The organism is Microbulbifer sp. S227A (assembly GCF_049800935.1).
The window spans coordinates 1-57,671 of the sequence record NZ_JBNAFZ010000018.1 but is presented as its reverse complement, the minus strand read 5'-3'; the positions used below and the strand labels follow the sequence as shown (position 1 = coordinate 57,671).

Annotated in this window: 52 protein-coding genes and 2 pseudogenes; 24 read left to right on the top strand and 30 right to left on the bottom strand. The window is 59.5% G+C overall.

The genetic code is table 11. The features are described from left to right. Positions 1 to 237 precede the first annotated feature (237 nt). The 22 genes and pseudogenes from ACP15R_RS24520 to ACP15R_RS24415 all read right to left on the bottom strand — a co-directional run. A pseudogene (locus ACP15R_RS24520) lies at positions 238 to 552 on the bottom strand (ParB/Srx family N-terminal domain-containing protein); the annotation flags it as partial. Positions 553 to 731: 179 nt separating this feature from the next. Beyond that, positions 732 to 1,943 (bottom strand): plasmid replication protein RepC, encoded by a 1,212-nt coding sequence (repC, locus tag ACP15R_RS24515; protein WP_037954835.1) that lies wholly within the window; start codon positions 1,941 to 1,943, stop codon positions 732 to 734. Between the two features lie 213 nt (positions 1,944 to 2,156). After that, a complete protein-coding gene (gene repB / locus ACP15R_RS24510; protein WP_037954833.1) occupies positions 2,157 to 3,086 on the bottom strand; it encodes a plasmid partitioning protein RepB in 930 nt (309 codons plus the stop codon). Beyond that, positions 3,070 to 4,263, bottom strand: coding sequence for a plasmid partitioning protein RepA (gene repA, locus ACP15R_RS24505; RefSeq protein ID WP_009827042.1), 1,194 nt, complete (start codon positions 4,261 to 4,263; stop codon positions 3,070 to 3,072). The genes repB and repA overlap by 17 nt, the downstream gene beginning before the upstream one ends. Before the next feature lie 192 nt (positions 4,264 to 4,455). Beyond that, positions 4,456 to 5,367, bottom strand: coding sequence for a DUF2493 domain-containing protein (locus ACP15R_RS24500; protein ID WP_009827041.1), 912 nt, complete (start codon positions 5,365 to 5,367; stop codon positions 4,456 to 4,458). 312 nt (positions 5,368 to 5,679) lie between these two features. Next, positions 5,680 to 6,726, bottom strand: coding sequence for a DUF7146 domain-containing protein (locus ACP15R_RS24495; protein WP_009827040.1), 1,047 nt, complete (start codon positions 6,724 to 6,726; stop codon positions 5,680 to 5,682). Beyond that, complete coding sequence (locus ACP15R_RS24490; protein WP_424988534.1) at positions 6,723 to 11,120, bottom strand: strawberry notch-like NTP hydrolase domain-containing protein; 4,398 nt, start codon at positions 11,118 to 11,120, stop codon at positions 6,723 to 6,725. The genes ACP15R_RS24495 and ACP15R_RS24490 overlap by 4 nt, the downstream gene beginning before the upstream one ends. Positions 11,121 to 11,246: 126 nt before the next feature. Beyond that, the gene (locus ACP15R_RS24485; protein ID WP_103911893.1) at positions 11,247 to 11,546 is read right to left on the bottom strand and encodes a type II toxin-antitoxin system RelE/ParE family toxin; all 300 of its coding nucleotides are present in this window, start codon (positions 11,544 to 11,546) and stop codon (positions 11,247 to 11,249) included. After that, a complete protein-coding gene (locus ACP15R_RS24480) occupies positions 11,539 to 11,790 on the bottom strand; it encodes a type II toxin-antitoxin system ParD family antitoxin (RefSeq protein ID WP_036784147.1) in 252 nt (83 codons plus the stop codon). Before ACP15R_RS24480 ends, ACP15R_RS24485 begins: the two co-directional genes overlap by 8 nt. A 50-nt stretch (positions 11,791 to 11,840) precedes the next feature. Next, on the bottom strand, positions 11,841 to 12,488 hold the full coding sequence (locus ACP15R_RS24475; RefSeq protein WP_093455097.1) for a hypothetical protein: 648 nt from the start codon (positions 12,486 to 12,488) through the stop codon (positions 11,841 to 11,843). A 104-nt stretch (positions 12,489 to 12,592) separates the two neighbouring features. After that, complete coding sequence (locus tag ACP15R_RS24470; protein WP_093455098.1) at positions 12,593 to 13,069, bottom strand: DUF6915 family protein; 477 nt, start codon at positions 13,067 to 13,069, stop codon at positions 12,593 to 12,595. A gap of 1 nt (position 13,070) precedes the next feature. Further along, a complete protein-coding gene (locus ACP15R_RS24465; RefSeq protein ID WP_103911894.1) occupies positions 13,071 to 13,454 on the bottom strand; it encodes a DUF6878 family protein in 384 nt (127 codons plus the stop codon). Between the two features lie 79 nt (positions 13,455 to 13,533). Then, positions 13,534 to 13,830 carry a hypothetical protein gene (locus ACP15R_RS24460; protein ID WP_093455100.1) on the bottom strand — a complete coding sequence of 99 codons (297 nt, stop codon included), beginning with the start codon at positions 13,828 to 13,830 and terminating at the stop codon, positions 13,534 to 13,536. A 116-nt stretch (positions 13,831 to 13,946) separates the two neighbouring features. Continuing rightward, positions 13,947 to 14,327 (bottom strand): DUF3768 domain-containing protein, encoded by a 381-nt coding sequence (locus tag ACP15R_RS24455; protein WP_093455101.1) that lies wholly within the window; start codon positions 14,325 to 14,327, stop codon positions 13,947 to 13,949. A 126-nt stretch (positions 14,328 to 14,453) separates the two neighbouring features. Next, the gene (locus ACP15R_RS24450; protein ID WP_424988533.1) at positions 14,454 to 16,625 is read right to left on the bottom strand and encodes a ParB/RepB/Spo0J family partition protein; all 2,172 of its coding nucleotides are present in this window, start codon (positions 16,623 to 16,625) and stop codon (positions 14,454 to 14,456) included. 165 nt (positions 16,626 to 16,790) lie between these two features. Further along, positions 16,791 to 17,917, bottom strand: a protein-coding gene (locus ACP15R_RS24445; RefSeq protein ID WP_369924169.1) for an IS3 family transposase whose coding sequence is annotated in 2 segments (ribosomal slippage) — positions 16,791 to 17,671 and positions 17,671 to 17,917 — 1,128 coding nt in all. Because the reading frame shifts where the segments join, the coding sequence is not laid out codon by codon here. Positions 17,918 to 18,121: 204 nt separating this feature from the next. Further along, positions 18,122 to 18,580 carry an acyl-CoA thioesterase gene (locus ACP15R_RS24440; RefSeq protein WP_007120589.1) on the bottom strand — a complete coding sequence of 153 codons (459 nt, stop codon included), beginning with the start codon at positions 18,578 to 18,580 and terminating at the stop codon, positions 18,122 to 18,124. Positions 18,581 to 18,653: 73 nt separating this feature from the next. Next, positions 18,654 to 19,535, bottom strand: a complete 882-nt coding sequence (locus ACP15R_RS24435; protein WP_232272173.1) for a helix-turn-helix domain-containing protein — start codon at positions 19,533 to 19,535, stop codon at positions 18,654 to 18,656. Between the two features lie 52 nt (positions 19,536 to 19,587). Next, the gene (locus tag ACP15R_RS24430) at positions 19,588 to 20,790 is read right to left on the bottom strand and encodes a CaiB/BaiF CoA transferase family protein (protein WP_007120591.1); all 1,203 of its coding nucleotides are present in this window, start codon (positions 20,788 to 20,790) and stop codon (positions 19,588 to 19,590) included. Further along, positions 20,790 to 21,944: an iron-containing alcohol dehydrogenase gene (locus ACP15R_RS24425; protein ID WP_007120592.1), complete on the bottom strand. Its 1,155-nt coding sequence runs from the start codon at positions 21,942 to 21,944 to the stop codon at positions 20,790 to 20,792. Before ACP15R_RS24425 ends, ACP15R_RS24430 begins: the two co-directional genes overlap by 1 nt. Positions 21,945 to 21,962: 18 nt before the next feature. Beyond that, entirely contained in the window at positions 21,963 to 23,123 is a 1,161-nt protein-coding gene (locus ACP15R_RS24420) for an acyl-CoA dehydrogenase family protein (protein ID WP_007120593.1), read from the bottom strand. Positions 23,124 to 23,138: 15 nt separating this feature from the next. Beyond that, positions 23,139 to 23,933, bottom strand: a complete 795-nt coding sequence (locus ACP15R_RS24415; protein ID WP_007120594.1) for an IclR family transcriptional regulator — start codon at positions 23,931 to 23,933, stop codon at positions 23,139 to 23,141. Positions 23,934 to 24,104: 171 nt separating this feature from the next. On the opposite strand from ACP15R_RS24415, the gene ACP15R_RS24410 reads away from it, so the two are divergent. Together ACP15R_RS24410 and ACP15R_RS24405 are read left to right on the top strand one after the other, a co-directional pair. Next, the gene (locus ACP15R_RS24410) at positions 24,105 to 25,559 is read left to right on the top strand and encodes an NAD-dependent succinate-semialdehyde dehydrogenase (protein ID WP_232272174.1); all 1,455 of its coding nucleotides are present in this window, start codon (positions 24,105 to 24,107) and stop codon (positions 25,557 to 25,559) included. Positions 25,560 to 25,567: 8 nt separating this feature from the next. Further along, positions 25,568 to 27,649, top strand: coding sequence for an FAD-dependent oxidoreductase (locus tag ACP15R_RS24405; RefSeq protein WP_197918802.1), 2,082 nt, complete (start codon positions 25,568 to 25,570; stop codon positions 27,647 to 27,649). Between the two features lie 75 nt (positions 27,650 to 27,724). Here ACP15R_RS24405 and ACP15R_RS24400 read toward each other — a convergent pair. Beyond that, positions 27,725 to 28,658 (bottom strand): annotated as a pseudogene (locus ACP15R_RS24400) (IS5 family transposase). A gap of 252 nt (positions 28,659 to 28,910) precedes the next feature. On the opposite strand from ACP15R_RS24400, the gene ACP15R_RS24395 reads away from it, so the two are divergent. The 8 genes from ACP15R_RS24395 to ACP15R_RS24360 all read left to right on the top strand — a co-directional run bounded on the left by ACP15R_RS24395 (position 28,911) and on the right by ACP15R_RS24360 (position 36,166). Further along, positions 28,911 to 29,813, top strand: a complete 903-nt coding sequence (locus ACP15R_RS24395) for an alpha/beta hydrolase (protein WP_009827026.1) — start codon at positions 28,911 to 28,913, stop codon at positions 29,811 to 29,813. A gap of 120 nt (positions 29,814 to 29,933) precedes the next feature. After that, entirely contained in the window at positions 29,934 to 31,571 is a 1,638-nt protein-coding gene (locus tag ACP15R_RS24390) for a flavin-containing monooxygenase (protein WP_009827025.1), read from the top strand. A 72-nt stretch (positions 31,572 to 31,643) separates the two neighbouring features. Continuing rightward, positions 31,644 to 32,399 carry an SDR family NAD(P)-dependent oxidoreductase gene (locus ACP15R_RS24385; protein ID WP_037954867.1) on the top strand — a complete coding sequence of 252 codons (756 nt, stop codon included), beginning with the start codon at positions 31,644 to 31,646 and terminating at the stop codon, positions 32,397 to 32,399. 76 nt (positions 32,400 to 32,475) lie between these two features. Then, entirely contained in the window at positions 32,476 to 33,234 is a 759-nt protein-coding gene (locus ACP15R_RS24380) for an electron transfer flavoprotein subunit beta/FixA family protein (protein ID WP_009827023.1), read from the top strand. Beyond that, entirely contained in the window at positions 33,234 to 34,160 is a 927-nt protein-coding gene (locus tag ACP15R_RS24375) for an FAD-binding protein (RefSeq protein WP_009827022.1), read from the top strand. Before ACP15R_RS24380 ends, ACP15R_RS24375 begins: the two co-directional genes overlap by 1 nt. Beyond that, a complete protein-coding gene (gene pcaF / locus ACP15R_RS24370; protein ID WP_007120599.1) occupies positions 34,157 to 35,356 on the top strand; it encodes a 3-oxoadipyl-CoA thiolase in 1,200 nt (399 codons plus the stop codon). Before ACP15R_RS24375 ends, pcaF begins: the two co-directional genes overlap by 4 nt. Positions 35,357 to 35,679: 323 nt before the next feature. Then, positions 35,680 to 35,889, top strand: coding sequence for a helix-turn-helix domain-containing protein (locus ACP15R_RS24365; protein ID WP_007120600.1), 210 nt, complete (start codon positions 35,680 to 35,682; stop codon positions 35,887 to 35,889). A 76-nt stretch (positions 35,890 to 35,965) separates the two neighbouring features. Beyond that, the gene (locus ACP15R_RS24360; protein WP_007120601.1) at positions 35,966 to 36,166 is read left to right on the top strand and encodes a hypothetical protein; all 201 of its coding nucleotides are present in this window, start codon (positions 35,966 to 35,968) and stop codon (positions 36,164 to 36,166) included. On the opposite strand, the gene ACP15R_RS24355 is transcribed toward ACP15R_RS24360, so the two are convergent. Beyond that, complete coding sequence (locus tag ACP15R_RS24355) at positions 36,160 to 36,738, bottom strand: hypothetical protein (protein WP_007120602.1); 579 nt, start codon at positions 36,736 to 36,738, stop codon at positions 36,160 to 36,162. The genes ACP15R_RS24360 and ACP15R_RS24355 overlap by 7 nt on opposite strands. 132 nt (positions 36,739 to 36,870) lie before the next feature. Between ACP15R_RS24355 and ACP15R_RS24350 the strand changes: the two genes are divergently transcribed. The 14 genes from ACP15R_RS24350 to virB11 all read left to right on the top strand — a co-directional run bounded on the left by ACP15R_RS24350 (position 36,871) and on the right by virB11 (position 48,160). Beyond that, positions 36,871 to 37,185: a hypothetical protein gene (locus ACP15R_RS24350; RefSeq protein WP_007120603.1), complete on the top strand. Its 315-nt coding sequence runs from the start codon at positions 36,871 to 36,873 to the stop codon at positions 37,183 to 37,185. 79 nt (positions 37,186 to 37,264) lie between these two features. Next, positions 37,265 to 37,822: a lytic transglycosylase domain-containing protein gene (locus ACP15R_RS24345; protein ID WP_007120604.1), complete on the top strand. Its 558-nt coding sequence runs from the start codon at positions 37,265 to 37,267 to the stop codon at positions 37,820 to 37,822. A gap of 16 nt (positions 37,823 to 37,838) precedes the next feature. Next, positions 37,839 to 38,120: a TrbC/VirB2 family protein gene (locus ACP15R_RS24340; RefSeq protein ID WP_007120605.1), complete on the top strand. Its 282-nt coding sequence runs from the start codon at positions 37,839 to 37,841 to the stop codon at positions 38,118 to 38,120. Positions 38,121 to 38,135: 15 nt separating this feature from the next. Further along, complete coding sequence (locus tag ACP15R_RS24335; protein WP_038070148.1) at positions 38,136 to 38,414, top strand: type IV secretion system protein VirB3; 279 nt, start codon at positions 38,136 to 38,138, stop codon at positions 38,412 to 38,414. After that, positions 38,404 to 40,782 carry a type IV secretion system protein B4 gene (locus ACP15R_RS24330; RefSeq protein WP_040701707.1) on the top strand — a complete coding sequence of 793 codons (2,379 nt, stop codon included), beginning with the start codon at positions 38,404 to 38,406 and terminating at the stop codon, positions 40,780 to 40,782. The genes ACP15R_RS24335 and ACP15R_RS24330 overlap by 11 nt, the downstream gene beginning before the upstream one ends. Beyond that, positions 40,779 to 40,988 (top strand): hypothetical protein, encoded by a 210-nt coding sequence (locus ACP15R_RS24325; protein ID WP_424988532.1) that lies wholly within the window; start codon positions 40,779 to 40,781, stop codon positions 40,986 to 40,988. Before ACP15R_RS24330 ends, ACP15R_RS24325 begins: the two co-directional genes overlap by 4 nt. Continuing rightward, a complete protein-coding gene (locus ACP15R_RS24320) occupies positions 40,985 to 42,097 on the top strand; it encodes a transglycosylase SLT domain-containing protein (RefSeq protein ID WP_424988531.1) in 1,113 nt (370 codons plus the stop codon). The genes ACP15R_RS24325 and ACP15R_RS24320 overlap by 4 nt, the downstream gene beginning before the upstream one ends. Further along, complete coding sequence (locus ACP15R_RS24315; protein ID WP_424988530.1) at positions 42,094 to 42,861, top strand: type IV secretion system protein; 768 nt, start codon at positions 42,094 to 42,096, stop codon at positions 42,859 to 42,861. Before ACP15R_RS24320 ends, ACP15R_RS24315 begins: the two co-directional genes overlap by 4 nt. Before the next feature lie 8 nt (positions 42,862 to 42,869). Continuing rightward, on the top strand, positions 42,870 to 43,295 hold the full coding sequence (locus ACP15R_RS24310) for a hypothetical protein (protein WP_424988529.1): 426 nt from the start codon (positions 42,870 to 42,872) through the stop codon (positions 43,293 to 43,295). Then, positions 43,296 to 44,309 carry a type IV secretion system protein gene (locus tag ACP15R_RS24305; protein ID WP_424988528.1) on the top strand — a complete coding sequence of 338 codons (1,014 nt, stop codon included), beginning with the start codon at positions 43,296 to 43,298 and terminating at the stop codon, positions 44,307 to 44,309. Between the two features lie 17 nt (positions 44,310 to 44,326). After that, positions 44,327 to 45,007, top strand: a complete 681-nt coding sequence (locus ACP15R_RS24300; protein WP_424988527.1) for a virB8 family protein — start codon at positions 44,327 to 44,329, stop codon at positions 45,005 to 45,007. A 5-nt stretch (positions 45,008 to 45,012) separates the two neighbouring features. Then, positions 45,013 to 45,735, top strand: a complete 723-nt coding sequence (locus ACP15R_RS24295) for a TrbG/VirB9 family P-type conjugative transfer protein (protein ID WP_424988526.1) — start codon at positions 45,013 to 45,015, stop codon at positions 45,733 to 45,735. A gap of 2 nt (positions 45,736 to 45,737) precedes the next feature. Beyond that, a complete protein-coding gene (locus tag ACP15R_RS24290) occupies positions 45,738 to 47,162 on the top strand; it encodes a TrbI/VirB10 family protein (RefSeq protein ID WP_424988525.1) in 1,425 nt (474 codons plus the stop codon). Continuing rightward, complete coding sequence (gene virB11, locus ACP15R_RS24285) at positions 47,159 to 48,160, top strand: P-type DNA transfer ATPase VirB11 (RefSeq protein ID WP_424988524.1); 1,002 nt, start codon at positions 47,159 to 47,161, stop codon at positions 48,158 to 48,160. Before ACP15R_RS24290 ends, virB11 begins: the two co-directional genes overlap by 4 nt. A gap of 63 nt (positions 48,161 to 48,223) precedes the next feature. On the opposite strand, the gene ACP15R_RS24280 is transcribed toward virB11, so the two are convergent. From ACP15R_RS24280 to ACP15R_RS24255, 6 genes are all read right to left on the bottom strand, one after another. Further along, on the bottom strand, positions 48,224 to 49,285 hold the full coding sequence (locus tag ACP15R_RS24280; RefSeq protein ID WP_424988523.1) for a carbohydrate kinase family protein: 1,062 nt from the start codon (positions 49,283 to 49,285) through the stop codon (positions 48,224 to 48,226). Then, positions 49,282 to 50,391, bottom strand: a complete 1,110-nt coding sequence (locus tag ACP15R_RS24275) for a hypothetical protein (protein ID WP_424988522.1) — start codon at positions 50,389 to 50,391, stop codon at positions 49,282 to 49,284. The genes ACP15R_RS24280 and ACP15R_RS24275 overlap by 4 nt, the downstream gene beginning before the upstream one ends. A gap of 13 nt (positions 50,392 to 50,404) precedes the next feature. After that, the gene (locus tag ACP15R_RS24270; protein WP_424988521.1) at positions 50,405 to 52,270 is read right to left on the bottom strand and encodes a hypothetical protein; all 1,866 of its coding nucleotides are present in this window, start codon (positions 52,268 to 52,270) and stop codon (positions 50,405 to 50,407) included. A 41-nt stretch (positions 52,271 to 52,311) separates the two neighbouring features. Beyond that, complete coding sequence (locus ACP15R_RS24265; RefSeq protein WP_424988520.1) at positions 52,312 to 53,433, bottom strand: phosphoribosyltransferase-like protein; 1,122 nt, start codon at positions 53,431 to 53,433, stop codon at positions 52,312 to 52,314. Beyond that, a complete protein-coding gene (locus ACP15R_RS24260; RefSeq protein ID WP_424988519.1) occupies positions 53,430 to 55,238 on the bottom strand; it encodes an HAD hydrolase family protein in 1,809 nt (602 codons plus the stop codon). Before ACP15R_RS24260 ends, ACP15R_RS24265 begins: the two co-directional genes overlap by 4 nt. A gap of 376 nt (positions 55,239 to 55,614) precedes the next feature. Further along, the gene (locus ACP15R_RS24255; protein ID WP_424988518.1) at positions 55,615 to 57,528 is read right to left on the bottom strand and encodes a type IV secretory system conjugative DNA transfer family protein; all 1,914 of its coding nucleotides are present in this window, start codon (positions 57,526 to 57,528) and stop codon (positions 55,615 to 55,617) included. Positions 57,529 to 57,671: the final 143 nt, after the last annotated feature.

Sequence of the window (57,671 nt, the reverse complement as noted above, 5' to 3'; positions counted from 1 at the left end):
CATCAGCTGCTCCAGCGTCATTTCATCCTCGGCATAAAGCTCGAGCAGGGCAGGGGCCACGACGGCGAGTTTCAAGCGCTGTTTGATCACCTGCGGCCTGACGAAGAAGGCGGTTGCGATCTCTTCGTCGCCCTGACCCTTCTCCTGCAGCGCCACGAAGGCGCGGAACTGATCGAGTGGATGCAGGACAGCGCGCTTCATGTTCTCGGCGAGCGAGTCGTCTTCGGCGAGGATCGTGGACTTCGCATCCCGCACGAAGCAGGGAATGGGCGTCGTCTTGGCCAGGCGCTTCTGCTTCACCAAGAGTGACAGGGCCTGGAAGCGCCTACCGCCAGCGGGTATTTTGAACTTGCCTGTCTCGGACCCATCATCCGCCAGAACGGGCCGGACGCACAGGCTTTGCAGCAACCCGCGGCGGGCGATGTCTTCGGCCAGTTCCTCGACCGAGATGCCGGCCTTGATGCGCCGGACGTTGGACTGGCTCAGCACGAGCTTGTCGAAGGGAATGTCCCGGAACGGGGACTGGGTGACTTTCTGGGCAGGTTTCGCCATCAGATCTCCTCCACGACGGGCGCCGGAAGCCACTCTTCCGATCTCACTTCCCGTCACCCTCAAACCAACAACCCTTTCCCTCTCATATTCTGACGCTCGCGAGGCAGGACTTTAACAGCTGTTAAGTCGACAGTCCCGAGGTGGCGGAAAAGTACGCAGTCTCTCAACCTTAACAGCTGTTAAGCTGCAGATCGTCGCCCAATCAATGCCATGACCATCGGCCCACAGGAGAACTCGCCGGCCGCAGCTTTGGCAGTCAGAGCTCGCAAGTATCCACCAGGCGATCTTATGTCGGCGAAGCGTTCCAGCATCGCAGCAACGACGATCGACGCTTGCTCCGGACCCATGAACCGCTGTGCTTCTTCCCATGCAGACGCACTGATCCCCATGGCTGGCCGCACATGGCCCGCCGCATCGAAAAGCTGATGCCAATGCCGGATCTCACCTTGGTAGAAGGTCTTCAGCGAGGGACATGCCGCTATCACTAGGTGAAGCGGGATCTTTGGCAGATGTCTTGTGTCCTGTTCATCAACGTCAGCCACCGGCTCATTCGTATCCACATCTGGCACACCCGCCGCCGCACCGCTTTTTTCTAAAGCCGGCTCAAAATCTATAGATTCTTTATTTGAATTATGATGGTGACGCTCAGATTGGGCATCATTGGTGTTCATTTCTTCTGTTTCAGGGCCATCAATGATGTTGCGTGCCTGGTCAAGGAGAGCTTCAAGATCGGCTCGATAGGCCGCGAGGTCCTCAATTGAAAGCTTGCGGCGAAGCGCGCGGGCTGTGAGGGCAGCCTTGTCGCGAAGCTGATCCCAGAAGCCTAGGCCTGGCTGCATCTCGTCTCCGAACTCGGCGAGGGCCGCGAGATCGCGTCGCATGAGGCTTACGACCTCTCTCAGGCGCCTGACGCGCTCCTCAGCCTCACGTACGGCCTCTGCGGCCCGTGCTATCTCCTCGGACTGGCAGTAGAGCGGGGAAAGATCGAAGCCAAAGGCGACGCGGTCTTCGCCGTGCTTGCGGACGTAGCGCTTCCCATTGGGGCTATCGCGCCGCTGGAGCAAGCCAGCCTCGACGAGACGCGCGAGGTGACGACGCATCGTTGAGCACGGCATGCCATTCAGGCGCTCGCAGATCGCCTTGTTCGAGGGGAAGACGACCATCTCGGCGTTCCCGCCAAGCGCATCGTCCGGAAAGAAGCTGAGGAGCCCCTGCAAAACAGTCAGATCACGTTCCGAGACCCCAAAGGCCGCTTGCGCCTTGGAGAGCTCGCGCAGGAGTTCCCACTTGTTAACGGGTCTGGCCGGAACAGATGCCTCGGGTCGCTCGATGACGCGCAAATGAGCGTGCGAAATCGGCCGCATAAACGGCGAAATTGGTGTGTACTCCATGAAAATGTTCACGAAGACAAAAATTCTAGGGCCCGCGAATCGCTTTGCGCTTGCGGGGTAGGGGCCAGAACGCTACATTCAGAAGTGCGAAAACTGAGATTTTGTAGCGGGCTGATCCCGGTGCGAAACCTTACAAAGGTCTCGTGAAGCTAGCTTCTCGGGGCCTTTTTCTTTTTGCCTGTATCGTGCCTCCTTCTTGTTGGTTGCTCTTCCTCAGTCTTCTGAACGCTTCCAGCGCTCATGAAGCTCGGTAATCAGCTTTGGGGCATTGCCCTCCAACCAGCTGATAAAATCAGGTTCATCCGTAGTCAGATCGAGTTTAAGCTGCTTGCCTTGGCGGCTGGTCTTGACCGTCGCAGCTCCGACACCGGGGATCGCCAAAGCAGGCACGCCTTTTCTAGACGGGCTTGCTTTCTTCTCTGCGCTCTTCGCGGCTGCCAGAACTGCGAGAAACGCACGCTCAGAAACCTCATCGACCGAGCCGGAACTTTCGGACTTGGCTGCATGAGCTACGGCTTGCAGTTGGTCTCGATCACCGTCGTAGGCACCCAAAGCCTTTTTGAGCTCTTCCCATCTCGGGCGACCAATCCCGGGAGCCGCACCAATTGCCTGGATGAGTTCCTCGCCGACCGTCCGAACGACACTCAAGAGTTGTGAAACCCCGGCTTCGTGGAGGTTAAGGACTTCGGCGACACCTCGATTGGTGCGCTCAGCCCCTTCCAAATGATCACCGTCCAGAAGTGCCGTCGCAACGAGCGCACGCTCAATAAAGCTCAGATCACGACGCTCTTGGTTCTCGAGAAGCTGATCTCGAAGCGCTTGATCACCCTCAACCTCTGTGACGATGGCTCGAACTTTGATACCGAGTTCGCGACATGCTTCCAAGCGTCTGCGGCCATAGATCAGGTTGTAGCGATCGCCTTCCAGTGGGCGCACCAAGACGGGCACACGCTGACCGTTCTTGGAAATAGAGTTCTTCAGGCCCTCAACTTCAATCTGAAGCCTGTCATCCAACCGTCCTTCGGTAAGGATCTGCGCCGGATCGATCTCAAATACACCGCCACGCAGTCGGCGCCCTTCAAGAGCGTCAGGAGCGTTGCGAAGGGTCTGCAGCGGCAGGCCAAGTTTAGGCTTTCTTGCCATTCCGACCCCATGTGTTCTGGATGATTTCAGCGATCTCATCGTTCACTGCGTTCATGGATTCGATCGCACGATCAAACGTCTGACGCGTGAAGTCCTTTTTGTCAGCTTCGTAGAGCGTTTGCTTGGTCAAGCCGGCATCAGATATTGCGGTCGATTCAACCATGTGATTGGTCAGGACCGACCTCCCAAACAGCCCGCGAATGAAGGCGATGACTTCGGTTTGTGGCGCGTCGCCGACTTTGTATCGCGTTGGCAAGAAGCGCAGCCAATCGAAGCGCAGATTTGCGCCTGCATCCCTGATCACTCCCAGGAGATCCGCAGTCATTCGCAGGAATTGAGACATCGACATGAGGTCAAGCATCTGCGGGTGAACCGTCACGAGGACACCCGAGGACGCAGAAAGTGCTGACATCGTCAAGAAACCAAGCTGCGGCGGGCAGTCGATCACAACAACGTCGTAGTTTGCTTCAACACTATCGAGTGCGTCATGAACTCTCGCGAAGAACGCCTTCGCTCCGCCTCGCTGGATAGCAGCAGGCGTCTCGTGCTCGAACTCCATGAGTTCAAGGTTGCCCGGGATAAGATCAAGGCCGCGGATGTAAGTCTTGCGGATCACTTCGGCGATCGGAACCGGATCGTCGTAGCGAACGGCATCATAGAGGGTTCCGCCCTCCATAAGGTCGAGTTCTGGCTGGATTCCATGAAGAGCCGAAAGAGATGCTTGGGGGTCGAGATCGATCGCAAGAACCCTGTACCCCTTTAGCGCCAAGCGCTGAGCGAGGTGAGCAGACGTCGTCGTTTTGCCGGAGCCGCCCTTGAAGTTCACCACTGATATGACTTGAAGCTCGTCACCGTCGCGACGCCCAGGCACGTAAGTTCCAGACTTTTTTGCATTTCCTTCAAGCGTCTGCCGGATTTCCCAGATATCGTCGAGCGTATAGCGGCGATGACTTCCCGCCGTCGTCTCGACGTCAACGATCTTTCCTTCTCGATGAAGCTTCCGAAGATAGGTATGGTCGACGCCAAGGAGCTCAGCAGCTTCGCCGCTGGTCAAAGTGCGCATCACCTTCTTTGCATCTGGTGGGAAGTGCGCAGCGCGCTGAGCATGCAGGTTCGACGCGAGAAGTTCCGCGTAGTGCCCGATGGCGATATCAAGATCCTGTTCTGCTTCGCTCATGTCTGCCCCGATCCGTGGGCGCGTTTTTTATGTGACCGCGCGTTATTTTTCGAGACTATTGCCCGACCAGCCAGATTCGTGCAAGCACTTTCTAGATATTGCGTCGTGCACCAAGTCCACCACAAGGGTAGCGTTCCATTACTCCGAGGCTGTGGTCGTGCGGGATCTCCTGCGCGGTGCGTGAACCGGGGCCTAAGCCCCGATCCTCTTGATGCGGATGCCGAGTTTGCGGGCCTTGTCGACGATATTCTCGGTGATGCCCGAACCGGGCGTGGCGATCAGACCCTGGGGCATGGTCTCGAGCATCTTGTCGTTGCGCTTGAAGGGGGCAGCCTTGCCATGGCTCTTCCAGTCGGGTTTGAACGCCACCTGCGTGACACCACGGGTATCTGCCCAGCGGGCAGCGATCATCTCGGCACCTTTTGGTGTGCCGCCGTGTAAAAGAATCATGTCTGGGTATTTCGCATGGGTGGCATCGAGGACGGACCAGATCAGGTCGTAGGCGTGATAGTCCCCGCCCGAGAAGGCGATCCGCGTGCCTTCGGGGCAGTGAACCTCGGTCTCCTTGCGCCGCTTGGCCGAGAGATAGGCCCGGCTGTCCACCACGGCGGAGGTGAGACCGCGATGCGAGACCTTGGATCCGGTGCGGGGCAGCCAGGGTGAACCGGTGGCGGCCGAGAAGTGGTCCACGGCCAGATCGCGCATCTGCTCGAAAGCGTCGCGATGGTCCCAGAGCTTCAGCCCGATCATCTGGAGGCGCTCGAGTTCGACCGAGGCGACCTCGGAGCCGTCCTGGATGGCCAGACTTTCCCGGACCTCGAATTCGTTGTCATCGAGGAGCTTCTGGATATGGGTGAGCCGGCGATGGAAGATCGAGGTCAGGGACCAGAGCATCTCTTCGAGATTGTCTTCCAACTGGCTTCCGGTGAGGAGGCCGATGGTGGTGTCAAAGAGCGTCGCCATGGCGAGTTCGACCTCGTCGGGCTGGGGCAGGGGGCGATGATCGGTCTCGCCGGGCCCGGGCGTTGCGACGTGAAGTGCGAGGTGGTCGAGGATGGCGGAGGTCACGCCGGTTTCCTCTTGGATGTCTGTCTGATGGGGCATTGTCTGGTTCCTCTGTTTGATCTGACCCGATTTGGATGGGGCGATAACAGGACCGGCGGCGACCGGGCCGCATCCGTCAGGATCGGAGCGCAGCGGAGAATGTGACCCGGACCGGAAAATTGTTCCCGCGAGGAATGGCCCGCCACGGTCATGTGGTGGGGCAGGGGAATTTTCCGGGTAGCGGGCGCATTGCTGCCCGGGCGAGGAGCACTCTGCTCCGACCCGCCGGTCCATCGCTCCCCTTGTCCAAACGGGATCAGATAGAACCGGCGAAACCTTTGCCCGGTCAGGCATCCCCGGGGAGGTTGGCGGTCACCCGTCCTCGATCTCCAGACCTTGTGCTTTCATGGCCTTTAGCAGAGAACGGCGCAGCGCATCTTTGCCAAATGCCCGCAGATCGTCGTTGAAATCGCCCATGTTTGGTACGAGATCACCACAGGTAATTCCAAGCGATTCCAGTTGGTTAAGCAATCTTATTGATGCGTCGCGTCCAGCTTCGTCATTGTCCCGCGCGATCCAGATACGCTTGATCCTCGGCGGCGGGATGAAGAGGCCGAGATGGGTGGCAGTGAGACAGGAGGCGAGATCGAACTCGGGGAGAGCCGTGCCGACCGAGAGGGTGTTCTCGAGACCTTCACCGACGATGAGATCGCTGCGCGCCTTGCCGGACCAGAAGCGGATGGCATGGCCGTGCAGCTGTCCGAGGATCCGCTTCGGGCTCTCGATCTCGGCCAAACCGCCGGTGGACGGGTCGAGAAAAACCCTTGCGCATCCGGTGATCTGGCCGCGATTGTCGGTGATCTTTGCCAGTAGGGCAGGGGCCCGTTCCAGCAGATCGGGGTCGTCCTCGCCCTGCCGCAGGAAGACACGCGCGTGATAGCGCAGGGCCGGGCCGAGCCGTGTGATCCCGCGCCCCTGCAGATAGGTGGCGGCCAAGGTGCCAAACACCGGCTTGCCAGCAGCGAAAAGTTTGCGCGCCCGCGCGATGCGTTTGCTGGAGGCTGCATCCGGGCGCTCAGCCCTTTGGGTGTCTCGAGGTACGGCAGGGCAGGGGGCTTCGCCGAGGAAGGATCGAGCCTCCCTCAGGGTCTCCTTGAGCGTGACAGACCCAAGCCGTTCATGCAGCAGGTCGATCAGGTCGCCATATTCACCCGTCGCGAAATCTTGCCAGGACCCGGCTTTACGACCAACCTGCGCCTGCAGACGGATGGCGAGGCTCTGGCCCTTTGCACCGGACGTGTCGCCGACCTGCCAATAATTACCCAGCTTGCGCCCCTCGGGGAAATACTGGCGGCAGAAACTCTCGGCATGGTCTGCCAGATCGGCCGAGAGGTCCGCGATACTGTGGCGCGCGCTCATGCGGCGGCCTCCGATGTGCCGGCGCCAACTGGATGCTCGGCAAGGACCCGTGTCAGCACCTCGATGCCGTCGACCGGAATGAACACCCGCGTCTTCCACTGGATCACTTCCGTGAAACAGCCCATTGCCTTCAGTCCGGGCAGGGCCGCGCCTGAAGCACCTATCAGCTCAAGCCTCGGCTGCCCCATGACCAGCGACCGGCGCAGCTGATAGCCGCCGAGGAGGTTCAGCGTCGTCCTGGCTTCCATCACGGCGGCGAGCACTTCCCGCGGCGTCATCTCGATCTGGCAATCGAGACCAAGGCGTGCAAAGACATTGAGAAGCTGCTCCTGGCTGACCAGTCGACCGATGGCGCGCTCCCCATCCTCGGTCTGAAGGCGGTAGATGCGCATGTTGTCAGCGGGAAGCCGATCCCAGATCGGCAGGAGAAGCCCGCAGATGAGCGTAATCTTTGAGGTGGTGAACTCCGGCACTGCCTCGACCTCGGCCTGCCAGAGCTGTTCGAATATCGCATCATCGATCTCTTCCCAGTGCGACTTCGAGAACTCGGTCAGCGCGAGGATTTCTGTGGCCATCGGACGCAGAAGCTTCACCCGCAGGATCGGCACGCCGTCCTCGTCCATGAAGGCCGGCGCATTCACCATCAGCGCCGCGCGTTTGGAGGAGGTGTTCCAGCACAGCGTCGCGCCGTCCGTATTTGCGCAGATCGATTTGATCCGGGGCAGGGTGAGCGGATCGTTGCGATCGGTACGCTCCACGGTCAGCGCAGTTGCCGTTGCGCCCGTAGCCCCGTGCTCGAAGATGACCTTGCGGTCGACGATTTCGAATTTCTCGGCCTTGAGCGTTTCGAGGCCGACATCGAGCGTGCCTGCCTGGCGCGCATCTTCGATGATGGCCGAGAGGAACCCGCCGAAGGCCTCGAAGATCGCGTCCTGCATGTCGATGCGGAGCGCGAGGCAACGATTCAGGAACTGCTGGATCGGCGGCAGGGTCTCTTTCATCGTGCCATCCGCTTCATCGAGCGTCAGCCCAGTCATCTCCTGGAATTTCGCATAGGAGCAGGCCTCGATCTTACCCGCACGCAGCTTGTAGAAGAACTGGCGCAGCGCAGCGCGTGCGTAGGGGCTCTCAAGGTTGTCCTCGGCACGGAACATGTTCTGACCGCCGGTCTCGCGCTGTCCCTTGGTGATGGCACCCAGCGTGTCGAGGCGGCGGGCGATGGTGGAGAGAAAGCGCTTCTCGCCCTTCACGTCTGTGGCGACGGGGCGAAAGAGTGGCGGCTGCGCCTGGTTCGTGCGGTTGGTCCTCCCGAGACCCTGAATCGCATTGTCGGCCTTCCACCCGGGCTCCAGGAGGTAATGCACCCGAAGGCGCTGGTTCTTGGCCCCGAGATCGGCGTGGTAGCTGCGCCCGGTGCCACCCGCATCGGAGAAGATCAGGATGCGTTTTGCATCGTCCATGAAGGCCTGGGTTTCGCCGAGGTTGGAGGAGGCGGGGCGGTTCTCGACCTTGAGCCGCCCCTCACGCGTCTTGACGATGCGCCGCTTGCGCCCCGTGACCTCAGCCACTGCATCGCCTCCGAAATGCCAGAGGATCTGGTCGAGCGCGCCCTGCACCGGGGCGAGGGCCCCAAGATGCTCGACAAGATCATCCCGCCGCCGCTCCGCCTCGCGGCAGATGATCGGGTTGCCATCGCAATCGAGGGCGGGGCGCGAGCGCAGATCGCCATTCTCGTCGGTGTAAGGCTCAAAAAGCTGCGTCGGGAAGCTGTGCATCAGGTAGTCCATGATGTTCTCCCTCGGCGTGAAATCGACCTGCAGATCGTCCCAGTCCGAGGAAGGGATCTCTTCAAGGCGGCGTTCCATCACCGCTTCGCTGGTCGAGACCACCTGAATCACGGCCGAGTGCCCTGCTGCAAGGTCCGCCTCGATGGCGCGGATCAGCGAGGGACATTTCATGGCGGTGATGAGATGGTTGAAGAAGCGCTGCTTGTTGCTCTCGAAGGCCGAACGCGCGGCGGATTTCGCTTGGGCGTTCAGCGTGCCGGTCTCAGAAGAAATACCCGAGGCCTGAAGCGCTGCCTCAAGGTTGTTGTGGATGATCTGGTAGGCATCGGCGTAGCTGTCGTATATGGCGACTTGAGCGGGGCTCAGCTCATGGACCAGCATCTCGTATTCGACCCCGGCATAGGAGAGGGACCGCGCCAGATAGAGCCCAAGCGCCTTCAGGTCGCGCGAGATCATCTCCATGGCGGCAATACCCCCGGCCTCCATCGCGGCGACAAACTCTGCACGTGTCACGAAGGGGAAATCGCCAGTGCCCCAGAGCCCGAGGCGGGAGGCATAGGCGAGATTGCCGACGACCGTGGCCCCGGTGGCCGAGACATAGAGGACGCGTGCATCAGGCACAGCGTTTTGCAGTGCGAGGCCAGCGAGGCCCTGCTGTGAGGCCTTCTTGTCGCCGCGGTCGGACTTTTCGCCAGCAGCATTGGCCATGGCGTGGCTTTCATCAAAAGCGATGACCCCGTCGAACCCTGCGCCGAGCCAGGACGTCACCTGGTCGAGACGGGAGGCTTTGCCTTCCCGCTCGGCGGAGCGCAGCGTGGCGTAGGTGACGAAGAGGATGCCTTCGGGCAGGCGGATGTCGCTCCCTTGGCGGAATTTCGAGAGCGGCACGATATCGCTTTCACGCCCCCCGAGGGCCATCCAGTCGCGCCGCGCATCTTCGATGAGCTTGTCGCTCTTCGAGACCCAAACGGCCCGGCGGCGCCCTTTGAGCCAGTTGTCGAGAATGATGCCCGCCACCTGCCGCCCCTTGCCGCAGCCGGTGCCATCGCCCAGGAACCAGCCCTTGCGCAGACGGAAGGCACCTTCGTCACCCTCCGCCGCGGCCATAAGCTGACCCTCGATCTCCCCGCGCTTGAACCAGCCTTTCAGGTGCGCCTCGTGTGCATTGCCCGCGTAGATCACGCTTTCGAGCTGCGGAGCGGAGAGGAGGCCGTCAGCGACAAGGGACTTCGGCAAGACTGGGCGATAGGTCGGCACGGGCGGCGGGACAGACGCCATGGCTGCGGATTGGACAAGTGCTGTCGGGTGCTCCGCTGCGCCGCCGATCCGCATCGCCTGAAGATTATAGGTCTCGTAAACCGTGTCCTGCAGCGCGACGCCCGGTACGCTCCAGGCTTTCGGCAGGTAGTCGAGCGGGGCCGTCACGACATCATCAAAGGGATGCCGGGCGCGCTCCTCGGCGCGGGCGCGGGTTTCCTTGCGGGCGGCGTTACGCAGAGCGTACAGGTTGGTGCGGGACTGGCGGTTCGGCACAGACAATGCCGCGCTGGTAGGGCAGGGCGGGGGGTTGCGGCGCGCGGGACAATGGGTGAGCACTGCGGAGAGAAGATCGCCCGTGGTTGCGCAGATCGGATGGTAGACGGCCTCGCTTTCGACCGATGCGATCTCATCAGCGCCAGTCGCACGCTTGTCGATCACCGTCAGCCGTGTGTCGATCGTGGTGCCATGCCGCGCGAAGACCTTGCCGTCGATCGCGGCGGAAAACACCACGTCTGCGCTCTGGCCTATGCGTTGAAACGTCGGCTGGAAACTCTTGGTGGAGGGCCGAAAGCTCTCGCCCGTGATGATGACAAGCCGCCCACCCGGAGCAAGACGTGCCAGCGCGGACAGAACATGCTGACTGGTCGCCTGCCGAAACCGACCTTCGACATGGTTCGCAGCCGAAAACGGCGGGTTCATCACGATGACCGAGGGCGTGATTGCGCGGTCGAGACGGTCGTCGATCGAGGCGGCATCGTGATCCGAGACAACAGCATCCGGAAACAATTGTTCCAGCAAGGCACGGCGCGTTTCCGCAAGCTCATTGAGAACAAGCCGCGCGCCTGCAGTCCGGGCGAAGATCGCCAGCATGCCGGTGCCAGCGGATGGCTCGAGCACCAGGTCGCCCTCGCGAAACCCCGCCGCCTGCGCGACAATCGCCGCAAGGGGCAGGGGGGTCGAAAATTGTTGCAGGCGGACGCTATCTTCAGAACGCCGTGTGTGCGAGGGCGCCAGACTGGCCAGCCGCTCGATCATGGTGAGGAAGGCCTGCGGCGAGGCCGCCTGGCGCTGCATCAGCGCGCCATAGCGCGCGAGCATCAGGATTTGCGCAACCTCGACGGCCTCGTAGGCGTCCTTCCAAACCCAGGCGCCGCTCGTGTCGCTGGCACCGAAGGCCTCCTCCATCACGGCGCGAACAGCGGCGGCGTCAATGGGTTTGCCAGCCTCGAACAAAGGGACGAGGGCATTTGCAGCCTGCATCAGGTTTTGAGCAACGCCTGCAGCCTCGGGCAGGGCAGGGGCCTCTGAAAGACATGCAAGCGGGACGGAATGGGGGTGAGCGTTCATCGGCAATCTCCGGAGTTGAGGGTTGGCCCCAGGCCCCGCGCGCACTCTCGCACCCGGGAGGGGTCACCCCTCCCGCCCTGTCTCTCGCTCTTTCATGGCAAAGCCCTGGTGCGAATTTGCCCTGCGTCAGGACGGCCGCAGATGGCGAGGCACGTCCATCGATTGATGCAGGATCCGGATCACAAATATCCTGTCCGGGTCCACCTCATAGAACACGAGGTGCCGGCCCGTGATCAGTTTACGCGCACCCTGCAGGAGATCGGAGCAGTCCGACCCCATTTGAGGATTGGCGATCAGCCCCTTCAGGGCACGCTCGATGTCGTCGAGATAGCGGTCCGCCTGCGCCGCGCCCCACTGTCGGTCTGTCTCGACCCAGATATCGACGAGATCGGATTTAGCCGCTTCAGAGAGATGGATGTCACGCATCAGAAGCGCCGGAGCGGCTCCGCGCCTCGCGCTTGATCGCATCCATATCGAGCGGACCAGCGTCGCCGGATTGCTTGCCCTCCATCAACGCAACGCGAAGCCGCGCCCGCTGACCTTCCTGTTCTTCCATCAGGCGCAAGGAGGCGCGGATCAACTCGCTGGTTGACCCGTAGCGCCCTTCCTTCAACATCAGGGCAATGAATTCGTCCCAATGGGGGCCCAGTGTGACGCTTGTGCTTGCCATGTTCACCTCCGAAATACGCATGAATAACATATATGAGTACTTCACGCATTTCAACTCGGAGGTGGGCTTGCGCCCAGTTCTTCGGCGGCGACGGCTCTGGATCTCGCCTGTAAAACGAGATGGTCTACAAACGCTCGTGCCTCGGACAGGCAGTCCAGCTCATAGTCGCCGAAGAAGCCCCAGCAGGCGTCGAGCTCCTCGCCGTCACGCTCGATGACATAGCCATAGACCCGCCCGCCAAGATAGGCGTCGTAGCTGACGATTTCAGCGCGCAGGATGTCGGCTGCCTTTTCCCGCAGTGCCTTGGTGACGCGCTTCACATCGAACTCCTTCCGAACCGCCTCAAGCAACACATAGACGTAACCGGCCTGGCCGGAATCCCACGGGCAGTGGAACCCGATGGTGTTCATCGCGAGGCCGGAATGGTCATAGAGAAACACCGGCAGAAGGATCGCCTTGCGCTCGGCGCGCTCGCGCAACTGGTCCATTGAGAGATCACACTGATCCGAGACACCCGCGAGATCGCGCAGAAACGACTCGGGGCTTGCGAAATGGTGGCTTTCGCCCAGCCGGTATCTCCGATGCCAGCAGATCAGCGTGCCGAGGTTCGACCACTCCCGTGGGCTTTCGGGATCGGGGTCATGGAAAATCTTGATGGTGTGGCCGTGATAGGCCTCCTCATAGACAGGGTCGTGCATGTCGATGTCCTTTCTTGGAACGAAATCGACTCGCCAGGCCGATTGGGCGCAGGCGAGTCGATCTGGTTGTGATGAGTTGGTTGGTGAGGTTGCCGCCCGTCGGATCAGGCGGCGGCGCGGTTCTGGCGGTGCTGAACGTGTTCGACCGAGACCTTCAGCAGCCATTCCTCGAAGCCGAGAATGGTCTGGTGATTTGCCACCGCGTGGCTCCAGACCGCGCGCGGATCGCTGCCGATCTGCGTCGGGTCGTTGTCGATCCGGCCGTTGGCCATCCACGGTTCCGGTTGGATGCGTCCAAGCCAGTCGGCCAGCGACGGGATGCGCCCTTGGCAGTCTTCGCGCACATGTTGTTCGCCGATCCAGCGGATCGGCACGACCCGGCCCGCGCTGTTGGTCAGGCTTCGCCCAAACAAACGCTCAGCTTCGAAGATCCCGAGCGTGTGGTGCCGATGTGCTCGGTGGGTGAAAAGTGCGAGGTGTTCCTTAGATGAGTCGAACCAATCGTGCACATATTGGTAATCATCTGGAACACCTCCGAACTTTCGGGCCGAGCTTTCGGCGTGGTGGAGGGGATGTGCCATATCAAAGCCCCTCATGTTCGGTGGTATTGGTCGCGATGTAGCGGTTCGAATGACTGACATCGATGTTGTCAGTCGCGAGCACCCAGGTCAGTTCGCCATAGCCACCTTCGTTGTTCTCGAACCCGGGGCTGAGCGCATAGGCGAAGTCCCAGCCGAAATCTTCGACCCGGCGGCGCAACTCTTCTGAGAGAGAGATCGTGTCTGGCGTCACGACGACATCTTCGATATTGCCGGAATCGCCGTAGCCTTCGTATTGCACCTCGATCTTCGTCACGCCGACGGCACGCAGTTCGGAGAGAAGGGCCACGCGGGTCACAACCCTCTGTTCGGCGGCGCGTTGCTGGGCTTCCAGCATCTGCGCGTAAAAATCATTCACTTGTGTCATGTCTTCGATCCTTTGGAATTGAGGGAAGGGGAGGGCGACCTTTGCATCAGATCGCCCAGGAGGTTTCCTGCGGGGGGCTTCAAGCCGCGGCGTCGCCGCGTTCGTCACCCGTCCGGTCAACCAGGTTGAAATACAGATTCTCAGTCGCGCGCTTGAACCCCGGCGGTTTGCGCGGGGCGAGGCAGCGCACTGAGGCACTGCAGCTCTCGCCATGCTCCATCGCGAACTGCGTCACTTGGTCGATCAGGTCGTCCATGCCCGCGGCCTGGATGCGCTTTTCCGGGTAATTCGCCATCATCTGGAACTGTGTGACGACGAAGGCGCCGTCGCGGTGCGCGGGATAGAGGGTGATCTGATAGTCGAGTGTCTTGGCCATCTCTGGTCTCCTGCGGCGGGCGGAACGCGACCATCGCGCCCCATGGAAACCCGCCAGCGCGAAAGGACCGCCCTTTGTGCAAGGGCGATCCGAGGTGATGTTGAAGAAGAGGGGCGTCAGTATTCTGACGGCAGAAGCAGGGTCAGGACGCGGCGGGTTTGCGCGGGATCGGATGGCTCGGGAGAGCCATATTGATAGTCGACGTCGTACAAATCGAGCTTGAACCAGGTCGTGGTCCCGTCGAAGTCGATGACCCCCATCTCGTGCCAACCATGGGGGTCACTGTCAGCGTTGAACGCGTCAAACGAAGCGACGCGGCGGGTGAGAGCGAGCTGGGCGTCCGGCCCTAGTGCTGCAACACCACGGGTCATGACAAACTGGCCCTGCGGCGCATCGGCGACGGGGGTGGTCCTGAGAATGGAGCGACGAAAGGCATCATTTTGCCCGGCGATCAATTCGGTTTCCTTGACGGGATCGATATCGAGTGTGGTGGTCATGAGAATTCTCCGGGACGGGCCAGCCGATCAGACACCGGCTGCGTGAAACCCGTCAGCGGGAAAGGGCCGCCCTCTGCGCGAGGACGGCCCAAGGCTTAGGTCATGATCGGATCGGTTTTCGCCGCGTCAGGCCGCATCCTCGCTCAGGAAGGCGGGCAAGGACGACGGTTCATTGCTCTCAGCGTCGCTCAGAGAATCTTCGGCGGACAGATCTCCCTCCTCGGTCTCCGGCGCAGCGCCTGCCGTGTCGGCACCAGCCTCCGTCGCACCGGCAAACACCATCCCGTCGGGCAGCCACCGCGTCGTCTTTGCAACCGTCGCGGCGTCGAAACCTTCCGTCTCGCTCGCCGCTTCTGCGAACGCCCGCTCCATCGCGGCCGCGATATCGCCCTTGCGTTCGCGATTGCGATCCTCGGCGTAGTCGTCACCGATCAGCTTGCGCGCCGTGGCCACCGCATGCCCCTTGTTGACCCGACCCCAGTAGTTTTGGGCAGTCGGGCGCCAGCAGGCAGCCACATCAACATCGAGCCGCGCGCCGATCTCCTCGATGATCGGGGAAGGACGATTGTCGGAGGAAAGCTGGGGTTTGACCGCGAGACCCGTCGCCCAGGCGAAAAGCGCCTGCTTGTCCGCAATGGGCAACGCCGACATCGTCCGGAAGTCCTCGGGTTTCTGAAGCTTCATCCAGTCCGTGGCGAGGTCTTGTTCCAGCGCCTCGAGCATTTTTTGGGCGACGGTGTCCGCGTGCAGCACTTCGCGGTCTTGCGCCTGGAAGGGCCGGATGGAGATATCGAGCGCCTCGTTGTTGTAGGACCGCCCCAAAGCCTGCTCGCAGAGCGCGTAGAGCATCGCATCGAAAGCCACCTCGAAATCCGCCGCCAGATGCGCCCGCAGGATGTGCTGACGCGTGGCGCGCAGATCGTCGGCCAGGCTCGCCGAAATCCCGTCCGCCTTGCGCAACGTCGCGGCCGGGTCGGAGCTCGGCACCGGCGTGGAGGAGGTCGGCGGCGTCACCTGTGGGCGGGCAGGGGAGGGAGCGCCATCCGGATCTGCGGTGGTATCGTCCGGTTCGGGCGCAACAGGAATGTCCTCGGGCCGCACCAGGCCTTTCTCGACGCGCAACACCCCGTCATGGCCGATGGTCAGGACTACACCGGCGATAGCGCGATCTGCCTCGGCATAGGGTTGCCGTTCGCGCTGCATGGCTTCAATTTCGCGCAAACGCGGCTCGATGGCGTAGTATTCTTCGGTCTCCGCGTCGGTCCAGTCCTCCCCGTCGTTCTGCGCCGCCAATTCTTCCTCACGCGCGATGAGACGTTCCTCCTCGGCCAGCATGTCCGCATCCGGTTCGATGTCCTGCGGATAGACCCGCCCGAAACTGCGAAACGCGCCATAATCCACCGAAAGATGCACTTCGACCCATTTCCATATCCCTTCGAAGGGTTTGGCCGCAGCCTGCAGTTTCTCAATGGCGAGACGCTCCAAGAGGTCGGGGTTTTCCATATGAGCGGTTGCCCGGTCGTCGAAGAGATCCCGCAGCAGAACCCCGCCCGCCGCCTCATACGCCTCGATGCCGACAAATCGACCAATTGCCGAGTTCGCCGAATGTGCGGCCCCGGTCAGCTGACGTTTGATGCTCTGCGGATGGATGTGATAGCCGCCCTTCACGGCGTTCCAGACCGCGAGCTGGCGGTCATGGTCGTCGGTCAGCGTGAAAGCCATCACGCATTCGAGGGTCAGATCACCGGCACGAAACTGCTCGATGATTTCGGGTGCGACACGGGCGAGTTTGAGGCGACGGCGCACCAGGTCGACGGAGACGCCGAATTTGAGCGCAATCTCGTCTTCGCTGCGACCCTCGCCGATCATCTTGTCGAAGGCCTCGAACTGGTCTGCCGGATGCATCGCCGCGCGCTGGAGGTTTTCTGTGGCCGAGGTAAGGATGGCGTTGCGCTCGTCCTCGACAAGGCAGGGCACTGGATGATCAGCGGGGATCACACCGTCCTCGGCGAGTTGTTTCAGCGCCTTGAGGCGACGACCGCCTGCGTCGACGGCAAAACGTGTCTCGGAAAGTGCGTGAACCACCAGGTTCTGCTTGATTCCCGTCTCGCGGATGCTCGCAAGAATCTCGGCATCGTCGCTGGCGCTTGCGGCCACCTTGCGGACGTTGAGTGGGCTCGGCTCCAGCTTGTCGAGCGGGATCATCCGGATGTCGGCACCGCCGTCAGGCGCGGCCGATCCAACGGCTTCGGTCTTTTTTGAGGTGGTGGGATTCGGGCGGGTCGTGGTCTTGGCCATGGTCAGGGTCCTTGTCTCGCCGGACCCGGATGAGCCTCTCTCTATCCTTTCAAGCCCGGCACCCGGGCTTCCCTTTCTCTGGCTTTCACTGTGCGTTGACGTGTGAAGTGGTCCCATCTTTTCGGACAGGTTTGCAGCGTTTCTAAGGTGTATCGGGTTTAGGTTTCATGCTGCGTGTCGCTCTTCCAAGCCTGCCCAATATGCGTCGTCCGGCGTCTGCCGATCAAGCGCGGAATGGGGTCGGCTGGTGTTATAGAATGCCATCCAGCCCTTGATGACACGACGGGCCCGGAAGCCTTCATTGATTTCTTCGAGATAGATGGCCTCCTGCTTCAGGGATCGCCAGAGGCGTTCGATGAAGATGTTGTCGAGGTAACGCCCGCGCCCGTCCATCGAGATGCGCACGCCCGCCTCGGTCAGCGTCGTGATCCAGGCCGATCCGGTGAACTGCGATCCCTGATCTGTGTTCATGATCTCAGGCGGGCCGTACCTGGCGATGGCCTCGCTCAGTGCTTCGACGCAGAAGTCGGCGTGCATCGTGTTCGACAACCGCCAGCTCAGCACCTTGCGCGTCGCCCAGTCCATGATTGCCACCAGATAGAGGAAGCCATTTCTGACTGGCACAAAGGTGATATCGGCGCACCAGACCTGGTTCGGTCGGTCAATCACCATCTTCCTCAGCAGATACGGGAAGACCGGGTGCTGAGGATGCGGCTGGCTGGTTCGTGGGCGCTTGTAGACCGCTTCAAGACCCATCTTCGCCATCAATCGCCTGACGCGATGGCGGCCAACAACAATGCCTTCCCGGCGCAGATAGGCCGCGATCTGGCGCGACCCGAAGAATGGGTATTTGGTGAACACCCGGTCGATCTCTTTCATCATCGACAGCGTGTCGGCGTCGATCCCGGCGGGCGTGTAGTAGAACGCCGACCGGCTCAGGCTCACCAGCTTGCACTGCTGGCTGATGCTCAGCTTGGGGTGATCCCGGTTGATCATCGCGCGTTTCTTTCCAGGGCTCATCGCTTCAGCCCTTCCGACAAAAAATCGTTCTCGACCGCCAGCCTCCCGATCTTGGCGTGAAGTTCCTTTACTTCCGCCTCGGTCGGGCCGCTCTGCTTGCCACCCGAGAACACATCGGCCATGCCCTCGATGGCCTGCCGCTTCCATGTGCTGACCTGATTTGGGTGCAACTGATGCTTCGCCGCGATCTCCTGCACGGTCTTGTCGCCACGCAGCGCTTCCAACGCCACCTTGGCCTTAAACTGATCTGTAAAGTTCCGGCGCTTTGCCATGTTCGTATCCCTTCAAAGGTTCGGGAAACACCTTAGCTGACTGTCCGGTTTCCTGGGACCACTTCAGACCTCATCCGCTGACCTTCGTCTCTGGCCGCGGCTTTTCAAAATGCCATTCTTGAAGGCCAGATAGAAATTTGCACTCGGTCACACGCAAACGGGGCGAAAAACCTCTTTGATTACAGGCGGCAACCTCAAAGGTTGCTAGCTCACTGTTTGATTTTCCGAACCCACTTCCGCGAGCAAAATCTGCCGAATTGAGCTTTCAATTTTGACTTTTCCAAATGTTGAAGCATCTCGGAAAACTGACTTCGTTTCGCATTCGAAGCAAATCAAGTCATGCTGACGGCCGACAACTTTTAGACCAACTGAACTTTCCCCGACATGGACCACATAGACCTCGCATGCTAGGTTCGCGCCTGCTTTCACCGGCGCATGGAATTGTAGGTCCATAGAGACAAAAGGCATGGCCGTGTTTCTTTCCGTGAGTAGAAAAAGCCAGCCCCGGCCTGAAAGCAAATCGTCCCAGAAAGTCTCGATCGCTTCCAGCGCGAAATTCGTGATCCGGCCAGTAAAGGCGATTCCCAGCTGGTCACAGTCGCCAAAGAAAATCCTGCGTTCGAAGGCAAATCGTGGTTTAAATTCTGTTTCTGGTACATTCATTGCAGCGTTACGGGCTCAACATTTCTTTGTCTCTGGTGCGTGACAGCGATAGGAAGGAATAGTTTTCCGGTAATTATGCCATGCGCCGGAATTCGGCGGGGGTCGCGCCTGTCATTTTTCGAAAAGTTCGACTAAAATGACTCTGATCTGCAAAACCGCAGTCAAGCGCGACCACTTTCAGGGGGGCATTACCCTTTCTCAGCATCTCCTGGGCCTTCGATATTCGCTTGCGCAAAACATATGCATACGGTGCCAACCCAAACTCCGCCTTGAACTGACGCGAAAAGTGAAACTGGCTGAAACCGATAGATGCGGCCATGTCTTCCAGACTGAGGTTTTCACCTAAGCAGCTTTCAACGAGATCGATGATTCTCTGCCTTTGAGCAGGGCTGAAGTTCGAGTTTGCGTCGCTGGTCAAAGAGACCTTGGCGTACTGACGCAGAAGGTGAACGGCGATCTGGATGCGCAGGGCGTCGATGATCAATCTCTGGCCGATTCCACCGTTCTTTAGCTCATTCTCTAGCAATTGGATGCAGTTCAGGATACAGGGGTCCTTCGCAGACAGACAATCATTGATCTCAATGGACTTCGGGTCACGATCAAAGACCGAAAGGGCCGTGTTTTCGAGTTCACTGTGACTGAGATAGACGTGTCTAACCGTGATAGGCTCGGACCAACTCCAAGTGGATTCCTCTGCACGCGTGAGCAAGGAAATCCTACCTTTCTCTACGCGCGCGCTTTGCCATGGGCCGCCACTCGTGCGGCGCATAGTGGTTGGCGCGCCATCATATGCAACAATCATATAGTCGCGCATGGGGGGAATTGCCGCGTCTTGTCGCTCATAACGATAGCCCTTCAGGGTAATGCCGTTCCAGTTGCACCCGGAACTGTCCAACGTAGTCGTGCCGGGAATCCATTCGGGTATCCGGTCCGGTGATATGAGCAGTCTTTCCATCTTGGCCTCCCTGAACTTTTTCACGATCGTCCGCTTGAGCTGAAATTTCGGCTTAGGTCGTCTCGCGCATCCGCGGTTCTTCTCGAACGATATTCGCTTGAGTCAATCTATCGATTTCAGCTTCTGTCAGTCCAGCCTCGCTAAGCAACTCCCTACTATGCTGCCCGAAGCGAGGCGGTGCCGCGCGAACCGCTCCGGGGGTACGCGACAAGCGTGCTGGCACGCCGGTGCCGCGGTAGGTGCCAACTGATACCACCATGCCGCGATGTCGGGTGTGTGGATGCTCCAACGCTTCATTCACATTCCGAACGACTCCGGCGGGAATCCCAGCTTTCAAAAGCACCGGCTCAAGTTTGAAGGCGTCATGTTGCACCAGGCACTCTGACAAGACCTCTGTCATCTCTGACCGATGCGCAAGACGCGCGGCATTGTCGGCAAATCGTGGATCGCAGGGCACCTCAGGTAGGCCAAGCACGTCACAGAGTTTTGCGAACTGACCATTGTTACCGATAGCCAGATAGAGTTTGCCATTACTTGTTTCGAACATGTCGTATGGTACGATATTTGGATGCCCATTGCCGGTCGCCATTGGTATCTGTCCGGACATGAGGGAATTAGCCGCTTGGGGATGCATCATGCTGATCGCGCAATCATATAGCGGCACTTCGATGGCTTGGCCCAATCCGGACCGGCCCCGTTCCAAAAGTGCGGCGAGAATAGCGTTACAGGCGATCAGACCGGTGCCGATGTCCACGATGGGCGTACCCATGCGTGTCGGGCCTTCGGAGGGATTGCCGTTGATGCTCATGAGGCCCGTCATAGCTTGTACCACGGCGTCATAGCCGGGAAAACCGCCAAGTGGGCCATCGGAACCAAATCCAGTCACATGGCAGAGTACCAGTCTAGGAAAACGTGCCCTGAGAACATCAGCATAACCAAGCCCCCATTTTTCAAGAGTACCAGACTTAAAATTGTGAACTAAAACATCCGCATCCTGAAGAAACCGCAAAATCAGGTCGCGCCCTTCCGGTTGCTGCAGATCGATAGCGATGGACCGCTTGTTGCGGTTGGCGCCAGAGAAATAAGCGCTGAGTTCATCATTGAAAGGCGGGCCCCAACTGCGGGTCTCGTCGCCCAGAGGCGGCTCCACCTTGATGACCTCAGCGCCATGATCCGCAAGCATTTGGGTGCAGTAAGGCCCGCCCAGCACGCGGCTGAGGTCGACCACCTTGATCCCGTCCAATGAGCCAGCCATCAAAGCGCCTCCTGATAGAGGCGCGACACATCTTCGGCTGTCATGTCGCGCGGGTTGGTCTCCAGCAATCGCGTGATACCGGTCACGACCTCATTAGCCATTCCGGGAATGGCTGCCTCGGTCACTCCGACACCAGAAAGTCGAGACTCAAGTCCGCTTTCGACTAGCATCCGTTCCATCTCGTCGATCAGGCCATGGGCCGCAGCCGCATCAGAGTTGAAAGGCCGCGAGGGCAGTAGTAACCGCGATAGACGAGCATATTCAGCTTCTGCAACGGGCATGTTGAACCTCATCACTGGTCCTGCGACCAGAGCGTTTGCGTGCCCGTGAGGAACCTTGAAACCTGTTCCAAGTGGGTATGACAAGGCATGAATCGCCCCCACGCTGGCATTAATGAAGGCCATCCCAGCCAGTGTCGCCCCCAACAGCATGGCCTCTCGCGCTGACAGGTCCGAAGGCGTTTCCATGACGATTGGTAAGTTCTGACCGAGAAGCACCAGCGCTTTGTCCGCCATTCCATCGGAAATGGGATTCTTTCTGGTGCGACTGGTTACTGCCTCAATGGCGTGAACCATTGCGTCTAACGCCGTGGCCGCTGTGATGTGACGAGGCATTCCCAATGTTAGCTTTGCATCTAGCAAGGCAACGTCAGGCAGAAGCTGCGGTGCATATACCGCTTTTTTTTCGTGGCTTTCCGAAGTCAGCACGGACACCCATGTTACCTCTGATCCGGTCCCTGCCGTGGTTGGCACCTGGATCAGTGGCAAGCGTTTATCGGTGACCTGATTAATCCCGATCATGTCCGTAATCGGTTGATCGTTGGCTACCGCCGCTGCGATGACCTTGGCAGTGTCCAGTGAACTGCCGCCGCCAAGTCCGATGATTCCGTCAGCACCAAAGGCCCGCGCGACCTCTACCGCGGCCTCGACGACAGCGATCGGGGGGTCCGCTTCGACTTTATGAAAAATCTCAACCTCGATGCCAGCAGCCCTAAGTGAGGCGGCTGCCTCGTCCGCAAAACCACAGGCCAATATGCCCGGGTCCGTCACGACCAGCGCACGGGTGCAAGACAAATCTTGCATCAGGCTGCCGATCCGGCCAAGCCCACCGCTCTCGCAGACGATCCTCGGGGTGGAAAGGAAATTGAAGTCCATAGTTTGTCTTCGCTCCTGTTAAGCTGCTGCAGTGCGGATCATATTCCGCGCGATCAGTATTTGCTGAATCTGGGTTGTCCCCTCGTAGATGCGGAAGAGACGCACATCGCGATAGAAGCGCTCGACCGCATATTCGGCCATGTATCCTGCACCGCCGTGGATTTGCACTGCGCGATCGGCCACTCGACCTACCATCTCACTGGCAAACATCTTGCAGCAGGCAGCATCAGTCGACACGTTCTGACCAGCGTCCTTGCGGCGTGCTGTTTCTTCGATCATGCAACGCGCTGCGAAGGCCTCGGCGCGACTGTCAGCCAGCATGGCTTGGATCAGTTGCTTTTCAGCGATGGGTTCACCGAATTGTTTGCGTTCCATCGCATAGGATAGGCTGTCACGGATCAGCCGTTCGGCGGCGCCCACACAGACGGCAGAAATATGCAGTCGGCCCCGGTCAAGGACTTTCATTGCTGTCTTAAAGCCCTTGTTCAGACGGTCCGGCCCGCCGATAATGTTCGCGGCAGGCACGCGGACATTGTCAAGGATGACGTCGCATGTGTGCGAGCCCTTCTGCCCCATCTTCCTGTCAGGCTGGCCAAGCGTTATGCCTGGCGTCCCTGCCTCGACGAGAAAGGCGCTTACGCCGGCAGAACCTTCCGCCTCTGGATTGGTCCGGGCAAAAACCGTGAATAGATCGGCACGCGGTGCATTGGTAATGTAGCGTTTCGTGCCGTTCAGAAGGAAATCGTTACCGTCACGCCGCGCCGTAGTGCGCAGACTGCCAGCATCCGACCCAGCATCTGGCTCGGTTAGGGCGAAGGATGCGATCATATCTCCGGACGCGAGAGCTGGTAGATACTGCGCCTTCTGCTCGTCGGTTCCATCGATGATGATTCCCTGAGAGCCGATCCCGTTGTTGGTGCCAACTAGCGACCGGAACGCAGGCGAAGCCTGGCCAAGAACGAAAGCGGCTTGCACTTCCTCTATCATCGACAAGCCGAGCCCGCCGAAATCTTCCGGGATCGACATGCCGAAAAGGCCCATCATGCGGATTTCATCGACCAGCATCGGCGGAATCACATCCTCGTCGGCGACGCGATCCTCGTAAGGGATTAGTCGCTCTTTCACGAAGCGGTCGAGCGCGTCGAGAAACTGGGAAAGGGTATCTTTATCAAGGGCCATGATGCTCTCTATTGTTCAGGGTGCGACCGCCGCAACGCGGCGGACAAGATCGACAAGGCGGTGCGCGACGTCGCTTTCGATCCAGTCGCGCGTAAGGGTTTGCGAAGGGCCACCGCAGTTGAAGGCAATAATGGGTGAGCCGTCCTTCGGCACGAAGGGCACCGCTACAGCGTTCACATCACGTTTCCACTCCGTGAAGGACGTGCAGTAACCGTGCTGTTGGTAGTCTGCGATAGCTGCTTCGATTCCGGGCTGCACATTCGGCCAGTTGTCGCCTTCATGTTCCTCCACAAGGGCCAGAATTCTGGCCCGCTCATCCGGGTCGTGCGCCGCTATGCAGGCGCGACCAACCGCGGTCGTGGCCAGTTTAATATGGGCACCAACCTCGATCGCCAGCGTGACGGCATTAGTGCCCTTGCACCGCTCCAGATAGACCATCGATAGCCGGTCACGACTGGCCATGGCCACCGGCATGCCTGTGTAATCAGCCAGCTCCTGCATAAAGGGCTTCGCCAGTTGCCGCAGCGGAATCCCTGCAAGGCAGGAGAAACCCAACGAAAGCACTGGAGGGGCCAGTCGATAACGTGCTGTATCCGGGTCGTAGCTGAGGTATTCCAGCTTGTTCAGTGTATAGGCCAGCCGGGAGACCGTCGATCTGCTCAGGCCAGTGCGCTCGGCCAACTCACCGTTCCCCAGAGCCTCCCCTTCCCGCCGAAAGGCCCGCAACAGCTCCAAGCCGCGCGCCAACGCCGTGACAAAATCGCGATCCTGTTTCTCGGCATCCTTGGTGCGGTCTTTCCTTGGTCTCACGATATCCCTCCTCGGAAAGAATTATGCGTCTTGAAACACACCTAAACGATCGATAACGTCCGAGTCAATACTGCGGTAAACTTTCCCGCTATGCGGAAAATTAAGGTCGTCCACCTAGTCCCATTCGTGCCGGATCCTGCGGATGACACAACTAAGCGAGGGCATAATGCCATGAAAGAAATGAATTATCCGACCATCCAGCACCTCATCGGACGAGACTGGATCGCTTCTCCCACGCCAGAGGATCGTGCAGTCATAAACCCTGCAAACGGGCAAACTATCGGACAGATTCCGCAGGCTAGCGCCGCAGATCTAGACCATGCGGTTCACTCGGCCGAATCAGCTTTTCGCCGATGGAAAAACAGCTCTCCCATGGAACGAAGTGCGATTTTGCGGCGGTTTGCCGACCTGCTGCGCCAAAATGACAGACTGATCGCTGGCTGGATCACTCTCGATGAAGGCAAGCCGCTGGCTGAGGCTTTGGCTGAGGTCCGCGCCTCGGCTGACCACGTTGACTGGCACGCCGAGGAATGTCGGCGCATTTATGGGCGCATCATTCCATCACGCAGCCCGCGGGTACAGCAGCTTGTCGTGCGCGAACCGATAGGCGTCTGCCTTGCCATCACGCCTTGGAATTTTCCGCTGAGCCAAGCGGTACGCAAGGTCGCGGCGGCGCTTGCGTCAGGTTGCACGATGATCTTAAAAGCCCCGGCAGAGGCTCCGGCGGGTTGCATGGCAATTGCTCGCTATCTGCTGGATGCAGGATTGCCCGAAGGCTGTCTGAACCTTGTCTGGGGTAATGCGGCCTTCATTTCGGAAACTCTAATTGCGCGCCCCGAGGTGCGCAAAATCACCTTCACCGGTTCGGTCGAGGTGGGCAAGCATCTGGCAGAATTGGCTGGCCGCCATATGAAGCGGGCGACGATGGAGCTCGGCGGTCACGCGCCCGTATTGGTGTTCGACGACACCGATGCCACGGCCGCGGCGCGCGCCTTGGCGGTCAACAAGCTGCGCAATGCAGGCCAGGTGTGCATCGCCCCAACCCGGTTTTACGTACAACAAGGCATCTACGATCGATTTCTGTCCGAACTAGTTTCAGCATTTGAGAGCGTAAAGGTGGGCGCTGGTTTAGCCGAAGGCACGCAGATGGGACCATTGTGTCATCGCGGACGCGTGAATGCGATGGAAAAGCTCGTCGAGGATGCCCGCGAAAACGGCGCACGGGTGTTGACGGGAGGCAAAAGGCTTGGAAATCATGGTAACTTCTATGCCCCGACAATCGTCGATACGCCCAACGACGACATTGACTTGATGCGCGAAGAACCCTTCGGCCCGATTGCTGTCGTCTCGTCTTTTCGTGACATAGAGGACGGACTGTCGCGGGCCAACGGGCTACCCTTCGGGCTGGCGTCCTATGTCTTTACCAATTCGTTAGAGCGTGCAGATAAAGCAGCTGCGGGTTTGCAGGCAGGTATGGTAAGCATCAACCAGTTCGGCCTCGCTCTGCCCGAGACTCCGTTTGGAGGCGTGAGAGACAGCGGCTATGGGACTGAAGGCGGGACGGAAACCTTCGAAGGCTATCTCATTACCAAATTTATCTCGCGCAATCGCGCGCCAGTGCTGTGAGGATGCCCATGCCTGTTGAATTAAGCTTCTCAAATGACGCAGCAATTCTGACCATAGACAATTCGCCGCTTAACCTAATCAACGCGGAGGTTCGGGCTGGAATACAACACTGTATCTTCAAAGTCCTCGAAACTGGGGCTACCAGGCTGATTATCACCGGCACAGGAACGACCTTCGTCGCGGGCGCGGATGCGAAGGAATTCGGTAAGTTGCCTGTTGATCCACAACTAAATGATGTGCTGATGCAACTTGCACACCTCCCGATTCCTACTATCGCAGCAATCAACGGGGCTGCGCTTGGTGGGGGACTAGAGATTGCTCTGGCTTGCTGCTATCGCATCGCCTCAACTTCTGCCAAACTGGGCTTGCCAGAGGTAAACTTGGGGATCGTGCCTGGCGCAGGGGGAACCCAAAGACTGCCGCGACTTATCGGTATTGAAGCTGCGCTTGACATGATTGTCACCGGGAAGGCTGTTTCCGCCGAGCAGGCACTGAAAATGGGACTGATCCAGCTGCTAGCCGATGACCCGCTTGGCGCGGCCATAGCTCTCGATGACGATGTACTTGAGGCGGCACAGGCACCCGACAATCTTCCTTCACCAAAGCCAAACCACGTCGCAGCGGAAGTCGCCCGAGCGCATGTAGCGCGGCGTATGCCTGGCCAGAATGCCCCGCAGGTTGCGGTGAACCTAGTCGCGACCAGTGCGACGACGCCGCTGCACGACGCACTAGCCAGCGAGCGCTCTGCGTTTTTGGACCTTCGTACCTCGGATCAGGCGCGGGCCCTTAGGCACGTTTTCTTCACCGAGCGTACCGCAACCAACAAGGGGCGCGCCTACCCCCGACCTTCCCGAGATGCTGAAACCGCCATCGTGGTCGGTGGTGGCAATATGGGCGCAGCTATTGCGTACACGCTGGCGACCGCAGGGATCTCGGTGACTGTCGTCGAACGTAGTGCCTCGTCCGCCGAGTGGGCCAGTAAAAACCTGCAAAAGCTGATTGATCAGGGTATCAGTCGCGGTATTCTGTCCGTCGATGCGGCAAAGACGGTTGAAGACCGGCTGGTTACGGTCTCAGGCTATGACGCTCTGCCACCAACCGATCTAGCAATCGAGGCGGCCTTCGAGGATTTTGCGGTTAAGACCGCGATCCTGACCGAACTCGAAGGCGCACTGCCACCCGAGACCATCATTGCCACAAACACATCCTATCTCGATGTAAATCGGCTCTCTGATGGGTTGAAACACCCGGCACGCTTTGTAGGGATGCATTTCTTCAGTCCTGCGCATATTATGAAACTTCTGGAAGTCGTCAGGAGCGACCGAACGTCAGACGGAACATTAGGTGCAGCACTTGTGCTGGCGCACAGGCTTGGTAAAATCCCGGTACTGTCTGGTGTTTGCGATGGCTTCATCGGAAACCGAATTTTGTCGAGCTACCGTCGCGCCGCTAATCGCCTTCTGGTGGAGGGGGCTAATGTCGACGAGATCGACGCGGCTATGCGCGGATTCGGTATGGCGATGGGTCCATATGCTGCACAGGACATGTCGGGGCTGGACATCGCCTACGCGAATATCCGTCGCAAGGCAGTTGCCGAAGGGAACTGCTGTGGTCACGTGCCCTTGGTCGAGCGGCTGGTCGAAAAGCACAAACGCCTAGGACGCAAATCGGGCGCCGGATGGTACGACTATGGGCCAGACGGCAAACCCTCACATTCGGAGCTGGTCGCTAGCGAAATACTCCGTGTCTCAGAAGAAATGAACTTCACTCGCCGCGAGTTCTCAGCTGACGAAATCGTAGAAAGGCTCTTGCTCACAATGGTGGCGGAAGCCTGCGATATCCTTGACGAAGGCGTAGCAGAAAAACCGCAAGACATCGACCTAGTAATGATTCACGGCTACGGATTTCCCCGCTGGCGGGGAGGCCTGATGCACCACGCCAAAAATATCGGCAAGGATCGGTTGACCGCGCTCTTCAGCGCGCATGTCAAAGAGGATCCTTGCGGCTGGAGGGTGCCTCGTTATTTAGAAAGAGTTTTCGCGACCGGGGAGGAACATGTCAGCATGTTTCCCACGATCACCGGCAGATAAGTTGTCTTTCTGTGGTAGAGGGAGTCTGTTTTGCAAATGGGGTGATGGCCGTGGTTGCCCTTTCCCCGGATAAACTTATCCCACAGCTTCCGTAACGGGTATGCCGAGTGCAGTGTATCCGTTCAGGACGGCGATGCGGACTGGGAGTGCCGCGACCTGACGGTCAAAGTCCCGCGCTATAAGGCGATGCCCCAGCGACATGACACAGTTCATTTTCGTCTCGACACTGCTTCGGCGGTGGTATCCGCTCCATCGTCGCCAGAGCGCGCGAGCCAGGCACTTCGCCGCGCGCAGGGCCTCGTTTCGCGCCACGGCTCCGGCGGTGATGGTCTTCCATGGCTTTGCGTTCTTGCGTGGCGGGATAACGGCGTGGGCACCACGGTCAGCAATTGCGTCGTGGCATTTCCGTGTGTCGTAGGCACCGTCAGCCATGACACTGCCGATCTACTGGTCCGCCGGGATCTGGTTGAGGAGGTCGGGTAAAACCCATGCATCGCCGATGTGGCTCCCTGTGACCTCGTCACTGCGCGAACCTCCAGTGTTTCCTCGTCAACCCCGAGATGGATCTCGGTCCAGACGCGCCGTTTGGGTCCACCATGCTTGCGGGCGTGCCACTCGCCTTCGCCCGCGACTTTGATACGCGTGCTGACAGCAGGTGCAGCGGCCCCTTGGAGCCGCGATTCGAGATGTTCACGGCCAGGGTCTTCTGACGCCGGGACAGGGTGCTGAAGTCGGGCACAGTCCGGACGAGACCAACCAGCTGCAGCAGGCTCTAGACGAACCCAGTCGTCTACCGGAGCGCCATGCCGAATAACACCTTCATGGAAAGGCAGGTCTGGCTGGAGGCATCGCTGTAGGTCTGCTGCCGGCCACGACTGCCTATCGGCGCGGCCTCCCAGCTCATTTCGGGGTCGAACCAGATTGCCAGAGCGCCCCGGCGCTTGAGCGCTTCATTGTAGGCTCGCAAGTTCCTGGTGTTGTAGGTCGGGGGTGCAGTCTGCTCATGCACCCCGGCTACCAAGCCGGGTTCATAAGATGGATCCCGCACGGAATTTGTTCAACAGAGCCTAGTAGCAGGCATATCTGCCTCACGACAGGCTGAGCAAGATCATACAATTTCCAAAGCAGGTATGTTCAATACACGGTGCATTCTTCGCCCTTACTCTGAGATCATTGGCGTACGCCTCAGACCGTTTGACGCCTCCGAGATTGGCGACGTCAGGTGGTGGCTTTGCCAAATGTTACTCTTGGGAGGATAAATATGGAAATCAGTAGAGAAGCGGATACGCTGCGGGCGCTTTATCAGAATTGGACCGATCAGATGGTCGAGAACCCAGACCTGACGATCGCGAACTTGCGCAGCATGTTCGATGAATGGGGGCAGCCTGCTCTAGAGCCGGAAAACGTTAGCTACAAAAGCGATCATATCGGAGGAGTCGAGGCTATCTGGGCACTGCCTGTCGGGGCCGATACCTCGCGTGTAATTGTTTACACTCATGGTGGCGGCTTTGCCGTCGGCTCAGCCGATAGTCATCGGAAAATGGCAGGGCACCTCGCTAAGGTGCTTGGGGTTACGTCGGTGATCCTGCACTATCGACGCGCACCCGAGCACCCATTTCCGGCGCAGATCGAAGATGCGGTAGCCGCGTACACAGCATTGCTGGATAAGGGCTTCAAGGCAAGAAATATTCTGACCGCTGGCGACAGTGCTGGCGGCAATCTTGCCATCGCCAGCGTGCTGAAATTTCGCGAACTTGGGCTGCCACTGCCCGGAGCGGTCATCGCATATTCGCCCTGGCTAGACATGGCGATGCGCGGGGAAACACTGGAAACCAACGCGGAAACCGATGCGCTAGTCGGGAAACCGATTCTCGAAGCGATGGCGGGAATGTTCCTCGGTGAAGGCACTGATCAGCTAAATCCGTTGGCCAACCCTCTGGAGAACGATTTCACCGGTTACCCGCCGCTTTATATCAATGCCGGAGGGGCTGAGACGCTTAGGAGCGATGCCGAGCGGTTGCACGAAAAGGCCAAGGCACAGGGCGTAAATGTGACCCTGTCTATCGTCGAAGGCATGCAGCATGTCTTTCCCGCGCTTTCGGGACGCGCGCCCGAGGCGAACGAGGAACTTGGTCGCATCGCCGCATGGTATCAGGCCCTCTGACACCTGTACTCGCACTGCATTGCGGTGCGGTGCGGTGCGAGAGAAACCCCTACGACACATTCATCTGCCATCTCACCCGCAAACTGCGGGGCGGAGCAGTCTTACTCTGGGAGGAGTGACATGAACATTCAGACTGAGATTACTAAAACATCCGGAGCGGATTACGACGCAGTCGTCATTGGCGCGGGCTTCGGCGGGCTTTACGCCGTCCACAAACTTCGCAACGAGCAGGGACTGAACGTCCGGGGCTATGACAGCGCCAGTGACGTTGGCGGCACCTGGTGGTGGAACCGATATCCCGGTGCGCTGTCGGACACGGAAAGCTATGTCTACCGCTATTCTTTTGACAAAGAGTTGCTTCAAAAAGGCCGCTGGAAAACGCGGTATCTGACCCAGCCCGAGATCCTCGAATACATGAACGAGGTGGCGGATCATCTCGATCTCCGACGCAGCTACAAGTTCGACACCAAGGTGGACGGCGCGCACTATAATGAAAAAACCGGTCTCTGGAACGTGATCACTGATAGTGGTGAGACAGTTACCGCCAAATACCTTGTCACTGGCCTCGGTCTCTTGTCCGCAACGAATGTTCCAAAATTCAAGGGCATCGATGATTTCAAAGGCCGTATCTTACACACAGGTGCCTGGCCCGACGGCGTGGACTTGAGCAACAAACGCGTGGGCATTATTGGCACTGGCTCGACCGGTGTGCAGGTTATTACAGCAACGGCACCAGTTGCAAAACACCTGACTGTTTTTCAGCGCTCTGCACAATATGTCGTGCCGATTGGGAACACCCCGCAAGACGATGCTACCATCGCAGAGCAAAAGGCAAACTACGATAGTATCTGGAATCAAGTGAAGAATTCTGTTGTGGCCTTCGGCTTCGAAGAAAGCGTCAAGCCCGCCGAAACCGCCTCCCCCGAAGAACGGGAGCGGGTCTTCGAAGCCGCCTGGCAGCGCGGCGGTGGTTTCTATTTCATGTTTGGCACCTTTTGCGATATTGCGACCAGCCAAGTGGCCAATGATGCGGCCGCTGACTTCATCAAGGGCAAAATCAAGAAAATCGTGAAGGACCCCAAGGTCGCAGAGAAACTGACGCCGAAGGACCTTTACGCCAAGCGCCCGCTTTGCGGAAACAACTATTACGAGGTCTACAACCGAGACAACGTGACCCTCGCCGACGTTAAGGCCGATCCGATCGCAGAGTTCACTCCGAACGGCATACGTCTCGAAAGCGGCGAGGAGCATGAGCTTGACATCGTAATCTTTGCCACTGGCTTCGATGCGGTCGACGGCAATTACGTCAAAATGGACCTCCGCGGACGCGGAGGCGTGACCATGCGCGACACTTGGAAGGAAGGCCCGCTCGGTTACCTCGGCATGATGGAGGTCGACTTCCCGAACTTCTTCATGATCCTTGGCCCTAATGGCCCCTTCACCAACCTGCCCCCCAGCATTGAGACGCAAGTCGAATGGATCGCTGACACGATTTGCACGGTGGAAGAAGAGGGGGTTCGAAATGTGGAGCCAACCGTGGAAGCGCGCGATGCTTGGGTTCGCACCTGTCGTGAAATCGCCGACATGACACTCTTCCCCAAAGCTGAAAGCTGGATCTTCGGCGCAAATATCCCCGGAAAGAAGAATGCAGTAATGTTCTACATGGCCGGGATTGGCAATTACCGAAATGCCATTAATGCAGTGAAGGAGGAAGGTTATACATCCCTGATCCGCAACCGCACTGCCGAGAAGGTGTAAAGAATTCCGCCGGGCATCAAGAATCCCCGGCGGAACCAATTAAATTTGTTCATGAAAACTAGGGAGAGAGATTTGGGAAGGGTATTCGGAAAAGTCGCACTGGTAACAGGTGGAGCGATGGGCATGGGAAAAGCCCATTGTGAAACGCTGGCACGTGAAGGTGCGCATGTATTTGTAACCGACCGTGACACGGAAGCGGCTGAAAGCGTAGTGAAAGGTATCATTGAAGCCGGAGGGAAGGCGGAATTCATTCAACATGACGTGACGCTTGAAGAAGATTGGAAGAATGTCATCTCTACGGTGCAATCAAGTGCTGGTCGGCTTGATGTGCTAGTGAACAACGCTGGCATTCTCATTCTTAAGCCGCTCCACGAAACCTCGCCTGACGAATTTGACATGACGTTCAACGTCAATGTACGCGGTATTTATCTCGGCATCCGAGCCGCGGTTCCATTGATGAAAGAGGCCGAAAAGGCATCTATTATCAATATTTCTTCAATCTATGGGATTGTTGGAGCCGCTTCGGCGGGAGCCTACATTGGATCCAAAGGCGCCGTACGGATGTTGACGAAATCCTGCGCAGTCGACCTGGCTGAAAGTGGCATACGCGTGAATTCGATCCATCCCGGTGTCATCGATACTCCCATGACAAAAGATCTGCTACACGCCGACGAAGTTACCCGGCAGGCAATTCTGGGGGCGACGCTGCTCAAGCGACCAAGCAAACCTGAAGAGGTTTCGAATGCGGTCCTGTTCCTCGCATCGGATGAGTCATCGTTCGTTCACGGAGCAGAGATTGTAGTAGATGGCGGTTATACTGCGAATTGACAGGGACCCATCCCGAGTAACGGCTCGGAATCCGGGCCGTTACCACCATTGCAAATTTTGAAAACGATAAAAGCCAATGAAAATAATTGCTCCTATAAAACGCCTAATTGACCACAACGTGAAGGTTCGCGTTAAGGCGGACGGGAGCGGAGTTGATCTCGCGAATGTGAAGATGTCGATGAACCCGTTCGACGAGATTGCGGTCGAAGAGGCGATCCGGCTGAAGGAAGCGGGCAAGGCGGACGAGGTTGTCGTCGTCTCGATCGGCGTGAAGCAGGCGCAGGAAACGCTGCGCACGGCGCTGGCGATGGGCGCGGACCGGGCGATCCTGGTTGTGGCCGCCGATGACGTGCACCAGGACATCGAGCCGCTGGCGGTGGCCAAGATCCTGAAGGCCGTGATCGACGCCGAGGCGCCGGGCCTGGTGATCGCGGGCAAGCAGGCGATCGACAATGACATGAACGCCACCGGCCAGATGCTGGCGGCGCTGCTGGGCTGGGGCCAGGCGACCTATGCCTCCGAGGTCGGGATCGAAGGCGATCATGCCGTCGTGACCCGCGAAGTGGATGGCGGGTTGCAGACGATCAAGGTCAAGCTGCCGGCGATCGTCACCGCCGATTTGCGCCTGAACGAGCCGCGCTATGCCTCGCTGCCCAACATCATGAAGGCCAAGAAGAAGCCGCTGGATGAGAAGACCGCCGCCGATTACGGCGTCGATGTCACCCCGCGCCTGGAGATTGTGAAAACCGCCGAGCCCGCCGCACGGTCGGCAGGCGAGATGGTCGGCTCGGTCGACGAGCTGGTGTCGAAACTGAAAGAAAAGGGGATCGTGTAATGGCTGTTCTTCTCCTTGCAGAAATCGCCGGTGGCGCGCTGGCGCTGGACGCCACCGCCAAGGCGGTGACCGCTGCCAAATCGCTGGGCGATGTGACCGTTCTGGTTGCGGGCCCTGCTGCTGCGGGTCAGGCCGCGTCGCAGATCGACGGCGTGGCGAAGGTTGTGGTCGCGGATGACGCGGCCTACGCCAACGGCCTGGCCGAGCCGGTCGCCGATCTGGTGGTCAGCCTGGCAGGCAATTATGAACATATCGTTGCTCCCTCCACGGCAAGCGCGAAAAACATCCTGCCGCGCGTTGCGGCGCTGCTGGATGTGATGGTTCTGTCGGACGTGACGGCCATCCTGGACGGGTCCACGTTCGAGCGCCCGATCTACGCGGGCAACGCGATGCAGACGGTAAAGTCCAACGATTCCAAGAAGTTACTGACCGTCCGCACCACCGCCTTCGACGCGGCTGGCCAGGGTGGCTCGGCCGCCGTCGAGGCCATCGCAGCAGCCGGCAACGCGGGCCTGAGCGCCTGGGTCGAGGACAAGGTCGCGGCGTCGGATCGTCCGGAACTGACCTCGGCCAAGGTCGTGGTCTCGGGCGGGCGCGGCGTCGGTTCCGAGGAAAATTTCGCGATTATTGAAGCACTTGCGGACAAACTGGGTGCTGCCGTCGGCGCCTCGCGCGCGGCTGTGGACTCTGGGTTCGCACCGAACGACTGGCAGGTCGGCCAGACCGGCAAGGTCGTGGCGCCCGAGCTGTATATCGCGGTCGGGATTTCCGGGGCAATTCAACACCTTGCGGGGATGAAGGACAGTAAGGTCATCGTCGCCATCAACAAGGACGAAGAGGCCCCCATCTTCCAAATCGCCGATTACGGCCTCGTCGCAGACCTCTTCGACGCAGTCCCGGACCTGACAAAGGCACTCAAAGAATGACAAACGTCTATATCTGCGATTACATCCGCACACCAATCGGTCGCTATGGCGGCGCGCTTTCTTCTGTGCGAGCCGACGATCTTGGCGCAATCCCACTCAGGGCCTTGGCCAGCCGAAACCCGGGGCTAGATCTAGCGACCATTGACGAAGTGATTTTTGGCTGCGCCAACCAAGCGGGAGAGGACAACCGTAATGTTGCTCGCATGTCGCTTCTACTAGCTGGATTTCCGGATTGTGTACCGGGGACAACAATGAATCGGTTGTGCGGGTCGGGCATGGATGCGATAATCACGGCCGCCCGCGCTATCAAATCAGGAGAGGCCGATCTCATTGTCGCAGGTGGTGTGGAAAGCATGTCGCGTGCTCCGTTTGTGATGCCAAAAGCTACAACAGTATTCTCGCGCGAGAATAGTGTGGAAGACACCACCATCGGCTGGCGCTTCGTCAATAGACTGATGAAGAGCCAATACGGCGTCGACAGTATGCCTGAAACGGCCGAAAACGTGGCTGAAGTCTTCGGCATCAACCGCGCCGACCAAGATGCTTTCGCCCTACATTCCCAGCAAAAGGCGAGCGTTGCTATGGCGAACGGTCGTTTGGCCCGTGAAATTGTCCCGGTAGAGATTCCTCAGCGAAAGGGGGAGCCAAAGATCGTCGTACAGGATGAACACCCTCGCGCGAGTACGACTTTGGAAGCGCTCGCCCAACTGAAAACTTTCGTAAAAGCGGATGGCACGGTAACCGCAGGGAATTCTTCAGGCGTGAACGATGGTGCCGCAGCATTGATCCTTGCCACCAGCGACGTCGCAAAAAAATTTGGCCTCACGCCGGTCGCAAGGGTCTTGGGCGGCGCAACCGCCGGCGTTGCACCGCGCATCATGGGTTTCGGGCCGGCACCGGCGTCGAAAAAGCTGATGGCGCGACTTGGACTGAAACAAGAAGACTTCTCGGTGATCGAACTTAACGAAGCCTTTGCTTCGCAGGGTCTGGCCACACTACGGCACCTGGGGATCGCGGATGATGATGCCCGCGTGAACCCAAACGGCGGCGCTATTGCTCTCGGCCATCCGCTTGGCATGTCGGGTGCCCGCATCACCGGCTCAGCGATGCTGGACCTCAAACCTGGAGAAAAGTCGTTGTCGACCATGTGTATTGGCGTGGGACAGGGAATTGCAATCGCACTCGAAGCTGTCTGAGGTGCCGTGACAGCCTAAAAATTACCATAATCATGATTACGCGATTATTGGTCGACCCCAAATTTTCCGTGTAGAATTCGCCCTCTACCACCTCCCTGTGGGCGATACCCTGGCGGTACCGGAACCTCTCTCCGGTGCCGCCCTTTCCTGAAAGAACGATTGAACGGCCCATAATGTTTGCGAGACGGATCATCACGTGACCTGCGTTTCGGCAGGCATTCCATTCCGGCGATCTCGCGCCATCCCAAGATTTCTTCTCTGCACTTCCGAATGTAACATATATCGCGTGGCGATATTTCGCGCATCGTGTCCGTTTCAACGGCATGAACTTGCGGGACCGTGTAGCACTAAACATCCAGGAATTGAGACGCGCCCGCAGCCTCAGCCAGGAGGAGCTTGCTCATCGGGCCGATGTGAGTCGCGGCCATATGGGCAAGCTCGAGAACGCCAAGTTCGCGGCCTCCCTCGACCTTCTCGAACGTATCGCCAAAGCACTGAACGTAGATCCAGCAGAGCTCTTCACAAAACGCTAGCCAGTTTTTGCCAGCCCCTGATGCGTCCTGGAGCGGAACGTCTCAAGAGGTAGTCAAATGGAGTGCAGAGAGTTCGATGGGTAAGAAGAAGACAGGCTGGCCCTTCCAGAACGGGTTTCTGAACGACGGTGCGCAGGAGATTCACCTGTTCACCGATTACCGTTGGAATGATGGCTCGGTGAGCCGCCGCTGGCATGTCGATCCAGAACGCTTTGATGCTTGTCTGGTCGAGCTTCGCCCAGTTTCCCTGAAGGCATCAGACCGTTCGGATCAGTAGGAGAACCACTCCGAGTGGCCCATGTTGCCCTCGTAGTCGCCGTATTCAACCATGATACTGCGCAAATAGAAGTACGAGGAACCTCCGCCGGTCGGATAGGCGATCTCCTGACCGCCTTCCGATACGAATGCCTCGGGCCAGGGCGTGTGGGATCGGTAGACCCGCTGGATGTACCGGCAGGTGCGGTTCTCTCGGTCGCAGGAACGGAGAGACCAGTCCCAATACTGTTCACCTCCCCTTTCTCTATAGGCTTGACCGGTGAACCAGATCACATGGGTGCGGTTCAGCCATTCGTATTCGGGCAGAGTGGTGTCGAGCTCGCCCTCCCCGCCGGGCCCGCCCAGCTCGACCGGCACATGTGCGAAGGTGCAGACCCCGAAGGGCGGCAGGCTCGGCCAGGGCGTGATGCGGCGGATCATAGTGCGATAGGCCCGTGCACAGACTGCGCTCGGGGGGAAGCCGCCAGCCATGCAGAGCATGATGGCGCAGTCGATGTCATAGGCCTGCGCCTTCCCCGGGGCTCCGAACACCGCCATCACCCCCATCGCCGCTGCCATCGCCTGTCGCTTCATGTCGCTCTCCCGCAAAAGTTGCGCAGACTATCGCGCAATATGTATTTTTCTGCAATATGTCGTATTGACTCCATATGACTTTATGGCCTTAGTGTCGTGCAGTAGAAGGGCTCTCGTGGGGAGAGTCCGAACATGCCGATAGCGCGCAACCAGATCCTGATCACCATCGATGGTGTCAAAGACCTGTCCGAACAGGGCATCGCGTTCCGCTGCCGGTATGAACTCGTGGGGTTCACGGACGATGGCAAGCCGCGCTACCAGTGCATCTACCTGCGCGAGGGTGAGCCGGAAGCCATTCTGGTCTCGACCCGGATCACCCCGCACGGGCCTGAGCCGCGGTATTTCAACATATGGCCAGGGCTCTTCAAACATCATCTCGAGTTCGGTGACGGGCGCGATCTGCGCTTTGGTCCTGACTACAGCATCACCCTCGAGGAGCGCGGCTGACGTTATCGCCTTCGGCCGCGACGGCACAGCCCGGACTTCGGGCTGGACCTTTCACGGTGAGCGCCCTGCCTGGGCTGGTTTGGAACATAGCGCTGAAGCCGAGGTCGTTCTGGCCTCGTTGGACGCCACGCCGCCTTCCAGTCGCGACGACACCCTCTCCCTGATCCGCACGACTGCCGTCCGCCACCAGGGGAACCGTGCCCTGCGGCAGGTCAGCCTTGATGCGGACGACTGGCAAATTCTGTTCCGCGCCCTGGTCGAGGCTGAAAGCAGCTACAACCCGACCGCCGTCAGCCCGAAGGATGCCTATGGTCTTGGCCAGCTGATGCCGGATACTGCCCGTGCGCTCGGCGTCGATCCGCGCGATCCCTCCCAGAACCTCGACGGCGCGGCGCGGTATCTGCTCGCACAACTCGGAACGTTCAAGGACATCGACTTGGCGCTCGCGGCCTACAATGCCGGACCGCACCGGGTGGTCGAGTATTCCGGCATCCCGCCTTTCATCGAGACCCGCGACTACATCGCGCGCATCCACCGGATCCGGTCCCGACTTGCGGGTACACCTGTTTCCGCGCCGGACATCCGCGTCGCAGACCGGGTTCCAGCCCGCGCGCCGGTCCTCATCGATCTTCAGTAAAACAAGGGAACTTCGCATGCTTCGACATCGCCTCAGCCGCCTCTTGCCTGCCACCACAACCTTGGCGGCTCTCGCAAGCCCTGCCTTCGCGCAGGACTTGTCGCCGATCCAGACCATGCTGGAAACCGTCGAGGCCGCGCTGACCGGTCCGATTGGGATCGCGGTTGCCACACTCGCCGTCATCGGCACTGGTTTCATGTGCATGATGGGGCGGCTGAACTGGGGCTGGTTCGCCTCGGTCATCATCGGGATCGTGCTGATCTTCTCGGCCGGCACCATCGTCGACGGCTTCTCCTGAGGTTGGAGAATAGAGTTGGCAGAACGATCCCCCCTTTTTCTGGGCCTCGCCCGACCGCCCAAGTATCTGGGCCTCCCTGTCGGATACCTCGTGGTGCTGGCGACCGGGGTCGTTCTGCCGTTCATCTGGACCAAGTCCATGGTCTTCTTCCTGATCGGCCTCGTCGCCTATCCGATCCTCTGGTTCGTCGCCGACCGCGAGCCGCATTTCTTCGAGGTCCTGCGCGTTTCCTACGGCTCGGTGCGCCCGACGAAGAACCGCGCCCTGCATGGAGGCGACAGCTTTGGCGCTTGATGCGGGCACACTTTCCACTCACGGAACCGCTCTGCTTCAGGCTGGCGGCGGGGAGTTCGCGCGGGAGAGCTATCTCGCTGATCACCTGCCGTATTTCGCGCTTGCCGATGACGATGTGATGGTGCTGCGCGAGGGCGATCTGATGGCGACCCTGCGCCTTGATGGTCTGAACCCGATGACCAGCGAAGACGCACGGCTCGATGCGCTCAAGCGCGCGGTTGCCGCCATCGTCGCCCAGACCGGCAATGCCTTCGGCTTTTACATCCACCGCATCTCCGTGCCACAGGATCTGGGGATGCGCCCCATCGAGGGCGACAGCTTCGCCGCCGCGATAGATGCCCGCTGGCAGGCCCATGTGAAAGACCTGCGCCCGGCCAAGCGCCAACTCTATCTCAGCGTGATCCGGCGCCCCGATATCTCCGCGCGCATTCCATTCCTTCGGACGCTGGCCCGCAAAGCCTGGGTCAAGGACCGCGCGACGCGCCTGCAGGAGCTGAACGAGGTCATGGGCTTTTTCGAGGTGGCTCTGTCTTCGGCCAACCCTGTGCGCCTGACCCGCACGGGTGGTGAATGGCTGGGCTATCTAAACACGCTGAACGCGGGCAGCTTCTCCCCCATAGCCTTCGGACAAAGCGCTCTGCCTCTTTCACATATTTTGAGCAATTGCCGCGCGACCTTCGACGGCGACGTCGTCACCCTGACCGACGCCGTGACTGGGCGGGTCAAATACGGCGCGCTCTTTTCGATGAAGACCTACCCGGCATTGACCGATGTGACGCTGCTCGACGCGCTCGACCTGCCGCTCGACATCGTGCTCACGAACTCCTTCAGCCCGATCCCGAACAACATCATGGCCGAACGCATCCAGCGCATCATCCGCCAGATGCAGGCCTCCGACGATGCGGCCGTCTCCCTGCGCGAACAATTGGGCCAGGCTGCCGACGACCAGGAGGCAGGACGCATCGCCTTCGGGGACCATCACCTCTCCATCGCGGTCTACGCGCCGGACCGCGACACGCTCGAACGGGCCGCCGCCCAGATCAAACGCGTGGGTCAGGAGATCATGTCCGTCATCGTGCGCGAGAACATGGCGCTGAAAGCCACCTACTTCGCACAATCCCCCGGCAATTTCGGCTACCGCGCTCGCAAGACGCCGATTTCCTCCATCAATTTCGCCGACTTCGCAGCTCTGCATGGTAGCGTCGAAGGACGCGGTCCTGATCAGTCGCCCTGGGGTCAGACCATTTCGGTCCTGCCCACGGTCGGCACCTCTGGTTATCGCTTCAATTTCCACGAGGCGGGAGCCCCAGGCAAGGAACCGACCGTTGGCCATACGCTGGTTCTGGGGCGCACCGGGACCGGCAAGACGCTCACCACTGCCTTTCTCGCAGCGCAGGCGCAGCGGGTCGGCGCACGGCTTTTCTTCTTCGACAAGGATCGCGGCCTGGAGATGGCCGTGCGCGCCCTCGGCGGGCGCTATAACGAAATCCGGGCTGGCGTGCCGACAGGTCTGAACCCGCTCGCCACCGAAACCGACGAGCGCGGCCGCGCCTGGCTCTCGGACTGGCTTGCGACACTTCTCACACGGAATGGCACGCTCTCGGGCGAGCAATCCCGCCATATCCAAAGCGCGGTCGGCCAGAACGCCGATGCGGGGGCGGCGCTGCAGCGTTTCGCCAGTTTCGAGACCCTGTTCCAGTCACTCGATGATGATGGCGAGCTGCAATCCCGCGTTGCCGAATGGGCCCCCGGCGGGCGCTATGGCTGGGTGTTCGACGAGCCCGAGCGCGGCGCGGGCCTCAAGCTCACGGGCGACATCGTCGGGTTTGATATGACCGAGATCCTCGACATGACGACCGAGCGCATGGCGGTACTCTCCTACATCTTCCGCCAGATCGAACGCGTGGTCGAAGACCGCCGTCCCACCATCATCGTGCTCGACGAAGCGTGGAAGCTCTTGGACGATCCGTATTTCGGGGCGCGGCTGGAAAACTGGCTGGTGACGCTTCGCAAGATGAACTGCGTCGTCATCATGATGACGCAGTATCCGAGCCAGTTGCGCGACAGCCGCGTCGGCAAAACCATCGTCGAGACGGTGCCGACGCAGATCCTCTTCCCGAACGATCGCGCCACCGTCTCCGATTACGATTTTCTCCGCGTCAACGCCAAGGAGGCTGCCCTTCTCGTGCAGCCGACCATCGGCCAGCGCATCGCGCTTATCCGCTCGGCGGGCGACAGCGTCTTCGTCGATGCCGATCTCTCCGCACTTGGCGACCTCCTTCCCATCCTTGGCGGCGGCGCCACTGGCGAGGCCCGCGTGCCTGCCGATTGGCGCGCCAATCCCGATTTCTGGAGACATGTGATATGAGTTCGAAACCCCTCCTCGCGCTTTGCGCCGCCGCGAGCCTTCTTTCCGCTTGCGAGAAATACACCGAGAAAACCTCGCCCTGCTTCGGACGCAATGGCGAGCCGCAGGTGACGCGGTCCGCGCTTTCCTTCTCGACCATGGGCGCACCGGCTCAGGAGACGGCCAAACCCGACTGCACCTTCGAGCCCCTGCCCCGTCCGGAATGAGCCGTGTCGCGATCATATCCGCCGGGCTTTGCCTTGGCCTCGGCGCCCTGCCCGCACATGCCCAGGGAGTGCCGACACAGGACAATTCCGCGATCGGTCGCGCCATCGCGCGGGTGACGGCACTGGCCGAGGATCTGGGCGTCCAGCAGGACAAGGATCGGACCGAGTCCACGCTCGCCGATGTCCAGGCCGACCAGCTGCGCGTTCTCGAAGAGATGACGGCAGCGATCACCGGTCCCGGTTTCGATATCCGCGCGCTCGAGGGCAATGCGGATTTCGGAGTGGCGGCGGTCTACCCGAACAATGATCCAAGCCCGATGAACAGCCGCCTTTTCGGAGAGGGCCGCGAGACGGTCGAGATGATGATCGTCGAGGTCGCGGGCGAGTTCGCTGCCGCGCCCGGTGTGGCCCGCGCCGGTCTCTCGGCTACCCAGTGGCGCTGCCTCTTCCAGGCCCTGATCAAGCAGGAGAGCCGCTTCAACGTCGCCGCCGAAAGCCCGGTCGGGGCCTATGGCCTGACCCAGCTCATGCCTGGCACCGCCTCCGATCTTGGCGTCGATCGCTATAACGTAAAAGACAACCTGCGCGGCGGCGCGCGCTATATCACCACGCAGCTCAACCGCTTCGGCAATATCCCCCATGCACTTGCGGCCTATAACGCGGGGCCGGGCCGGGTCATCGAATACGGCGGGGTGCCACCCTTCACTGAGACCCAAGGCTACGTGCGCAACATCTCGAAGTTCTACAACGAATACCTCGCCGTGGTTGGTGGCGCCGACGCGCTCGGCACACTCTCTCCCTCAGACTTTGCGCTCGCCGAATATGCCAGCATCTCTGAGGCGGGCGTCTATTACGCCGCCGACAGCTCCGCCACGACCGAACAGGTCATCAATCGCCTGCGCGCGATCATCCTGCAGATCGATGCGCAGCCCAATGCCAAGGCGGCCTGGGAGCTCAACACCTACGCCAAGGCCGAAATCGGCCGCATTCTCAACCTTCGCTTCAGGCTGATGGCGGCCAACCAGCAGCGCGAGGCGGCCTACACGCAGCACCTCGTGGCCGACCGTCTGGCAGAGCGCGACTTCATGCAGATGGGAGTTCCCGAATGAGACATCTTCTCCTGACCGTGGCCGCAGTCACCACACTCGGGCTCACCTCGCCCGCAGCGACCCAGGGCGTACCAACCTTTGATGGCTCACAGCTTGGCCAGCTTGTCGCCCAGCTCGAGCACATGGCCGAAGATCTGAATGTCCAGATGCAGCAGCTCGCCACAATGCGGCTGGAACTGGAAACCCAGCTGTCGCAGCTGACGAACCTCGAGGCGCAACTGACCTCGCTCATTGAGGGCAGCGGGCTCGGTGAACTCTTTGCCACAGTCGAAGAGTTCCGCGCCCTTCGCGGCAAGCTGGTGGCCCCCCTCAATACCGCGCAGTCCTTGGCCAGCGGCGATTTCCTGAGCGGGTTCAATCCGGGCGCAGAACTCTCGGCCTCGGTTGAGCGCGTGCTTTCGGGCAGCGGCTTCACCTCGGAACGCCTGAGCACGCTCTCGGGATCGGATCAGCCCGCCGACAACCGCATCGCCGCCTCTGCCGGGGCCAGCGCTATGCTCTCCGTCGCCGCGCAGGAAAGCCACGAGGAGGCGGGTCAAAGCCTCGAACGGCTCGAGACCATGGTCGGGCTGATCGACGATCAGGACGGGCTGAAGGCCGCCGTCGATCTCAACACCCGCGTCACCGCCGAGCTCGGCATCATCTTGACCCAGATCTGGCGGCTGGAAGCGGCCCAGGGCGTCAGTGCAGGCCAGCTGGGCGTTGTCGATGCCGCAACCCTCGCGGATGAGCGCAAATTCCGGTCGATGGCGGTGGATCCATGAGGCAATTCATGACCCGCAGCTTGGCACCAATCCGGTCTCTTTGTCTCGCAGCACTTGTCGTGGCCGCCCTACCAAGTGTTGCGTTGGCCCAAACTCCGACCGCGCAGCCCTCCGGTGACACCCCCTTCAACTCGATGGCCATCGCGCGGGAAAAGGCCGACGCATGCCGTGTCCCGAAACCGCCCATCGATCTGGCCGAGACCGCCTATCTCCGCAACGGCTACCGCGCGATCCTGCGCATCCTGATGGCCGAGGAAGCCCTCGCCTCGGAGAGCTGTACATGCTTGCTGGACGAGTTCACCTGGGATCAGGCGCTCACCGCCCTGCCCCGGTTCCAGACCTCGGAAAATCCGCGTCTGCCCTTCAAGGTGCTGGACCTTTACGCGCTGGCCGACGCCCTCGAGGCCCGTGTTGTGGAGGCCTGTGCGGAATAGATGGGCGTTATTCGCGACATCCTGAGCCAGGTCGACGCCGCGGTGGATACCGTGGCGCAGGACGGCTTCGTCTCCTCGGCGGGCGCGGTCGGCGACGTGATCTCCGCCGGGGCCGCGCTCCTTGTCGTGCTTCTCGGGATCAACGCGGTGATGCAACTCCGCCCCCTGCCCTTCGGCACCGGCTTTGCCTTCGGTATGAAGATCGCGCTCGTGGGTATTTTTGCGCAGAGCTGGGACAATTTCAGCGTCATCTATGACATCGTCACGCGGGTGCCGGACTCTGTCGGCGCCTCGATCCTGGCGCTCACCGGCTCGGGCGACGAGGCCGGGGTCTATGAGAGCCTCGACAACATGGTCGCCCGCATCACCGCCTATGGCGACACGATCGGCGACCGCGCAGGCTGGGTCTTCGGCGCGGTGCTGGGTGCGATCTTCTTCGTCCTCTCCGCCGTCTTCGCCGCCGTCACCGCCGGGATCATCGCCTTCGCCCGCATCGTCTTCGCGCTGATGATCGTGATCGCCCCCTTCATGATCGTGACCTCGCTCTTCAAGCCGACCCAGTCCCTTTTCGAGGCCTGGACCCGCGCCACCATCGGTTACGCGCTCATGCCCGTCGCCGCAGCAGGCGCCGCGGGCATCATCGTCGCCATCGCCGAGGCCATCGGGGACGCCTCCGCCGATCCCGGCGATGTCGAGACTGTCAGCCTCATCCTGCCCTTCCTCGTCATTCTGATCCTCAGCGCCGGGATCATGGCCTCGGTGCCATATATCGCCTCCAACCTCACCGGCGTCGTCGGCATTGCCTCGAATGCCGTGGGTCTCACCGGCCTTGCACGTCAGGGCTTCGTCAACACGCGCCAGTACGGCGCGGGCGCGACCGCACGCGTCGTCACCGGCAAGTCCCCGCAGGAACTGAACCAGATGGCCAATGCGGGCGTCGTGAAGACCGGCGAGATGATCCGGCAAAGCCCCGGCGCGCTTCTCTCCGCCGCCAAGGCCTTCCGCAAACCTTGATGTGAAAGACGACTACTTTGAAGAAGCTTGTGACCAGTTCGTCCGCGCCTGACCGCGACGCTTTTGAAGCGGATTTCATATACGGGCCAAGACGGCGCGAGCGCTTCGCCTGGTTCGTCGCGGCGGCGGGCGTGCTGGTGGGCGTGACCGGCATGGTCGCGGGCGCGAGCCTCTTTCCCCTCAAATCGACCGAGACCTTCGTCGTTGTGGTCGATAAGGAAACCGGCGAGATGGACCGGGTTGCGGCTGTCCAGGCGCTCACACTTTCCGAGAGCGACGCCATCATCCAGGCCAATCTCGTGGCCTACGTGGATGACCGCGAGACCTATGACCTGACCGATGGCGAGCAACGCATCAACTCGGTCCTCGACCGCTCGGACGGCGATGCCGCACGCACGCTGCGCGATCTCTGGTCCTCCACCAATGAGGATTACCCGATCACCGTCTATGGCCGCGACGCCAAGATCGAGGTGGTGATCAAGTCGGTGAACCAGATCGAGCGCGGCGTGGCGCAGGTCCGTTTCACCCGGACGCTGCGCCGGCCGCGCGACACGCGCACCGTCACCCGGTCCTACGTGGCGACCGTCGGCTACGACTTCCAACCCGAAACCCGCCAGCGCCTTCAGGACGTCTGGGCCAACCCCTTGGGCTTCGTGGTGACCTCCTACCGCGTCGACGCCGAGACCCTGGAGAACTGACCAAGATGAAATCCCTGCCCGCGCTCCTCCTGGCGCTTGTCCTCCCTGTTGCCGCCAATGCCGAGGCCACGCCGCAAGGCGGCCCGCTCGATATCCGCATCCGCACCGCCGTCTATAATGAAAACCAGGTCTACCGGATCGAAACCGATCTCAGACATTCGACGACGATCCATTTCGGGACGGGCGAGCGCTTCGAGGCGGTGATTGTCGGCGACACAGAAAGCTTCCAGGTCGACCCGATCCCCGAGCTCGGCAACGTGCTGACGATCAAACCGCATGTCGCGCAGGCCTCGACAAATATGACCGTGATCACCAACCGACGCACCTATTCCTTCCACCTGCGCGAAGGTTCGATCCCGAACCGCACCGGCATGTTCTTCGAGGTGCGCTTCCGCTACCCCGACGAAGAACGCCGCGCGGCGAGTGCCACCCAGCCCAAGGGGTTTGAGGCCCCGCGTAACTACAACTACCGTATCTCAGGTGAAGGAGATTTTCGCCCCAGCCATATCTACGACGACGGGCGCTATACGTATTTCGTCTTCCCGGAAAACGGTCGCCAGCCCGCTCTTTTGAAAGCAGATGACCAAGGCCGTGAGCGCACGGTCAACTGGACCCAGCAAGGCAACACTGTCCGCGTGCTCGGGGTGAACACCTACTGGACGCTGCGCATCGGCGACGAGGCGATCTGCGCCTGGCGCGACGAGAGCGCGATCTATGTGAGCAACTGACAATGGCCGATCAAACCCCTCCCGACCTGCAGGACCGCCTCGATCAGTTCAGCCAGCGTGGCAAATCCAAACGCCGCGGCAACAGCCTCGGGGTCGGCGCGCTCGCCGCCGCTCTCGCTCTTGGCGGGGCCGGAGGGGCGTATTTCCTTGCCACAGGATTGCAAGAAGGTGACAGCGCACTCGAGACCTCAGATGTCGAGACATTCCAGGACCGCCGCCCCGGCACCGGCGGTCGGCTGGAGTTCCCGCCCGACGAGACCGAGCAGCGGGTCAACGACGCGCTGATCGCCGTCGAGGAGGCGCTCGATGTGCCCGCCGCCCCTGCCGCGGAACCGAGCGCCGAGGTGCTGGCCGAGATCGCCAAGCTCCGCGAGGCCCTCGCCGCCAGCCAGGCCGCCCGCAATTCGGAAATCCAGTCCGCCGTTGCGGACCTGCGCGAGGCCTTCGATAACCAGAAGGCGGCCTTGGAAGCACTTATAGCGGAGAAGGAAACCGAGCTGGCCAACCTCCAGCGCCAGACCGAAACCCGCATCGAAGGGCTGCAGGCCATGCTCGATGCCGAACGAGCACAGCGCGAAGGGCTCGAGGCCGAGCTCGATCGCGAAGGGCTGATCGCCGATCAGCGCCTGCTCGAAGAACGCCGGCGGCAGGAAGAGGAACAACGCCAGCGCGAGGCCGAACGTGTCGCCGAGGAGCTTCTGACCGCGCAGATCAAATCCCCCGCCGTGGTCTATGCCGACGGTCCGCGTGGCGGTGCGAGTGGCGCGGCAGTGGCCGATCCGGCGACCGCTGAAACCGGCGGGCCGGTGCTCTCGGGCAATGAGGCGTTCCTGCAGAGCGCGCGGCCGCTCGAGGTGCAGGAGGCCGCCCGTCTTACCCATCCTGAGCGCACGCTGACCCAAGGCTCGGTCATCCAGGCCGCCCTCCAGACCGCCATCAACAGCGATCTGCCGGGCTCCGTGGTCGCGGTCGTCTCCGAGCCGGTCCCGGCGTTTTCCGGGGACCGGATCCTGATCCCCCGGGGCTCCCGCCTTTTTGGCCAATACCGCTCCGGCATCGAGATGCATCAGGAGCGCATCCTGATCCTCTGGACCCGCGTCCTGACCCCGGACGGCACCTCGATGGAAATCGCCGCAGTCGGCGGAGACCAGCTTGGCCGCTCAGGCCTCACCGGTCTCGTTGACACCAAGTTTGCCGAGCGCTTCGGCGGGGCGGCCCTGATTTCCGTGATCGGGGCGGCGCCAGCCGTCGCGGCCGAGAGTGCCAGCAATGAAACCGCAAGCATCGTCCTGGGCGATGTCGGCAGCGACCTGCAGGACGCGGTGGGGTCCGTCATTGCCGATCAGGTCTCGATTGCGCCGACGATCTATATCGATCAGGGGGCCTCGGTTACCGTGCTCGTGGACCGGGATGTAGTAATCTATTGACCAGGACAGAAAGCCCAGCCTCCTACCTCGAGCGTTATCTCGACCCGTTCCGTGACCTTCTGCGCCGTGACGACGTGGTCGAGATCGCGATCAACCCGGATGGCAAAGTCTGGCTCGAGGTGGCGGGCGACGCCACCATGCGCCACGAAGGCCAGACCGTAGACCGGACCACAGCCCTCAACATGGCCCAGACCATCGTCGGTGACGCCAAGGCCCGCGTCTCTGAAAAGAACCCGCTCGTCTCCGGCAAGGTGGAATATGCAGGCCGGCCCCTCCGGGTCCAGGTCGCCGTGCCGCCCGCTATCGATCGCGGCGCTTCGATCACCATCCGCCTCTTCGCCTCGGGCAGCGTCCGGGACTACGCGCCCACCTATCTCTTCGGCAAGGCCGTCTCTCTCGACGCGCTCCGCGCGGAGCAGATGAAAAACATCGCCAGTCTCGCCGAAGAGAACCTCGAAGCTGCCTTACAGACCCTGGTCGAGGCGCGGCTCAATGTCCTGATCAGTGGCGGCACCTCGACCGGCAAGACCACCTTCGCCCGGCACCTTCTGACGCATGTAAACGAACACGAACGGCTGATCACCATCGAAGACGCCTTTGAGCTTTTCCCCGGCCAGCCGAACACCGTCGCCCTCTTGGCCGACCGCGGTGCCGGGTCGCAACGCAGCGCCAACTCCCTCCTGCAGGCCTCCCTCCGCATGCGCCCCGACCGGATTATCGTCGGCGAGTTACGCGGGGCCGAGGCCCTGACCTATCTCGAAGCGATCAACACCGGTCATGGTGGGTCGGTTTCCACCATCCACGCCGAAACCGCGGAACTGGCCATCGACCGGCTGGCGATCATGGTGCTGCAGGCTGGCACACCGCTGACCTTCGCCGAGGTGCGGGAATACATCCGGAAATCCATCGATGTGATTGTGCAGCTCGGGCGGGCCGACGGGAAGCGGGGGATCACGGAGTTTCATCTACCTGGGAGCAGAAACCAGCCGCCGCCTTGAGGCTCGTAGGCAGAACTGGGCCCCGGCACCATAGTGCGTGGGCACCGCTTGTGTCACAGTACTTTAGGCGGTTTCGGCATCATTCCCCGTGGAAAACGGAACAATCTTGCATAGCGAACACAGATTCACTCGCGGCTCAGCCTTACCCTCGGTCAATCTTTCAACTGAAGGTTCCTTGCCAGCCATCAGGTCTGAAACCGCCAACATGAAAGCATCCTTGTCGGCTGCTTGCATCGCCCCGCGGGCACCTTCAAATCCGCAGTTTAGGGCCGCCGCCGCTTGCCCTCGTCGAAGTGCGTCAGAAATTAACCTCGGCGTCCAGGATACGGGATTCAAATTTCCCTGATTGCCAAGTTCACTCAAGAGCAGTGCGGTACACCAATCACCTGATCCTGCAGCATCAAGAAAATATGGCGCCTCGAATGCATCAAGTTCGAACCAATCCCAGCCAAGGCGAAATTCCAAGCCTCGCGGCCCTAAGGTTTGGACGATAATATCTGGCCCAGTGAGATCACGGATTTCGTTAATGTGACCCAGCCTGTCTTCGGCAAATTTTAGGACGTGACAAACATCGACGGCCTTCTGGAACTGGCTTTCATCCCCGATCGAAGACGGCTCAAAGAGGACTAGACCTCCACTTTCGCGCACCCAAGAGGCTAGCTTCAAGGCGCTCGGAGACACACGGTCAAAGAAAAAGATATCGGGAACGCAATGACTATCCAATACCGGCTGGATTTGCCGTATAGTCGTTGACCTGAACCTTGGAAGCCAGCCGCCGCAATCCGGGCAAGTCAACACATAACGATGTGACCTGTGGCCTTCGGCATCTACTTTGAATTTCTGAACGACAACGGGCGTGGAGACCGACTGTTCCTGCCATACAAAGTCAGTGTTCACGCCGTCGAACTGAAGATCGTGAACAACAAAGTCTCCCGGTTCATCACATCCAAGCCGCGCCACAGGATACGAATCCCAACCCAGCCAGCTCAACAAAGCCATGACATTCCCACACGAACCGCCTGCCGAAGCAAAGGTCGCGTCGAGGCCCTCCACAACATCCATGGCCACGAAGCCTGTTCCCATGGCCCGCAACTCGATGGCATCCTGCTTCCTGTCGTCGATCATCGTTCCCAGTCCCCGCGAAGCCACATCGATGAGAGCTGGTACTCCGTACCTGCATCTATGACAGGATCGGAGTAGTCCGCTGTTTCTACATACAAAACGCCCACTGACATGCGATCTCCTGCGATGGCCCCGTACTTGTGATCATAGCACGCCAACAACGCACCGACCGATAAAAGCTTGGAAGATAGTGGTGACACGAAAGCCTTGCAACCACCAAGCTCGCTCAGCGCCCGCCGATACCGGTCCATGGCGGCGAATATCTGCTTGTAGGCTTCGAACGGATTATACTCTGATGCTCTGAGAATGTTGCCTGGTTCGACTTGGAACTCTTCGAACAAGAGTTGCCGATGTTCCCGAATGATCTCGTCTCCGCGACGTGGTTCTCTCGTCGGGAACGGGATCACCGGGCAAATCTCGTCAGGGTTCAATTTGTCGCGGATGCGTGACAGCCTAATTCCTTGCTGTTCGCCGAGCACCGGAAACCATACCCGAGGAATCTGATCGGTCGATTCACTATCAAGCTGCCCGGTGAAGCCGATTACGTTGGTGACGTCATCACGGAGCGTGCCTCGCGCGGCGCCGATGTCCGCCGACACGCTCTCGGCGGTCGTCACATGGAGATTTACGTCCGGTCCATCCACGCTCATTTTGTCAAGCTCGTGGAGCAGAGATGCGACCGCCGTAAGCGCCACCATCCTTGGCATTGCGCTGATATCTGCCACGACGTCCGTATACACGTCCAACGAACCCGCGGCACGCAATGCCTGCCGCACGTTTCTAGAAGTGGCGTTGCCTTGTCCGGAGCGTCCGAGTGAGACCTCAATCTCGCGAATCTTCGATGCGCCGACCAAAGCTTCAAGTTTTCGAACGTTTTCGAGCGTGAGCTGGATTCTTAATTCGCTATCTTGGAAGCCGTTGTCGAAGGCAAGCAGCCAAATATCGACCTCCCCACCAAAACCCACGATCTTATCTAAAACGGACAGAGCCCTCGGATCATAACCACGCCCAAGCACAAACAAAAAACGCCTGGAAGGTTGATTTGCGAAATTCTTCCAAAAGTTATCAAAATCCTCACCCTGACGGAAGATATAGGGATCCCAACGCATGATAGTGACCTCGCTAGACAAGCCGCGGCTCCCTGTCCGACTGCTCCCCTATGTCGCCGAGCTCCATCCAGCGATGGAGTGTTCCAAGTGATTGTTCACGCCAGCCGCCATATCCAAGCGGCAGGCCAAATTTCACGCATAGCAATCTGTTCAAATAGAAAACCATGTAGGACTTCCCCTTCGCCCTCCGATCCAAGTGCGGGGTGATCAAATTATGTGCAACTAGAGACGTGATGACATTTCGCAATTGGAGAAAATGCTTAATTTTTTTTTCATCTTCACTTGCAAGCGTATTTCGGTCCTGCATTGATATCGCAAACCCCGTAACTCCCGGCATATAGGGAGCGGTTGGGCGAAAGGTCTGATCGCGGCAGTATTTACCGAGAGCTTCTAGAAATCTCTTTGCATCGTAGCCTTGGGGCAGGCGCCGGACCAAGCCTTCCCATCTTAGCTCGGCCACTTCACGAATTATCGCGTCCTGTCGTTCCGCTGACAACGAACGCGGAATGCTCCTTGGACCGGTGATCTTTGCAGAAATCTCTTCGAACAACGCTCCGGCAATCTCAAGATACTGGTCGATGTTCGAACTCGCCACAGCAGCTAGCGTGTCTTTTCCAAAGTACAGTGGAGTTTCCATTTCGGTTCTAAGAAAATGCTCAGCGGCCCTCGAAACGGCTTTTTCCTTTTCATCGAGCTCATCAGCCGGCAGAACGTCAAATGCGAATGATGCCTGGCTCCGCCTTAGGTCCCGCTCGATCAGGATCTCCGTGGACCGCCATTTTATAGCTGACAAAATCGCATCTCTGCCATCTTCTCGAGCGGCGGCAATCCATTCTTCATAGCGGCTGTCACCGGCGGTCTTCTCGACAAGTCGCATTTCGATGTCGGATGACTTCTCGCCGTATCTAGTGTCGCCTTCAGCCAGCTCTTCCTCGTTCGCAACTAAAGGGAAAAACTCTCGCCCTTCAAAACCGTCCGCCTTGGATGCCCTAAGATTGGCAATTTGCTCGGCAAATCGCGTGAAACCAGATGACCGCTTGCCGGACCACTGTGTTTCAAGCTGGATAACGGAGTCGTAATCGCGTTTCTCCAAGGCGCCTTCCGTCAACAAGTCTTGGTGGCTCATCGCATCGAGGCGCTCGGCAATCCAAATACCGCACGGCTCCCTTGCATTGGTTACTAGGTTTATTAGACTTTTGCGCTGCGTATTATCCAAGAATTGAAGTTCGTCGAAAAGGAGAATTCGCCGGGACCGAACCTCTCCGCGCCCATCGAACATTCTCGCCCTGGCAAACCACTTGAGACTGTCGAGCCTTGTATGGCCGCCTTGGAGTTCATCTGGCTCCCCTAGGTCATCCATCGTGTCATAGAAATTGCGTTCGATCTCAGAAGCCCATTCAAACAGCTCTGTTCCGCTCGCGGATGCAGGCACAGTTGCACCAGACTCTGGTTCCCAAGTGACTCGCAATGTGTTCAGATCATCCGGGTATAGTCGTCCGCTTTGATCAAGGAGTGATCGGAGCGTCGCGATGACAATTCTAGAATCCAGAAGCGATCTGAATAACCCATTTCCGCGATCGATCTGTGCAAGATCCTGATACTCTGTCGAGAATGAAATCATGGCACCAAGCAAATTGGCTCCGTTTTCATCCACGGCACCGAGATTATTCAAGACATCGAACGTTGGCTTGACCTGCTGATCTTCCCGCAACGACACAACGAGCTCGAGCGGGCGCGGCAGCATCATTCGCAGCAAGGTTGTCTTTCCGCCCCCAGGAGCGCTTCGAAAGAAGACAAGTCCGGAGAACGGATCTTCTTTGTCGTCGACGACATCCAAAGCACCAGGCCCGAACAGTCTGACGAACTGTTCATCACTCACCGAACGCTGGGATGCTCTTATGCGGAATGGGTTTCTCACTGCTACTCAAACTTTCCATGGCGACTGACACGAGGGAATAGACCGCGCACCCTGTGCACATCTTCAGCCCACAGAAGGAAGATGGAGTTGTTGGGTGTATTGTGTGCGAGAACTACCGGCAACTTACACCCTGCATAGCCGAAACGTTTGGACGTGCCACCAACCTTCGAATGTTCATCGTCTGCATCAGGGTCAAAATAGCGGTCTTGGTCGGCAAGAGACAAAATTCCATCGTCCGTTGGCGGCGCCAGTTTCACGCCGCTGTTGAGGCGATGAACAACCCTGAACTCGATTGATCCCTTTGAAAAGGGCAGCCGTTCCAAACGCTTCTCGATGTGTTCTATCGCCTGATCAGCTGCGATGTAGATCACGACGAGAACAGAAACTCCGGACTGAGCCACGAGACTACCCAAAAGCTCGTCGCTATCGAGTTCGCGGATAATCTTCGCAATTTTTCCGTCCCAGTCTCCATTCTTTCCCTCTCGAAGGTAGCTGGTCCCACTCGCCGTAAAATCATCCAGCAAGACTACATACTCGAACTTGGCTTGATCTTCCGGTACTTCCGCGCCAGCGATCGTCGAGAGATCCTTTTGTAATTTTTCCGTAAAGCCTTTAGCCTTTGGCGAAGACATATCATACGCGTGAAACACTTGCTCATGAGTGATGTCTTGTGGATGCGCTCTTCGAAACTGGTCGGTACGTGCACCGTCGCTCAATCCAAGAAACAGCGTCTTTCGCAATCTTGTGCGATACTCTTTGGATTTAACTATCGATTTCACGCGATGAGCTTCCAAAGCTGAATGGCCTTCCGCTGTATCAGCAATCAACTTCGGACGAACAAAGGTCGGGAAGGCCAATCCAACAAGACTGTTTATCTCGGCATTTGAAACAAATATTAGCCGCTCCTTCACGAAGGCATAGGCAATATCTCGTTCGCCCTTGGTTTCAAATTGCTGCAACCACAGCGCTAGACTCTCCAGAAAACGGCGCCCAGGAGCGAATTGCTGATATTCGTCGTATTTGTAGGACGCAAAGCTTTCCAGCAAAGCTCTTTCCTCGGCCTTCTCGGCATCGGACCACCCCATTATTTTTGTAAGCAGTGTTTCCGCCAGTTCTCTCTTCAATTCGTCAGACCTCGATCGGAGGGCTTAATAGCCATAGCCCAAGCCTCTTCAAGTTTTACAAGGCTCTCAAGGTAGAATACCGTCGCTTGAACACCACGGATGCCCGCGGGAGCCAATGCCCAACCTGTTTTCGGATGTCCGCTCGCCTGATCGACACTTAGACCAAGTGGATGATCCAAGAGCTGAAAGTCGTTCCCCGCTGGATCGGCGCGGTCACCAATGCGCAAGACCGCGCCACTGTCCACTTTTGCCCAGTTGCACAGCTCTTCGACCAACATGAGTTTGCTTTGCCCCCCGATTAGTACATCCACTGAGTGGCTGGAAATTACTACTCGGCTATCAAGTCCACCTACTCTCAACGCCTCACGAATTTCTGTAAGCGCCCGAGATATGTCTCGTCTCCTGGGACATTTTATTGAAATCTGTCTTGAGTTCGCACGAATTTCGCAGAAAGACAGAAATGCACCTTTGCGCAGTTCTACGAGTATCGGTTCAACCGCATCCAATTCTTCTAGTAGGGGATCACGATCGTCGCTCAAAGAACTAATTACTGCGCCATTATAGTACCCAACGAGTACTCGCCCCCAGAGCTCTCGCTTAATGCTCGACCTTAGAGACACGCCTGCACTTGGTCCCCGACCCGTTGCAATGCCTATGGGCAACCCACCTTCAAGGAGCCTGTTCAGTTCTTCGGCTACCTTTGGCCGGAGGCCAACTTTGAACCGATCGCGGTCATCAGAGAGCGTTCCGTCATAATCCATAACCAAACCCTGAATGGGAGCATCTCTGACAAAATCAATTGCTCTGGAATAATGCTCAGACCAAGTCTCCTTGTCTGCGCCTGAGAGATCAACTCCCTTCCGCGCGAGCGCAGCATTCAGATTCAGCTCCCTCTGAGATTCCGAAGGAAGCATCGGACCGATCCGATAGAGCCGCCTTCCGAACTCCGGCACACCTGGCTTGGCGGGGTCTATTTCTGAGGCCTCGCCAGCTCCAAGGCTCAGATGCAAACCTGCTACGATTCCCGCAATTGCCTGTAGGTGTCTGGGTCCGCGAAAATCTATTCTCAGTCGCGGAATTTCTTGCGGTAAGGCCTCAAGGGTCTTGGTTGCGAGCTGCTCCATTCCGTCGCCCACCAAACAGACGATACCCGTGGATGCCTTATGTTTATGCATCCAGAAATGTCTTCCGTGCCCAAAATTTCGCAAGTCCGCAGCATGCAAGTTCCCCAGACCTGCTTCAACGAAGCGAGACTCAAGATCGACAGATGTTGCTCGTAAAGAGTTCGTGAACAATAGGCTGACGGTCCGGTTCAAGCACAGTTCTTTTGCTTGACTGGCGATGACCTCCGCGCTCCATCCGAAAACGGTTTGGTGCATGAGTTCCTCAAGCGAAGAAGGCAAGTCCTCGCTACCAGGTCCCAACGCTTGGTACGCACGCGTAATCAGGACGGAAGATGCGACCAAAGATGCGACTGCCAAGAAACCATCTTTGAAGCTGTCAGACTGAAAGTCGACGATATCCGCGTACTGAAACCTTCGACCCAAAGCGTGAAGGGGGCTCTCATCTCTTAAAACCAGCGCGGAAAGCGGAGAGAACTCTCGTTGAGCTGCGGCCTTGAAAGCCACACCAATATCTCGGTTTCGACCACTTGCCGAAAAGCATGCAATACCAGCGTTCGTAGTCGGGCCGGAGATGATTTCGAGCGGCGTGACAGCTTTGGCAGCTTCGCCTTCCATCAGTTCATGCATCTGAGCCGCGAAGCTAGCCACAGAGTAAGATCCTCCGGAGCCAACCATCATCATGGGGCTCTCTCGCCAACCGTCCACGACGCGACAGAGTTCGGAGATATCCGCCTTAATGGCTGACTGATATGCCTTCTCGGCGCTGCGTAGTTCCGTTCGGTATCTCTCAGACACTGCAAGCCTGCCTTTTTTCTGTTTTTGCCCCTAGGGCTCCACTGTGCCATTGCCATCGAACTTTCGTCCGAATGGAGGAGCTCTGCTTGTGGGAGATTGCGGGGTTGAATAGACACCCACAATCCTTGTTTGCGACAGAATTTTCAACCGTATATCGCACTGGATCGTCAGACATTTCCAGATCAGCTCGTGATGAAGTGACCAACAAAAACGGGTGCGAAACCGCTAGTTCGTTGACTAGCACTGAAACACATTTCGGTCATCACCCACCCAACAACTCCTCGATGAAATCTTCCTGCCGGTCGAGCGCCGCCTCCCATTCCTTCGGCACCGCAGCTTCCCGCTCGAGCGTCTCGGGCTCGGGCTGCCCGCGCCCGGCCTCCATCGTCCTTAAGCTCATCGCGCGCGCTTCGCGGCGCTGCGAGCGCTCCCGCACTGGCGCGCGCTCGGCTGGTTTCGCCTGCTCGTCTGCGCCGGCCTCATCACCAGCATCGCCTCCCCAAGGCCCCACGCCCTGCACGCTCGGCGGATAGGGGAAGGGCTTGCCTTCCTGGCGGGCGAGCATGTCCTTGAAGAAGGGATCGTCGTAAAACTTGATGCGGCTCGCCTTGATCGGATGCTGGGGCGAAGCGAGAATTATGACCTCGTCGGGATCCATGAGGCGCGCTTCGGTTTCGGAAAGCAGGGGCCGCTCTTCGAGCCGCGCCGAGGTCGAGGTCGCGCCCAGGAAGCCCTTGTTCCGGCCGTACATCCGGGTCACCGCCTCGCGCGTGGTGCTGCCGACGGCGGCCGAGACTTCCTTCACCGTACGCTGGTCGCGCGGTGTGATGTAGAGCTTGAGCCCCGCTCCGTTCTCGAGACTTTCGCGGCCTTCGGGGCCATAGATCCGGTCGAGCGAGGCCAGCGACTGCGCGATCATCGCGACGCGGCCGCCATAGCTTGCCAAGGAATGGATCGCGCGTTCGAGATAGGGCATCGCCCCCATTTGCTGGAATTCGTCGATCATCATCATGACTGGCCAGGGCTCGTCCGGGCCTGGTTCGTTCAGACGGACCGAGGCGATGAGATCGGCGAACATCAGACGCAGGAGCGGCGCCAATGTCGCGATGTGATCCTCTGAGACGGCGATATAGAGCGACTGCGGGGTCTTCCGGAATGTCGAGAAGTCGAAGTCGCTCGCCTCGGTGGCGGAGCGCACCGCCGGATTGTCCCATTGCTTGAGACCGGCGGTCATCAGCGCCTGAATGTTCGAGGTCAGGAGCCGCGAGGAGGCTGAAGCAGCGTTGGTCCAGAGTTCGCGCAGAATGTCTTCCTCGGCCTCGTCAGCATAGGTCTTGTACTGGGCGTTCTTGTACTCGCCCCCGGCGACGATCTTGTTCACCTCGCCAAGGTTCGGCGTGCCGCGCTGGATCGCCAGTAGACAGGCCGCGACAAAGATCGACTTGCCAGCCTCGGAGAAGGTGTCGAGGGTCTTGTTGTCCTTGTCGAGGAAGAGGTCGGCGAGGATCGAGACCTCTGTGAAACGCTGCGCGAATGTCGGGGCCTTAGCGATCCGGGCGAGCGGGTTGTAGCGATGCGTGGCATTGGCCCAATCGAAGGGGCTGAAGCGATAGACCTCGTCGCCATTCAGCGCCCGGAGCCGCGCGGTCTTCTCGAAGTTCTCGCCCTTCACGTCGAGCACCACCACCGAGCCCGCAAAGCTCAGAAGGTTCGGGATCACGAAACCCACACCCTTGCCGGCCCTGGTCGGCGCCACCATCATCACATGAGGGATGGTGGTCGAGGAGATGAACTCGGCATTGGACGTCGGGGAACCGAGCTTGCCGCAGACAAAGCCCTTGCCGGGGGCCTGCAGCATGTCGTTCTTCTTCAGTTCCGCCTTGGTCTGCCAATGGGCCGAGCCGTAGTCATCGCGCTCTTTCTTCCAGGTCCACGCCAGCGCCAGGGCGCCGAGTCCGATCGCCCCGAAGCCGACTGCACCGAAGCCGACCTTGAAGGCTTCGGGGTGCGCCAGCCGAGTACCGGCGCTCGCCTTCCAGAGCGCCAACATGTCGAAGCTCTGAAACCCTGTTTTCAGGGCCAGGGTCAGGTAGAAGGCGGCGACGATGGTGCCGATGACGGCACCGCAGATCACACCGAAGAGGAGCGCGGCCCAGAGAGGAAGTGTCTTGGTCATGGTGGTCATCCCCCTCAGAATTCCATCTCGTCATCGAGACCGCGGTCGCGGCCAAGATCGCGCCCCAGCTCCTGCGCCTCTTGGCTCCCGCGCAGTCGTGCCACCTCGGTCGCCTTGTCCTGCTGCAACCCGGCGGCGCGGTC

Bases quoted from the DNA above. Each gene is read 5' to 3' on its own strand.
- repC (WP_037954835.1), bottom strand. From the start codon at position 1,943: ATGGAGTACACACCAATTTCGCCGTTTATGCGGCCGATTTCGCACGCT.
- repB (WP_037954833.1), bottom strand. From the start codon at position 3,086: ATGGCAAGAAAGCCTAAACTTGGCCTGCCGCTGCAGACCCTTCGCAAC.
- repA (WP_009827042.1), bottom strand. From the start codon at position 4,263: ATGAGCGAAGCAGAACAGGATCTTGATATCGCCATCGGGCACTACGCG.
- ACP15R_RS24500 (WP_009827041.1), bottom strand. From the start codon at position 5,367: ATGCCCCATCAGACAGACATCCAAGAGGAAACCGGCGTGACCTCCGCC.
- ACP15R_RS24495 (WP_009827040.1), bottom strand. From the start codon at position 6,726: ATGAGCGCGCGCCACAGTATCGCGGACCTCTCGGCCGATCTGGCAGAC.
- ACP15R_RS24490 (WP_424988534.1), bottom strand. From the start codon at position 11,120: ATGAACGCTCACCCCCATTCCGTCCCGCTTGCATGTCTTTCAGAGGCC.
- ACP15R_RS24485 (WP_103911893.1), bottom strand. From the start codon at position 11,546: ATGCGTGACATCCATCTCTCTGAAGCGGCTAAATCCGATCTCGTCGAT.
- ACP15R_RS24480 (WP_036784147.1), bottom strand. From the start codon at position 11,790: ATGGCAAGCACAAGCGTCACACTGGGCCCCCATTGGGACGAATTCATT.
- ACP15R_RS24475 (WP_093455097.1), bottom strand. From the start codon at position 12,488: ATGCACGACCCTGTCTATGAGGAGGCCTATCACGGCCACACCATCAAG.
- ACP15R_RS24470 (WP_093455098.1), bottom strand. From the start codon at position 13,069: ATGGCACATCCCCTCCACCACGCCGAAAGCTCGGCCCGAAAGTTCGGA.
- ACP15R_RS24465 (WP_103911894.1), bottom strand. From the start codon at position 13,454: ATGACACAAGTGAATGATTTTTACGCGCAGATGCTGGAAGCCCAGCAA.
- ACP15R_RS24460 (WP_093455100.1), bottom strand. From the start codon at position 13,830: ATGGCCAAGACACTCGACTATCAGATCACCCTCTATCCCGCGCACCGC.
- ACP15R_RS24455 (WP_093455101.1), bottom strand. From the start codon at position 14,327: ATGACCACCACACTCGATATCGATCCCGTCAAGGAAACCGAATTGATC.
- ACP15R_RS24450 (WP_424988533.1), bottom strand. From the start codon at position 16,625: ATGGCCAAGACCACGACCCGCCCGAATCCCACCACCTCAAAAAAGACC.
- ACP15R_RS24440 (WP_007120589.1), bottom strand. From the start codon at position 18,580: ATGAATGTACCAGAAACAGAATTTAAACCACGATTTGCCTTCGAACGC.
- ACP15R_RS24435 (WP_232272173.1), bottom strand. From the start codon at position 19,535: ATGGAAAGACTGCTCATATCACCGGACCGGATACCCGAATGGATTCCC.
- ACP15R_RS24430 (WP_007120591.1), bottom strand. From the start codon at position 20,790: ATGGCTGGCTCATTGGACGGGATCAAGGTGGTCGACCTCAGCCGCGTG.
- ACP15R_RS24425 (WP_007120592.1), bottom strand. From the start codon at position 21,944: ATGGACTTCAATTTCCTTTCCACCCCGAGGATCGTCTGCGAGAGCGGT.
- ACP15R_RS24420 (WP_007120593.1), bottom strand. From the start codon at position 23,123: ATGGCCCTTGATAAAGATACCCTTTCCCAGTTTCTCGACGCGCTCGAC.
- ACP15R_RS24410 (WP_232272174.1), top strand. From the start codon at position 24,105: ATGAAAGAAATGAATTATCCGACCATCCAGCACCTCATCGGACGAGAC.
- ACP15R_RS24405 (WP_197918802.1), top strand. From the start codon at position 25,568: ATGCCTGTTGAATTAAGCTTCTCAAATGACGCAGCAATTCTGACCATA.
- ACP15R_RS24395 (WP_009827026.1), top strand. From the start codon at position 28,911: ATGGAAATCAGTAGAGAAGCGGATACGCTGCGGGCGCTTTATCAGAAT.
- ACP15R_RS24390 (WP_009827025.1), top strand. From the start codon at position 29,934: ATGAACATTCAGACTGAGATTACTAAAACATCCGGAGCGGATTACGAC.
- ACP15R_RS24380 (WP_009827023.1), top strand. From the start codon at position 32,476: ATGAAAATAATTGCTCCTATAAAACGCCTAATTGACCACAACGTGAAG.
- ACP15R_RS24375 (WP_009827022.1), top strand. From the start codon at position 33,234: ATGGCTGTTCTTCTCCTTGCAGAAATCGCCGGTGGCGCGCTGGCGCTG.
- pcaF (WP_007120599.1), top strand. From the start codon at position 34,157: ATGACAAACGTCTATATCTGCGATTACATCCGCACACCAATCGGTCGC.
- ACP15R_RS24365 (WP_007120600.1), top strand. From the start codon at position 35,680: ATGAACTTGCGGGACCGTGTAGCACTAAACATCCAGGAATTGAGACGC.
- ACP15R_RS24360 (WP_007120601.1), top strand. From the start codon at position 35,966: ATGGGTAAGAAGAAGACAGGCTGGCCCTTCCAGAACGGGTTTCTGAAC.
- ACP15R_RS24355 (WP_007120602.1), bottom strand. From the start codon at position 36,738: ATGAAGCGACAGGCGATGGCAGCGGCGATGGGGGTGATGGCGGTGTTC.
- ACP15R_RS24350 (WP_007120603.1), top strand. From the start codon at position 36,871: ATGCCGATAGCGCGCAACCAGATCCTGATCACCATCGATGGTGTCAAA.
- ACP15R_RS24340 (WP_007120605.1), top strand. From the start codon at position 37,839: ATGCTTCGACATCGCCTCAGCCGCCTCTTGCCTGCCACCACAACCTTG.
- ACP15R_RS24325 (WP_424988532.1), top strand. From the start codon at position 40,779: ATGAGTTCGAAACCCCTCCTCGCGCTTTGCGCCGCCGCGAGCCTTCTT.
- ACP15R_RS24320 (WP_424988531.1), top strand. From the start codon at position 40,985: ATGAGCCGTGTCGCGATCATATCCGCCGGGCTTTGCCTTGGCCTCGGC.
- ACP15R_RS24315 (WP_424988530.1), top strand. From the start codon at position 42,094: ATGAGACATCTTCTCCTGACCGTGGCCGCAGTCACCACACTCGGGCTC.
- ACP15R_RS24310 (WP_424988529.1), top strand. From the start codon at position 42,870: ATGACCCGCAGCTTGGCACCAATCCGGTCTCTTTGTCTCGCAGCACTT.
- ACP15R_RS24305 (WP_424988528.1), top strand. From the start codon at position 43,296: ATGGGCGTTATTCGCGACATCCTGAGCCAGGTCGACGCCGCGGTGGAT.
- ACP15R_RS24295 (WP_424988526.1), top strand. From the start codon at position 45,013: ATGAAATCCCTGCCCGCGCTCCTCCTGGCGCTTGTCCTCCCTGTTGCC.
- ACP15R_RS24290 (WP_424988525.1), top strand. From the start codon at position 45,738: ATGGCCGATCAAACCCCTCCCGACCTGCAGGACCGCCTCGATCAGTTC.
- ACP15R_RS24280 (WP_424988523.1), bottom strand. From the start codon at position 49,285: ATGATCGACGACAGGAAGCAGGATGCCATCGAGTTGCGGGCCATGGGA.
- ACP15R_RS24275 (WP_424988522.1), bottom strand. From the start codon at position 50,391: ATGCGTTGGGATCCCTATATCTTCCGTCAGGGTGAGGATTTTGATAAC.
- ACP15R_RS24260 (WP_424988519.1), bottom strand. From the start codon at position 55,238: ATGATGATGGTTGGCTCCGGAGGATCTTACTCTGTGGCTAGCTTCGCG.
- ACP15R_RS24255 (WP_424988518.1), bottom strand. From the start codon at position 57,528: ATGACCAAGACACTTCCTCTCTGGGCCGCGCTCCTCTTCGGTGTGATC.